The organism is Paucibacter sp. PLA-PC-4, assembly GCF_026241155.1.
Lineage (GTDB): Bacteria > Pseudomonadota > Gammaproteobacteria > Burkholderiales > Burkholderiaceae_C > Roseateles_E.
In genome coordinates, this window is record NZ_JAPFGP010000025.1 from 1 (window position 1) to 54,588 (window position 54,588).

The 54,588-nt window shown below is 66.0% G+C and carries 58 protein-coding genes, 2 tRNA genes and 1 pseudogene (1 of these 61 only partly in view); 34 read left to right on the plus strand and 27 right to left on the minus strand.

The genetic code is table 11. From position 1 onward, the window contains the following. Positions 1–240 (plus strand): hypothetical protein (locus tag OOZ63_RS26005; protein ID WP_266008584.1); only part of this gene is annotated, 240 nt, incomplete at its 5' end. Here the strand turns inward: OOZ63_RS26005 and OOZ63_RS26010 are convergent. Beyond that, positions 218–709: a hypothetical protein gene (locus OOZ63_RS26010; RefSeq protein WP_266008585.1), complete on the minus strand. Its 492-nt coding sequence runs from the start codon at positions 707–709 to the stop codon at positions 218–220. The two genes, OOZ63_RS26005 and OOZ63_RS26010, sit on opposite strands and share 23 nt — an antisense overlap. A 33-nt stretch (positions 710–742) precedes the next feature. Here OOZ63_RS26010 and OOZ63_RS26015 point away from each other — a divergent pair, with 33 nt between their 5' ends. Further along, entirely contained in the window at positions 743–1,486 is a 744-nt protein-coding gene (locus OOZ63_RS26015) for a transposase (RefSeq protein WP_266008586.1), read from the plus strand. A gap of 210 nt (positions 1,487–1,696) precedes the next feature. Here OOZ63_RS26015 and OOZ63_RS26020 read toward each other — a convergent pair whose 3' ends face one another. Next, a complete protein-coding gene (locus tag OOZ63_RS26020) occupies positions 1,697–2,026 on the minus strand; it encodes a DUF86 domain-containing protein (protein WP_266008587.1) in 330 nt (109 codons plus the stop codon). Positions 2,027–2,049: 23 nt separating this feature from the next. Continuing rightward, positions 2,050–2,334 carry a nucleotidyltransferase family protein gene (locus OOZ63_RS26025; protein ID WP_266008588.1) on the minus strand — a complete coding sequence of 95 codons (285 nt, stop codon included), beginning with the start codon at positions 2,332–2,334 and terminating at the stop codon, positions 2,050–2,052. 198 nt (positions 2,335–2,532) lie between these two features. Here OOZ63_RS26025 and OOZ63_RS26030 point away from each other — a divergent pair. Continuing rightward, a pseudogene (locus OOZ63_RS26030) lies at positions 2,533–2,772 on the plus strand (sensor domain-containing diguanylate cyclase); the annotation flags it as partial. A gap of 70 nt (positions 2,773–2,842) precedes the next feature. Next, complete coding sequence (locus OOZ63_RS26035; protein ID WP_266008589.1) at positions 2,843–3,004, plus strand: hypothetical protein; 162 nt, start codon at positions 2,843–2,845, stop codon at positions 3,002–3,004. Between the two features lie 323 nt (positions 3,005–3,327). Here the strand turns inward: OOZ63_RS26035 and OOZ63_RS26040 are convergent. The 5 genes from OOZ63_RS26040 to OOZ63_RS26060 all read right to left on the minus strand — a co-directional run bounded on the left by OOZ63_RS26040 (position 3,328) and on the right by OOZ63_RS26060 (position 6,108). After that, positions 3,328–3,402: transfer RNA gene (locus OOZ63_RS26040), tRNA-Val, on the minus strand. A 91-nt stretch (positions 3,403–3,493) separates the two neighbouring features. Then, positions 3,494–3,568, minus strand: a tRNA-Val gene (locus OOZ63_RS26045). Between the two features lie 79 nt (positions 3,569–3,647). Next, positions 3,648–4,361, minus strand: coding sequence for a DNA polymerase III subunit epsilon (gene dnaQ, locus OOZ63_RS26050; protein WP_266008590.1), 714 nt, complete (start codon positions 4,359–4,361; stop codon positions 3,648–3,650). 15 nt (positions 4,362–4,376) lie between these two features. Next, positions 4,377–5,180, minus strand: a complete 804-nt coding sequence (gene lgt / locus OOZ63_RS26055; protein ID WP_266008591.1) for a prolipoprotein diacylglyceryl transferase — start codon at positions 5,178–5,180, stop codon at positions 4,377–4,379. Between the two features lie 31 nt (positions 5,181–5,211). Beyond that, on the minus strand, positions 5,212–6,108 hold the full coding sequence (locus OOZ63_RS26060) for a LysR family transcriptional regulator (RefSeq protein WP_266008592.1): 897 nt from the start codon (positions 6,106–6,108) through the stop codon (positions 5,212–5,214). 89 nt (positions 6,109–6,197) lie between these two features. Here OOZ63_RS26060 and ilvD point away from each other — a divergent pair, with 89 nt between their 5' ends. Continuing rightward, on the plus strand, positions 6,198–7,880 hold the full coding sequence (gene ilvD, locus OOZ63_RS26065) for a dihydroxy-acid dehydratase (protein ID WP_266008593.1): 1,683 nt from the start codon (positions 6,198–6,200) through the stop codon (positions 7,878–7,880). 26 nt (positions 7,881–7,906) lie between these two features. Here ilvD and OOZ63_RS26070 read toward each other — a convergent pair whose 3' ends face one another. Further along, complete coding sequence (locus tag OOZ63_RS26070; RefSeq protein WP_266008594.1) at positions 7,907–8,152, minus strand: TIGR04438 family Trp-rich protein; 246 nt, start codon at positions 8,150–8,152, stop codon at positions 7,907–7,909. A gap of 117 nt (positions 8,153–8,269) precedes the next feature. On the opposite strand from OOZ63_RS26070, the gene OOZ63_RS26075 reads away from it, so the two are divergent. After that, complete coding sequence (locus tag OOZ63_RS26075) at positions 8,270–8,581, plus strand: c-type cytochrome (RefSeq protein WP_266008595.1); 312 nt, start codon at positions 8,270–8,272, stop codon at positions 8,579–8,581. Positions 8,582–8,646: 65 nt separating this feature from the next. Here OOZ63_RS26075 and acs read toward each other — a convergent pair whose 3' ends face one another. Then, complete coding sequence (gene acs / locus OOZ63_RS26080) at positions 8,647–10,611, minus strand: acetate--CoA ligase (protein ID WP_266008596.1); 1,965 nt, start codon at positions 10,609–10,611, stop codon at positions 8,647–8,649. A gap of 170 nt (positions 10,612–10,781) precedes the next feature. On the opposite strand from acs, the gene OOZ63_RS26085 reads away from it, so the two are divergent. Beyond that, positions 10,782–11,408, plus strand: a complete 627-nt coding sequence (locus OOZ63_RS26085; RefSeq protein WP_137942003.1) for a TIGR00645 family protein — start codon at positions 10,782–10,784, stop codon at positions 11,406–11,408. Positions 11,409–11,414: 6 nt separating this feature from the next. Here the strand turns inward: OOZ63_RS26085 and OOZ63_RS26090 are convergent, their stop codons facing one another. The 6 genes from OOZ63_RS26090 to OOZ63_RS26115 are packed head-to-tail and all read right to left on the minus strand — an operon-like array spanning position 11,415 to position 17,355. Then, the gene (locus OOZ63_RS26090; RefSeq protein WP_266008597.1) at positions 11,415–11,753 is read right to left on the minus strand and encodes a Na+/H+ antiporter subunit G; all 339 of its coding nucleotides are present in this window, start codon (positions 11,751–11,753) and stop codon (positions 11,415–11,417) included. A gap of 5 nt (positions 11,754–11,758) precedes the next feature. Beyond that, on the minus strand, positions 11,759–12,046 hold the full coding sequence (locus tag OOZ63_RS26095; RefSeq protein WP_323055789.1) for a K+/H+ antiporter subunit F: 288 nt from the start codon (positions 12,044–12,046) through the stop codon (positions 11,759–11,761). Then, positions 12,043–12,534 (minus strand): Na+/H+ antiporter subunit E, encoded by a 492-nt coding sequence (locus tag OOZ63_RS26100; protein WP_266008598.1) that lies wholly within the window; start codon positions 12,532–12,534, stop codon positions 12,043–12,045. The genes OOZ63_RS26095 and OOZ63_RS26100 overlap by 4 nt, the downstream gene beginning before the upstream one ends. Next, a complete protein-coding gene (locus tag OOZ63_RS26105) occupies positions 12,534–14,144 on the minus strand; it encodes a monovalent cation/H+ antiporter subunit D (RefSeq protein ID WP_266008599.1) in 1,611 nt (536 codons plus the stop codon). The genes OOZ63_RS26100 and OOZ63_RS26105 overlap by 1 nt, the downstream gene beginning before the upstream one ends. After that, positions 14,141–14,494: a Na+/H+ antiporter subunit C gene (locus OOZ63_RS26110; RefSeq protein ID WP_266008640.1), complete on the minus strand. Its 354-nt coding sequence runs from the start codon at positions 14,492–14,494 to the stop codon at positions 14,141–14,143. The genes OOZ63_RS26105 and OOZ63_RS26110 overlap by 4 nt, the downstream gene beginning before the upstream one ends. Before the next feature lie 8 nt (positions 14,495–14,502). Beyond that, on the minus strand, positions 14,503–17,355 hold the full coding sequence (locus OOZ63_RS26115; protein WP_266008600.1) for a monovalent cation/H+ antiporter subunit A: 2,853 nt from the start codon (positions 17,353–17,355) through the stop codon (positions 14,503–14,505). Between the two features lie 214 nt (positions 17,356–17,569). Between OOZ63_RS26115 and OOZ63_RS26120 the strand changes: the two genes are divergently transcribed. The 5 genes from OOZ63_RS26120 (at position 17,570) to OOZ63_RS26140 (ending at position 22,793) form a co-directional block, all read left to right on the plus strand. Continuing rightward, positions 17,570–18,670 carry an MlaE family ABC transporter permease gene (locus OOZ63_RS26120; RefSeq protein ID WP_266008601.1) on the plus strand — a complete coding sequence of 367 codons (1,101 nt, stop codon included), beginning with the start codon at positions 17,570–17,572 and terminating at the stop codon, positions 18,668–18,670. Continuing rightward, positions 18,670–19,527 (plus strand): ABC transporter ATP-binding protein, encoded by an 858-nt coding sequence (locus OOZ63_RS26125; RefSeq protein WP_266008602.1) that lies wholly within the window; start codon positions 18,670–18,672, stop codon positions 19,525–19,527. Before OOZ63_RS26120 ends, OOZ63_RS26125 begins: the two co-directional genes overlap by 1 nt. Then, complete coding sequence (locus tag OOZ63_RS26130; RefSeq protein WP_266008603.1) at positions 19,517–20,506, plus strand: MlaD family protein; 990 nt, start codon at positions 19,517–19,519, stop codon at positions 20,504–20,506. Before OOZ63_RS26125 ends, OOZ63_RS26130 begins: the two co-directional genes overlap by 11 nt. Next, complete coding sequence (locus tag OOZ63_RS26135) at positions 20,503–21,183, plus strand: ABC-type transport auxiliary lipoprotein family protein (RefSeq protein WP_266008604.1); 681 nt, start codon at positions 20,503–20,505, stop codon at positions 21,181–21,183. The genes OOZ63_RS26130 and OOZ63_RS26135 overlap by 4 nt, the downstream gene beginning before the upstream one ends. Before the next feature lie 68 nt (positions 21,184–21,251). Further along, positions 21,252–22,793 carry a fumarate hydratase gene (locus OOZ63_RS26140; RefSeq protein ID WP_266008605.1) on the plus strand — a complete coding sequence of 514 codons (1,542 nt, stop codon included), beginning with the start codon at positions 21,252–21,254 and terminating at the stop codon, positions 22,791–22,793. Positions 22,794–22,940: 147 nt separating this feature from the next. Here the strand turns inward: OOZ63_RS26140 and OOZ63_RS26145 are convergent, their stop codons facing one another. Further along, positions 22,941–23,750, minus strand: coding sequence for a hypothetical protein (locus tag OOZ63_RS26145; protein ID WP_266008606.1), 810 nt, complete (start codon positions 23,748–23,750; stop codon positions 22,941–22,943). Positions 23,751–23,985: 235 nt separating this feature from the next. Then, positions 23,986–24,960 (minus strand): GGDEF domain-containing protein, encoded by a 975-nt coding sequence (locus OOZ63_RS26150; RefSeq protein WP_266008607.1) that lies wholly within the window; start codon positions 24,958–24,960, stop codon positions 23,986–23,988. A 278-nt stretch (positions 24,961–25,238) separates the two neighbouring features. Here OOZ63_RS26150 and OOZ63_RS26155 point away from each other — a divergent pair, with 278 nt between their 5' ends. Beyond that, positions 25,239–25,406: a hypothetical protein gene (locus tag OOZ63_RS26155; protein ID WP_171018171.1), complete on the plus strand. Its 168-nt coding sequence runs from the start codon at positions 25,239–25,241 to the stop codon at positions 25,404–25,406. Positions 25,407–25,419: 13 nt separating this feature from the next. Here the strand turns inward: OOZ63_RS26155 and OOZ63_RS29165 are convergent, their stop codons facing one another. The 3 genes from OOZ63_RS29165 to OOZ63_RS26170 all read right to left on the minus strand — a co-directional run bounded on the left by OOZ63_RS29165 (position 25,420) and on the right by OOZ63_RS26170 (position 29,282). Continuing rightward, the gene (locus OOZ63_RS29165; RefSeq protein ID WP_323055790.1) at positions 25,420–26,922 is read right to left on the minus strand and encodes a methyl-accepting chemotaxis protein; all 1,503 of its coding nucleotides are present in this window, start codon (positions 26,920–26,922) and stop codon (positions 25,420–25,422) included. Between the two features lie 70 nt (positions 26,923–26,992). After that, positions 26,993–28,288 carry a mechanosensitive ion channel family protein gene (locus OOZ63_RS26165; RefSeq protein WP_266008608.1) on the minus strand — a complete coding sequence of 432 codons (1,296 nt, stop codon included), beginning with the start codon at positions 28,286–28,288 and terminating at the stop codon, positions 26,993–26,995. Between the two features lie 58 nt (positions 28,289–28,346). Continuing rightward, the gene (locus OOZ63_RS26170) at positions 28,347–29,282 is read right to left on the minus strand and encodes a histone deacetylase family protein (RefSeq protein WP_266008609.1); all 936 of its coding nucleotides are present in this window, start codon (positions 29,280–29,282) and stop codon (positions 28,347–28,349) included. Positions 29,283–29,336: 54 nt separating this feature from the next. Between OOZ63_RS26170 and OOZ63_RS26175 the strand changes: the two genes are divergently transcribed. The 8 genes from OOZ63_RS26175 (at position 29,337) to OOZ63_RS26210 (ending at position 37,200) form a co-directional block, all read left to right on the plus strand. Further along, entirely contained in the window at positions 29,337–30,278 is a 942-nt protein-coding gene (locus OOZ63_RS26175; RefSeq protein WP_266008610.1) for an AAA family ATPase, read from the plus strand. 8 nt (positions 30,279–30,286) lie between these two features. Continuing rightward, complete coding sequence (locus OOZ63_RS26180) at positions 30,287–31,267, plus strand: DUF58 domain-containing protein (RefSeq protein WP_266008611.1); 981 nt, start codon at positions 30,287–30,289, stop codon at positions 31,265–31,267. Beyond that, the gene (locus OOZ63_RS26185) at positions 31,264–33,357 is read left to right on the plus strand and encodes a DUF3488 and transglutaminase-like domain-containing protein (RefSeq protein WP_266008612.1); all 2,094 of its coding nucleotides are present in this window, start codon (positions 31,264–31,266) and stop codon (positions 33,355–33,357) included. The genes OOZ63_RS26180 and OOZ63_RS26185 overlap by 4 nt, the downstream gene beginning before the upstream one ends. Continuing rightward, a complete protein-coding gene (gene mltB / locus OOZ63_RS26190) occupies positions 33,357–34,427 on the plus strand; it encodes a lytic murein transglycosylase B (RefSeq protein ID WP_266008613.1) in 1,071 nt (356 codons plus the stop codon). Before OOZ63_RS26185 ends, mltB begins: the two co-directional genes overlap by 1 nt. Positions 34,428–34,564: 137 nt before the next feature. Beyond that, positions 34,565–34,723 (plus strand): hypothetical protein, encoded by a 159-nt coding sequence (locus tag OOZ63_RS26195; RefSeq protein WP_266008614.1) that lies wholly within the window; start codon positions 34,565–34,567, stop codon positions 34,721–34,723. A 620-nt stretch (positions 34,724–35,343) separates the two neighbouring features. Next, on the plus strand, positions 35,344–35,811 hold the full coding sequence (locus OOZ63_RS26200) for a RidA family protein (protein ID WP_266008615.1): 468 nt from the start codon (positions 35,344–35,346) through the stop codon (positions 35,809–35,811). Between the two features lie 3 nt (positions 35,812–35,814). Then, positions 35,815–36,306: a disulfide bond formation protein B gene (locus tag OOZ63_RS26205; RefSeq protein WP_266008616.1), complete on the plus strand. Its 492-nt coding sequence runs from the start codon at positions 35,815–35,817 to the stop codon at positions 36,304–36,306. 21 nt (positions 36,307–36,327) lie between these two features. Further along, positions 36,328–37,200 (plus strand): YihY/virulence factor BrkB family protein, encoded by an 873-nt coding sequence (locus OOZ63_RS26210; protein WP_266008617.1) that lies wholly within the window; start codon positions 36,328–36,330, stop codon positions 37,198–37,200. Here OOZ63_RS26210 and OOZ63_RS26215 read toward each other — a convergent pair whose 3' ends face one another. Beyond that, complete coding sequence (locus OOZ63_RS26215; protein WP_266008618.1) at positions 37,201–37,515, minus strand: hypothetical protein; 315 nt, start codon at positions 37,513–37,515, stop codon at positions 37,201–37,203. Between the two features lie 193 nt (positions 37,516–37,708). Here OOZ63_RS26215 and OOZ63_RS26220 point away from each other — a divergent pair, with 193 nt between their 5' ends. From OOZ63_RS26220 to ubiM, 7 genes are all read left to right on the plus strand, one after another. After that, the gene (locus tag OOZ63_RS26220) at positions 37,709–37,885 is read left to right on the plus strand and encodes a DUF1328 family protein (protein ID WP_266008619.1); all 177 of its coding nucleotides are present in this window, start codon (positions 37,709–37,711) and stop codon (positions 37,883–37,885) included. Positions 37,886–37,909: 24 nt separating this feature from the next. Next, positions 37,910–39,349, plus strand: a complete 1,440-nt coding sequence (locus tag OOZ63_RS26225) for a phospholipase D-like domain-containing protein (RefSeq protein WP_266008620.1) — start codon at positions 37,910–37,912, stop codon at positions 39,347–39,349. 158 nt (positions 39,350–39,507) lie between these two features. Then, positions 39,508–39,723 (plus strand): CsbD family protein, encoded by a 216-nt coding sequence (locus OOZ63_RS26230; RefSeq protein WP_266008621.1) that lies wholly within the window; start codon positions 39,508–39,510, stop codon positions 39,721–39,723. Positions 39,724–39,773: 50 nt separating this feature from the next. Further along, the gene (locus OOZ63_RS26235) at positions 39,774–40,172 is read left to right on the plus strand and encodes a hypothetical protein (protein WP_266008622.1); all 399 of its coding nucleotides are present in this window, start codon (positions 39,774–39,776) and stop codon (positions 40,170–40,172) included. A gap of 24 nt (positions 40,173–40,196) precedes the next feature. Further along, a complete protein-coding gene (locus OOZ63_RS26240; protein ID WP_266008623.1) occupies positions 40,197–40,583 on the plus strand; it encodes a hypothetical protein in 387 nt (128 codons plus the stop codon). Continuing rightward, positions 40,580–41,083, plus strand: coding sequence for a hypothetical protein (locus OOZ63_RS26245; protein ID WP_266008624.1), 504 nt, complete (start codon positions 40,580–40,582; stop codon positions 41,081–41,083). Before OOZ63_RS26240 ends, OOZ63_RS26245 begins: the two co-directional genes overlap by 4 nt. A 75-nt stretch (positions 41,084–41,158) precedes the next feature. Continuing rightward, complete coding sequence (ubiM, locus tag OOZ63_RS26250) at positions 41,159–42,391, plus strand: 5-demethoxyubiquinol-8 5-hydroxylase UbiM (protein WP_266008625.1); 1,233 nt, start codon at positions 41,159–41,161, stop codon at positions 42,389–42,391. On the opposite strand, the gene OOZ63_RS26255 is transcribed toward ubiM, so the two are convergent. From OOZ63_RS26255 to OOZ63_RS26270, 4 genes are all read right to left on the minus strand, one after another. Continuing rightward, complete coding sequence (locus OOZ63_RS26255; RefSeq protein ID WP_266008626.1) at positions 42,355–43,737, minus strand: DUF1501 domain-containing protein; 1,383 nt, start codon at positions 43,735–43,737, stop codon at positions 42,355–42,357. The two genes, ubiM and OOZ63_RS26255, sit on opposite strands and share 37 nt — an antisense overlap. 10 nt (positions 43,738–43,747) lie before the next feature. Further along, positions 43,748–45,454, minus strand: a complete 1,707-nt coding sequence (locus tag OOZ63_RS26260) for a DUF1800 domain-containing protein (RefSeq protein WP_266008627.1) — start codon at positions 45,452–45,454, stop codon at positions 43,748–43,750. Between the two features lie 198 nt (positions 45,455–45,652). After that, positions 45,653–46,291: a CoA transferase subunit B gene (locus OOZ63_RS26265; protein WP_266008628.1), complete on the minus strand. Its 639-nt coding sequence runs from the start codon at positions 46,289–46,291 to the stop codon at positions 45,653–45,655. A 2-nt stretch (positions 46,292–46,293) separates the two neighbouring features. Beyond that, positions 46,294–47,001 carry a CoA transferase subunit A gene (locus OOZ63_RS26270; RefSeq protein ID WP_266008629.1) on the minus strand — a complete coding sequence of 236 codons (708 nt, stop codon included), beginning with the start codon at positions 46,999–47,001 and terminating at the stop codon, positions 46,294–46,296. A 104-nt stretch (positions 47,002–47,105) separates the two neighbouring features. Here OOZ63_RS26270 and OOZ63_RS26275 point away from each other — a divergent pair, with 104 nt between their 5' ends. After that, positions 47,106–47,516, plus strand: a complete 411-nt coding sequence (locus tag OOZ63_RS26275) for a PaaI family thioesterase (RefSeq protein ID WP_266008630.1) — start codon at positions 47,106–47,108, stop codon at positions 47,514–47,516. Then, a complete protein-coding gene (locus tag OOZ63_RS26280; protein ID WP_137941972.1) occupies positions 47,513–48,067 on the plus strand; it encodes a PAS and helix-turn-helix domain-containing protein in 555 nt (184 codons plus the stop codon). Before OOZ63_RS26275 ends, OOZ63_RS26280 begins: the two co-directional genes overlap by 4 nt. Before the next feature lie 17 nt (positions 48,068–48,084). Here OOZ63_RS26280 and OOZ63_RS26285 read toward each other — a convergent pair whose 3' ends face one another. Then, the gene (locus OOZ63_RS26285) at positions 48,085–49,314 is read right to left on the minus strand and encodes an erythromycin esterase family protein (protein ID WP_266008631.1); all 1,230 of its coding nucleotides are present in this window, start codon (positions 49,312–49,314) and stop codon (positions 48,085–48,087) included. A gap of 470 nt (positions 49,315–49,784) precedes the next feature. Here OOZ63_RS26285 and OOZ63_RS26290 point away from each other — a divergent pair, with 470 nt between their 5' ends. From OOZ63_RS26290 to OOZ63_RS26305, 4 genes are all read left to right on the plus strand, one after another. Next, the gene (locus OOZ63_RS26290; protein ID WP_266008632.1) at positions 49,785–50,504 is read left to right on the plus strand and encodes a PEP-CTERM sorting domain-containing protein; all 720 of its coding nucleotides are present in this window, start codon (positions 49,785–49,787) and stop codon (positions 50,502–50,504) included. 31 nt (positions 50,505–50,535) lie between these two features. Further along, positions 50,536–53,649 carry a S8 family peptidase gene (locus OOZ63_RS26295; protein ID WP_266008633.1) on the plus strand — a complete coding sequence of 1,038 codons (3,114 nt, stop codon included), beginning with the start codon at positions 50,536–50,538 and terminating at the stop codon, positions 53,647–53,649. Between the two features lie 196 nt (positions 53,650–53,845). Continuing rightward, complete coding sequence (locus OOZ63_RS26300; protein ID WP_323055791.1) at positions 53,846–54,355, plus strand: hypothetical protein; 510 nt, start codon at positions 53,846–53,848, stop codon at positions 54,353–54,355. Positions 54,356–54,447: 92 nt separating this feature from the next. Beyond that, positions 54,448–54,588, plus strand: the start of a protein-coding gene (locus tag OOZ63_RS26305) for a patatin-like phospholipase family protein (RefSeq protein WP_266008634.1). 3,264 nt of this gene lie beyond the right edge of the window; 141 of the gene's 3,405 nt are visible here — the first part of the coding sequence; it begins with the start codon at positions 54,448–54,450; its stop codon lies off the right edge, out of view.

Sequence of the window (54,588 nt, forward strand, 5' to 3'; positions counted from 1 at the left end):
GCCAGCTACATCCGAGGCATGGCGGCCTTCTACGAACTGGGCTCCTTGCATGTCATCGAGCAGGCTTTCATTGAAGGCTACGCGCGATCGATCGTGCGTAGCAGCAACCTGCCGGCCGCACTGCGAAATCAGAATGACGACAAGCAGCTGGTCGAGCAGTTGGTCGACTACGTCAACTCCGGCAAGCGCAGCCATGGAGACCTGCTGCGCGACTTCCTCAGACCCGGCGCAGGGTCGTGAGTGCAGGCGCCAGCGGCTGCATCAAGGGTACAGACCCCAACTCGCTTGCCCTAGGCGTCCCTCTTGGGCCCGATCCGCCCATTCTCCAAGTGGTGCGGCCGGCGGCAGTCCGAGTGGGCTGGCCGCCCAGGCCGAATGGACCGCTCATCGCCGGTATGCACGATGAGCGACCACTTCGCTCGAAGGCGCCGCTCGCCACGGCAACGCGAGCACGAGGATGCTGGCCGTCATCCAGCGTGGACGAGGCGGTCGCCTCCAGCTCCCAGCCGGGAAGCACCTCGCCACGCACGCCCAGCAGCGCGCGGGCAAACTTCGTGTCGCGCTGCAAGGTCTCCACACCGTTGTCCGTGCCCAGTCGGGAATTGACGCGCACAGCCGGGCCGAAGGGGTTGAAAGCGTTGGAGGCGGGCACCAGCACACTGGCCATCAAGACTCCCATCTCCTCGGCTCGCAAGCGGTCCTTGGACATCGTGAGCTCACCGAGCGCCGTCCAGGCATCAATGTGCAGCGCCTGGTGGCGCAACAGTTCTGCCGGCAAGACTGGAGCCGCGCGGACAGCCAGGGTTGCCAGATGGTGGAGGCCAGCCTGCAGCTGCTGGGGTGGAGCGCCAAGCGTCGTGTGATGATCGTGCGCCAGCGCATCCGCGGCGGCACCGCCAGAGAGCGGCGCGTGGACGACAAGCAGTTGCGCCTGGACCTGGCGGGCCCGAGCGTGCACGAGGGTGATCGCTTATGGGAATACGCCGTGCTGGTCACCGACGTGAACTACCCGCTGGAGTCCATCGGACAGCTCTACCGAGACCGGGCGGACGCGGAGAACGCGTTCGACGAGCTGAAGAACCAGTGGGGCTTAGGCGGCCTCACGACACCGGACCTCAATCGCAGCCAGACTGTGGCCAGAGCCTGTGCGCTGGTCTACAACCGGTGGAGTTGGTACTGCCGGGCGGCACACCCTACGGGAAGGCTGGAAGCCATCACGAGCCGACCGCTGCTGCTGGCTGCGGTCGGCAAGGCCGTCAGTCACGCCAACCAGACCACGCTGTATCTCACGCTGCTGCATGGGCGCACCGATGTATTGCGTCGGCTGATCGCCAACATCGGCGCGGCCTTGGGGTACATCAAGGCAGCTGCGCAGCAGTACAAGGACCTCGATCGCCGGGGCTGCCTGCTGCGCCACATCGGCGACCGCATCGCGCCACTCATCGGACCTGCGCGCCCACCTCGCGGCCTCCCGGCGACGGGGTAACTGCCGGATTAAGGCTGATTGCACATGACCATACGCATCAAACGGCGCTGTGTCGCCACCAGCGTGTGCATCACCTGTTCCGGCTAGTGGCCGAAGCGTGCGCTCAGGACAAACGGGTGCTGAGGCCCCATGTGGACGCTGCCGTCGGCGGATTCTCATCTGCCAAGCAGGCGCACACGCCCATGTCACCTCAGGCCCAGGTCAGCCGCTTCACAACTGATGATCTGTGCGGGCAATCATGCGGTCGATGGTGGTCGCGAGCGGCGGCAAGTCCTGCGAGACAACAAGCCACACGGCCGCAACATCTATACCGAGGTACCCATGCACGATCACGTTGCGAAAGCCGGCCAGTTCACGCCACGGAACTTGCGGCTCCGTCCCCTTGATTTCGCCGGACAGGCGCTGGCTTGACTCCGTGAGCGTCTGCAGATTGCGTATCACCGCGTCTTGGACCAACCGCGATGTCTCGAACCGAGTCATTTCACCGCCTGTGTATTCGCGGATGCGCTCAATGCACTCCCGCATGTGTGCCAGCAGCACGCGGTCGCTGTCTGGCCCTGGCGTCACAACGCGACCGCATCCGCAACCACTCGGTCGCGCAGCGAAGGATGCAGGCTTGCTTCAGTCACAACGTCCACCTGACGGCCCAGCAACTCCTGAGCGTCCAGCAACAACCCGCCCAGAGCAAGGGCGCTCGTGCCAGGGGCTAAGGTCACCAGCAAATCGACATCGCTGTCATCGCGTGCCTCATCCCGAGCCATAGACCCAAAGACGCGAACACTCGTGATGCCGCGGCGATGGGCCAGCGACAAAAGCTGTTCGCGGTGGGACTCGATCAGCGCATCCATGTGCAAAGTGTAGCGGCGAGCGCTCCTCGCCGCAGTATCAGGGGCCAGAACAACGCCTGCCGGAGCAGCCATTGGCCAGCCGAGATCAAGCGCGGCGCGGTACTGGGAGCCAAGATCGGTCTCGATCTCTGCGCAAAACTCCCGTGTTCCAGCAGCTGCCCGCCACTATGCTTGAGCGTCGCACCCAGGCTCTCACCCATGGATCCCAGCGAATCCAACGGCGCCGTCTACCGAACCCTGCTTGAATCCACCCGTGCCATCCCATGGAAGATCGACTGGACAACCTTGACCTTCAGCTATATCGGCCCGCAGATCCAAGCCCTGCTCGGCTGGGCGCCCTCGACTTGGGTCAGCGTTGATGACTGGGCCTCGCGCATGCATCCCGACGACCGCGAGCGCGTCGTCAACTTCTGCGTCTCGCAGTCGCAGGCAGGCGTGTGAACGGCGGTCAGGAACCGTCTCTACTTGGCGGTGAGGAATCGTTTCTAGGTTGAGCGCCCTTGTGCCTGTGAGTTCGGCAGGTTTGATCGAACATGACTTCGCCGCGCGGGCGGCCCTGCAGGGCCGCCCGCGCGGCGAAGTCATTGTGAAGACCGGCGTAGGGGTAGGCAGCGGCGGGAGCGATGCCATCGGTGCAGCGATGCTGGCCGAGTGGAGGCCGCTGCGGTAGAACGAGCGGCGTACCCCGATGCAGGCGGGTACAGCGACGACGAATTGCCTGGCAGTCAGAACCGTGCGCCGCACCCTACACATGCCGAGAGCGAATGCGATGGCGTTATAGCTAAATTAGCTTGAAGACGTTGGAAGCTGCATCAATGCTGTACTGCTGGAGAGGGCCCTCCCCACCCCAAAAAACTCTCAAGCCCCCCACCTCGACGGCACCCTCCACCCTCATAGCAAGGATCGTGGTCCTTCCGAGAACGTGCTGTGCTGCTGCGCAGTGTGCCTAAAGCAAAAGGGGCACCGTGCTTTCGCATGGTGCCCCCTGGCTTTTGGTGGGCGGTGAGGGTTTCGAACCCCCGACCCCGACAGTGTGAATGTCGTGCTCTACCCCTGAGCTAACCGCCCGAATCTGAACCTCGGGTTGGCCCGCTTTTGGACCACTCGAGCCAACTGACGCTTATGACGACTGACGAGCTATTGATTTACAACAACTCTTTGGTGGGCGGTGCAGGGTTCGAACCTGCGACCCCTGCCGTGTGAAGGCAGTGCTCTACCGCTGAGCTAACCGCCCGGTCTGGTCGTCCAACAAACTCCTGCAGGAATTCGTTAACCGGGAAGCCCACGATTATGCCATGCCATTGTTGCTGCAATCAAGCAGCTTGCCAGATTCTTTTGCCGCCGCTGGCCTTGTCAAGATCGGCCAGCACTTTGTCATGGGCTTGAAGTTCCGCCTCGCTGGCCTGCAGCACCGGTAGTGCGAAGCGGCTCAGGTCGACCGCCTCAACCCGCAACTCGCCCGGCTGGTTCGAATGGCTGCTGCCGCTGCCCTCATCGATGACCAGCGAATCCTGCCCGCGGGTCAGGCGGATATACACCTCGGCCAGCAGCTCGGCATCGAGCAAGGCGCCGTGCAGGGTTCGGCTGGAGTTGTCGACCTCCAAGCGCCGGCACAGCGCGTCCAGAGAATTGGCCTTGCCGGGGAACATATCGCGCGCCATCAGCAAGGTGTCAAGCACGCTGCCGACATGGTCGGTGATTGGTGGCTTCTTCAGGCGCTTGAGCTCAGCATTGACGAAGCCGATATCGAAAGGTGCGTTGTGGATCACCAGCTGGGCGCCGGCCAGAAAGTCCAGCAACTGGTCGGCCACCTCGGCGAACTTGGGCTTGGTCGAGAGGAAGTCCTCGGTAAGGCCGTGCACCTTCAGCGCTTCCTCGTGGCTGGCGCGCTCAGGGTTGACATAGATATGCAGGTTGTTGCCGGTGAGCTGGCGGTTGACCATCTCAACGCAGCCGATTTCAACCAGACGGTCACCGCCCTCGGCATACAGACCGGTGGTTTCGGTATCGAAGAAGATTTGACGCATGGACTAGAAGAAGACTCAGTTGGCTTTGCGGCGGCTGGCCCAGAGCCAGATCAGCACACCGGCCGCGATCATCGGCAGCGACAACCATTGTCCCTGACTCAGATTGAAGGCACGCAGGCCCAGGAAGTCGTCCGGCTCGCGGAAGAACTCGGCCAAAAAGCGCATCAACCCATAGCCAATCAGGAAGAGGCCGGACACCTGACCGGTCGCGCGCGGCTTGCGCGCATAAATCCACAGGACGACGAAGAGCAGCAGGCCCTCGCCGAGGAATTGGTAGACCTGCGAGGGATGACGCGGCACACCGCCGTCGCCCGCTTGGGGAAAAATCATTGCCCAAGGCAGGCTGGGGTCGGCCGCCCGCCCCCACAGCTCGCCATTGATGAAATTACCGACCCGGCCTGCCGCCAGGCCGGTGGGCACGCAGGGTGCGATCAGGTCCGTGACCTCGAAGAACTTGCGGCCGCGCAGCTTGGCAAACAGCGCCATCGCGACCAGCACACCGAGCAAGCCGCCATGAAAGGCCATACCGCCCTTCCAGACCGCAAGCACCTCGCCGAGGTTGTGCATGTAGTAGTCGGGCTTGTAGAACAGCACATAGCCCAAACGCCCGCCCAGCACCACGCCCAGCACGCCGAAGAACAGCAAATCGTCGACATCACGCTTGTTCCAGCCTGCCGCCGCAAACTGCGGCTGACGCACTTTCAGCGAGGCCAGCCAGAGGAACAGGCCGAAGGCGGCCAGATAGGTCAGGCCGTACCAATGAACGGCCAGCGGGCCGAGGCTGATGGCGATGGGGTCGAACTGGGGGTGGACCAGCATGGCGTAAGCACCTCTTGAAGCGAGCCGCGCATCATAGTGGGCGGGACAGACATGCCTGAATATGCTGGACAAAGCGCCGCACCGCCGGCCCGGCATCTGGGCGCCAGATCAGACTGGTCTCGCAAATTGGCACCTTGCCGGCCACTCGCTTGTAGACCACGCCGCTGCGCTGCAGGCCCATCACCGACTCCGGCACCCAGGCAGCACCCATGCCAGCCGAGACCAGGTTGACGATGGTCTGCATCTGGATTGCCTCTTGGGCGATCACCGGTGCGGCCTGATGATCGCGATAGAAGGCCAGCACCGAATCGAACAGCGAGGGCGCAATTTCTCGCGGGAAGATCACCAGCGGGAGTGTCAGGATGTCTGCTGCTGCCAGTTGCGCCTGGGCGGCCAGCGCCTCCTCAGCGCTGAGCGCCAGCACCATGGGCTCGCGGGCGATGCCCAGGGCCTCGAAACCCGCAGGCAAGGCGCCCGGCGCATGAATGACGAAGCCGGCGTCCAAATCCTCGCCGGCAAACTGCTGCAGTTGCACGTCCAGCGTTGCCTCGCGCAGGCTCAGCACGATGTCGGGCTGCTGCTCGCGGAAAGCGCGCAGCCAGCGCGGCAACTCGCCGAAACCGACGGTCGAGACAAAGCCCAGCCGCACACGCCCGCGCTGGCCCTCGGCGGCCGCGCGCACCAGGGCGCCCAGTTGTTCAGCCTCCAGCAGCAGGCGTCGCGCCTGGGGCAGCAAAGCCTCACCGGCCGGGCTCAGCCGCACCGAACGGCTGCTGCGCTCGAACAGCGGCGCGCCCAGCGCCTGCTCCAGCTTCTGGATCGCTTGCGTCAGCGGCGGCTGGGTCATATGCAGGCGCAGCGCGGCGCGGCCGAAGTGCAGCTCCTCTGCAACGGCGAGGAACTGACGCAAGCTTCTGAGCTCAATCATTACTTCGCAACGTATCAATCATCACTAAATAATATATTTGATAAACAATCACCGGCCGAGCAAACTGCGCAAATTCTGAGGAGACACCCATGTCAGCAATCAACCGCCGTTCCAAAAACATCACCGAAGGCGTAGCCCGCGCCCCGAACCGCTCTATGTACTACGGCATGGGCTACCAGGAGAGCGACTTCGGCAAGCCGATGATCGGCGTGGCCAACGGCCATTCGACGATCACGCCGTGCAACTCCGGCCTGCAAAAGCTGGCCGATGCCGCCGTGATCGGCCTGAAGGCCGCCGGCGCCAACCCGCAGATTTTCGGCACACCGACCATCTCGGACGGCATGGCCATGGGCACCGAAGGAATGAAGTACTCGCTGGTCTCGCGCGAGGTGATCTCCGACTGCGTCGAGACCTGCGTCGGCGGCCAGTGGCTGGACGGCGTGATGGTGATCGGCGGCTGCGACAAGAACATGCCCGGCGGCATGATGGGCATGCTGCGCGCCAACGTGCCGGCCATCTACATCTATGGCGGCACCATCAAGCCGGGCCACTACAAGGGCCAAGACCTGAACATCGTCAGCGTATTCGAAGCGGTGGGCCAGTTCAGCGCCGGCAAGATGAGCGAAGAGGATTTCTGCCAGATCGAGAAGCGCGCCATCCCCGGCAGCGGCTCCTGCGGCGGCATGTACACGGCCAACACGATGAGCTCGGCCTTTGAGGCGCTGGGCATGAGCCTGCCCTACTCCTCGTCGATGTCCAATGTCGAGGACGAGGTCGTGGAGAACACCAAGCGGGCGGCTGCCGTGCTGGTCGAAGCCGTAAAGGCCGACCTGAAGCCGCGCGATATCGTCACAAAAAAGGCCATCGAGAACGCGGTGGCCGTCATCATGGCCACCGGCGGTTCGACCAACGCGGTGCTGCACTTCCTAGCCATCGCCCATGCAGCCGAGGTCGAGTGGACCATCGATGACTTCGAGCGCATGCGCAAGAAGATTCCGGTGCTTTGCGACCTGAAGCCCAGTGGCCAGTTCCTCGCAGTGGACCTGCACAAGGCCGGCGGCATCCCTGCCGTGATGAAGGTGCTGCTGAAGGCCGGTCTGCTGCATGGCGACTGCATCACCATCACCGGCAAGACCGTGGCAGAAAACCTGGCCGAGGTGCCCGAACTGCGCGCCGACCAGTCCGTGATTCGCGACACAAGCGCGCCGATCTACGCACAGGGCCATTTGGCCATCCTGAAGGGCAATCTCTCGCCCGAGGGCGCGGTCGCCAAGATCACCGGCCTGAAAACCCCGGTGATGACAGGCCCGGCCCGCGTCTTCGAGGACGAGCAGTCGGCGCTGGCCGCCATCATGGCCAACAAAATCGTCGCTGGCGACATCATGGTGCTGCGCTATCTAGGCCCCAAGGGCGGCCCTGGCATGCCGGAGATGCTGGCCCCGACCGGCGCGCTGATTGGCCAGGGCCTGGGCGAGACCGTGGGCCTGATTACCGACGGCCGTTTCTCTGGCGGCACCTGGGGCATGGTGGTCGGACATGTGGCGCCCGAGGCGTATGAGGGCGGCGTGATCGCGCTGGTGCAAGAGGGCGACAGCATCACGATCGATGCCCACCAGTTGAAGCTCGAACTGCATGTGGACGCCGCCGAGCTGGCGCGCCGCAAGACGCTGTGGAAGCAGCCGGCGCCACGCTACACCCGCGGCGTGCTGGCCAAGTTCGCGAAGACCGCATCAAGTGCCAGCTCGGGTGCGGTGCTCGACCTGTTCGAGTAAAGAAGTGTAGAGAGGAGCGGGGCCGGCTATTTGCGGCGCTGCTTCTCGCTCTGGCCCAGCGCTTCGAGCGAGCGCTCGCGGCGCGCTTCTTTGCGCTGGTCCATGCGCTGCATGGCTTTTTTCTGTGTGTAGCCGCTGGAATCGGCCCAGGCCCACCACAGCACGGCCAGGCCGAAGGGCGCCAGCACCCACAGCCAGCTCCACTCGCTGACCGGCGCCACACCAACCAGCTTGAGCAGCAAGAGCACGACACCGACGGCCATCAACAACATCACACGACTCCTTTGATCCACGCCGCCCCATAAAATCGCTGGCGAGGCTATGCTGTCAGCACTGTAGTGCAGATTGCACAGACTAGACCCCCGAGATTGTTGAGCCGAAAGGAAACCATGAAGTCCTCTGTGATTGCCCTGGCCACGCTGGCCGCCGCCCTGGCCGCCCCGGCCGCTTTTGCCAACGCCGAACTGGCACAGAAGAAGAACTGCATGGCCTGCCATGCGACCGACAAGAAGCTGGTCGGCCCGTCCTACAAGGACGTCGCGGCCAAGTACGCCAAGGACAAAGACGCCGTCAAGAAGCTGGCCGAGAAGATCATCAAGGGCGGCTCCGGCGTCTGGGGCCCTGTGCCCATGCCCGCGAACGCCCAGGTCAATCCAGCCGAGGCCGAGGAACTGGCCAAGTGGGTGATGACGATCAAGTGATCGTCTGAGGCCACCCAGGAATAAAGCCCCGCATGTGCGGGGCTTTTTCTTTGCAGTCTGCAGGTTCAGTAGGCCTGCCCCAGTTGCTCAAGGATGGCGGGGTTTTCCAGGGTCGAGGTGTCCTGTGTGACGCTCTCGCCCTTGGCCACCGAGCGCAGCAGTCGGCGCATGATCTTGCCGCTGCGGGTCTTGGGCAGGTTGTCGCCGAAGCGGATGTCCTTGGGTTTGGCGATCGGACCGATCTCCTTGGCCACATGGTCGCGCAGCTGCTTGGCAATGGCCTTGGCCTCCTCGCCGGTCGGGCGCGGTCGCTTGAGCACGACAAAGGCGCAGATCGCTTCGCCCGTCGTGTCGTCCGGACGCCCCACCACGGCCGCCTCGGCCACCAGCTCGGTGCAGCTGACCAGGGCTGACTCGATTTCCATCGTGCCCATGCGGTGCCCAGACACGTTCAGGACATCGTCGATGCGGCCGGTGATCGTGAAGTAACCGGTGTCGACATCACGGATTGCGCCGTCGCCCGCCAGGTAATAGCCCTTGAGCTCGGCCGGGTAGTAGCTCTTCTTGAAGCGCTCCGGGTCGCCCCAGATCGTGCGGATCATCGAGGGCCAGGGCTTCTTGACGACCAAGATACCGCCTTGCCCGTTGGGCACGTCGTTACCCAACTCATCGACGATGGCGGTCGTGATGCCCGGGAAGGGCAATGTGCAGGAGCCCGGTACCAGCGGCGTCGCGCCTGGCAGCGGCGTGATCATGTGGCCGCCGGTCTCGGTCTGCCAGAAGGTGTCGACGATGGGGCAGCGGCCGCCGCCGATGTTCTCGTGGTACCACTCCCAGGCGGCCGGGTTGATCGGCTCGCCAACCGAGCCGAGCAAGCGCAGGCTGGTCAGGTCGTAGCGCTTGGGGTGCACAGCTTCGTTGCTCTCGGCCGCCTTAATCAGGGAGCGGATCGCAGTGGGGGCTGTGTAGAAGATCGTGACCTTGTGCTTCTCGATCATCTGCCAGAAGCGGCCCGCATCCGGGAAGGTCGGAATGCTCTCGAACACGATCTCGGTGCCGCCCAGGGCCAGCGGGCCATAGGTGATGTAAGTGTGGCCAGTGACCCAGCCGATGTCAGCGGTGCACCAGAAGATGTCGTCGGGCTTCAGGTCGAAGGTCCACTTGGTGGTCAGCGCCGCATGCAGCAAGTAGCCGCCAGTGCTGTGCTGGACGCCCTTGGGCTTGCCGGTAGAACCCGAGGTGTAGAGCAGGAACAGCGGGTGCTCGGCCTCGACCCACTCCGGCGCACAGTCGTTGGACTGGCCGGCCACGATCTCGTGCAGCCACTGGTCGCGGCCGGCGACCCAGCCGATCGCGCCGCCGGTGCGCTTGTAGACGATCACATCCTTCAGGCTCGGGCAGCTGTTGTCGGCCAGAGCCTCGTCGACGATGGCCTTCAGTGGCAACGCTTTGCCGCCGCGCTGCTGCTCGTCCGCAGTGATCAGCATCACCGCGCCGGCGTCCTGGATGCGGTCGCGCAGGCTCTGCGCCGAGAAGCCGCCGAACACCACCGAGTGGGTCGCGCCGATACGGGCACAGGCCTGCATCGCGGCCACACCCTCGACCGACATCGGCATATAGATAACGACGCGGTCGCCCTTCTTCACGCCACGACTCTTCAGCGCATTAGCCAGCTGGGACACACGCCCCAGCAACTCGCTGTAACTGACCTTGGTGACATCGCCGTTATCGGCCTCGAAGATCAGCGCCGTCTTGTCGCCCAGGCCGGCCTCGATATTGCGGTCCAGGCAGTTGTAGGAGACGTTGAGCCTGCCGTCCTCGAACCACTTGAAGAACGGCGCCTCGCTGTCGTTGAGCACCTGGGTGAATGGCGTCTGCCAGCTGATCAGCTCGCGCGCCTGGCGGGCCCAAAATCCCTGGTAATCGGCCTCCGCCTCGGCCACCAGGGCTTGGTAGCCGGCCATGCCTTTGACATGGGCGTTGGCCTGCCAATCGGCGCTGGGCAGGTATTGCTTGTGGCTCTGTGTCATCGCTTTGTCTCCTCGGGCATCCAAGATCGCGTATCGCTCGGTCAGCACTGTGCGTGCAGTCTCTGACGAAGCGCTTACTCTAACCCCGTAACCGAGCGTGATTGGCCCGCGATGCGGCTTGACCCCGGGGCCCTAGAATCGCCCGCTACCGAACCCTAGAGCCGTCCCCCATGAGCACACGCCGTTTGCGCCCCCTGCCCAATCTGATTTTTGCCAGCCGCTGGCTGCAGTTGCCGCTCTACCTGGGCCTGATCCTGGCCCAGGGCGTCTATGTCTTCCAGTTCTGGACCGAGCTTGTGCACCTGATCGAGGCCGCCTTTGGCAACCAGGACGCGCTAGCCATGCTGGTCAAGAGCATTGGCTACAAAGCCACCGTGATCAAGGATGCGGCCGGCGTGGTGACCGGCTACGAGCCGATCGCCAAGCTCAACGAGACCATTCTGATGCTGGTCGTGCTTGGGCTGATCGACGTCGTGATGATCTCCAATCTGCTGATCATGGTGATCATCGGCGGCTACGAGACCTTTGTCTCGCGCATGGGCCTGGAAGACCACCCCGATCAGCCTGAGTGGTTGAGCCATGTCAATGCCTCGGTGCTGAAGGTCAAGCTGGCAACCGCCATCATCGGCATCTCGTCGATCCACCTGCTCAAGACCTTCATCAATGCCGACAATTACACCGAGAAGACCTTGATGTGGCAGACCCTGATCCACATCGCCTTCCTGTTCTCGGCCATCGCCATCGCCTACACCGACAAGCTGCTCAACGCCAATCACAGCGCTTCGGGCAAGCACTAAAGCCGCTCAAGGCTGCGGCTGATCGGCCGGGACTTCGGCCTTGGACGGCTGGCGCTGATGCAGCGCCGCCTTGGCCAGCAAATTGGCTGAAACCGGCGCGGTGATGAAGATGAAGAGCGTGATCAGCAGCTCGTGCAGGCCATGATCGCCCTGGGCCCAGTGAATCACCAGGCTGGCCAGCAGTACGCCGCCGATGCCCAGTGTGCTGGCCTTGGTCGGTGCATGCAGGCGCATGAAGAAGTCCGGAAAGCGCAGCAGGCCGATCGCGCCCACCAGCGCAAAAACCCCACCGATCACCAGCAGTGACGCGATCAGGGCCTGCAACGTCCAATGCAGCTCGTTCATCGTCATCACTCCATCACATCGCCGCGACTCAGATAGCGCGCAAGCGCCACGGTCGAGGCAAAACCCAGCAGCGCGATCAGCAGCGCCGCCTCAAATAGCAAATCGCTGGCATGGCGTATGCCCATCAATATCACCAGACCCAGCGCATTGACGTACATGGTGTCCAGCGCCAGCACGCGGTCGGTAGCCGTCGGTCCCTTCAGCAAGCGCCAGCCGCATAGCAGCAGGGCCAGGCCGACGGCCGCGCTCGCGAAGTCCAGCGCCCAGGCGATCAGAGGCAGGTCTTCCATCATCCGAATATCTCCAGCAGCGGCCGCTCGTAGCGCGATTTGATCTCGGCAGCCATCGCCGGCGCGTCGCTGCAGTCCAGTGCATGGACAAGGATTTCGTGGCGCACCTCATCGACCACGCAAGACACCGTGCCCGGCGTCATCGTGATGATGGAGGCCATCAGCGAGATCGCGCCAGGCTGGCGCAGCGCCAGCGGCACCCGCACCCAGGCTGGCTGCGGGCGGCCCCCCGGCGATAGGACCAAACGCGCCACCACGAGATTAGACATCACGATGTCCCACAGCACGACGACAACAAGGCGCAACGCCAGGCCGGGCTTGCGAAGGCGCAGCGCCGGCCCCAGAAAACCGTGCAGCAGGCGCGGCAGCAGCAGTCCCAGCACGGCAGCCGCGATCAGCTGCGGGAGGGCCATGCTTTGCTGCAGCAGCAGCCAGACCGCCGCCAGCAGCAGCGACAGCACCGGGTGGCTCAGCCATTTCTTGTCAGTCATCACCGGACCTCCTTGGCCTTGTCAATTCGATAGGGTCGGGTCGTCTGCGCCGCCGCCCCCCCCTGCTCGCCCAGCACCGCCTGGGCATAGGCGGCGCGGTCCATCAGCTGCAGCGCCGCCGCCTCGGTATAGCGCTGGATGGGGGCGGCCGCCACGCTCATCAGCACACTGGCGCCCAGCAACGCACAGGTCGCCAGCACCAGCTTGGGGCTGCTGCCCGAATCGCCACAGGCCGGCAGATCGCTGCGCACATGCCAGAACAGGATGCTGCCGGCGCGCGCCAGGCCCACCAGCGTAAAAAAGCCCACCCCCAGCACCACGGCCCAGAAGCCAACGACCCAGGCATGGCCGGTTGCCGACTCCAGCAGCATCAGCTTGCCAATGAAACCCGGCAGAGGCGGCAGGCCCGCAGTTGAAGCCGCCGCCAGCAACATCATCAGGCCAAGCAGGGTCGGCTGAGCCATTGGCGAGGCCGGCACCAGCTGACCTTCGGCATCACCGCGCTGCGCTGCGACCAGCTCGGCGAGCAGGAACAGCGCCGCGATCACCAGTGTGCTGTTGAGCATGTAGTAGAAGGCCGCGCCCCAGGCCGCCGCGCCGTACAGCCCCAGGCCGGCCAGCACCGTGCCGACCGAGGCCACCGTCAGCCAGGCGACTAGACGCGCCAGTGTGCGGGCCGCCAAGGCGCCCATCACGCCCACCACACTGGTGGCCAGCGCCAGCGGCAGCAGCACCGGCTCTACTGTCAGCGCCGTGGCGCCGCCGCTGTCGCCAAACACCACACCATGCACGCGCACGATGGCATAGACCCCGACCTTGGTCATGATGGCAAACAGCGCCGCCACCGGCGGGCTGGCCGCCGCGTAGGTGGCCGGCAGCCACATCGCCAGAGGCATCAGCGCGGCCTTGAAGCCAAACACCACCAAGAGCAGCAGCGCCCCGACCTTCAAGACGGCGGCGTCTGGCGTCGCCACCTGCGGCACGCGCAGCGCAAGATCGGCCAGGTTCAAGGTGCCGGTCTTCGCGTAGATCAAGGCCACGCCGATCAGAAACAGCGCCGAGGCCGCCAGGTTCAGCACCACATAGTGCAAGCCCACCCGGAAGCGCTCGCGCCCCTGTCCGTGCACCATCAGCACATAGCTGGCGATCAGCAGCACTTCGAAGAACACAAAGAGATTGAACAGATCGGCGGTCACGAAGGCGCCGTACAGCCCCATCAGCTGGAACTGGAACAGCGCGTGGAAGTAGCGGCCATGGGCATCCCAGCCGCCGCTGGCATACCAGAGCACCGGCAAGGCCACACAGGCTCCCAGCAACAGCATCATCGCGCCCAGCCGGTCCACCAACACCATGATGCCGAAGGGCGCCGGCCAGTCGCCCAGCCGGTAGCTGATCAGCTCGCCGGCGGCGGCTCGCTGCACCAGCGCAGCCGCGATCAGCAGGCCCAGCGCGGTCGAGGCCAGCGCCAGACGGCGGGCCCACAAGAGCTTGTGGTGGCCGTGGCCGCCGTGGGCGTTGCCGCCATGGTCGCCCAACAAGAGCATCAACACGGCGGTGGCGGCCGGCAGCAGCACCGGGAAGATGGGGAGGTGCAGATCGATCCAGCTCATCGCGCTCCACCTTGCTCGTCGGATCGCTGTTCGGCGCGCCCATCGACCTGATCGGTGCCATTCTCATGCCGGCTGCGCAGCGCAAGCTCGATCACGAAACCGGTGGTCGCAAATCCGATCACGATGGCGGTCAGCACCAGGGCCTGGGGCAAGGGGTCAGCCACGGCCGCCCCGTCGCTCAATATGGGCGGCGCCGCGCTCCAAAGCCGTCCCATCGCGAAGATGAAGACATTGACCGCATAGCCGATCAGGCTCAGGCCCAGCACCACCGAGAAGCTGCGCCCACGCAGCAGCAGATAGATGCCGCAGGCCGTGACCCAGCCGATGCCGCTGGCCAGCAGGAACTCCATCGTGATCGTCATGCCTTCGCCCCTTGTGGTGAGCCGCCCGCTTTTGCAGGTCCCTTGCCGGCTTCCTTGCTGGCCGAGCCCAGCACCGACAGCATCAGCATCGTCGCGCCGACCACAGTGATATAGACCCCCAGGTCGAACAGTGCCGCCGTGGCCAACGGCAGCTCGCCGAGCAGCGGCACCGCCGGGTGGCCGTGGGCGCTGGAAAGGAAGGGCCGGCCGAACACAAAGGCCCCAACCCCGGTCAGCCAGGCAATGCCCAGGCCCGCACCTATCCAGCGTACAAAGCGCTGCCCGCCGGCCGCGCGCAGCACGCTCTCGGCACGCTGCTGGCCCTGGGCCATGTACTGCAGCACAAGCGCCACACCGGTAATGAGGCCGGCGATGAAGCCGCCACCGGGCAGGTTGTGGCCGCGCCAGAAGATATAAGCCGACAGCACCAGCGCCAGCGGCAGTACCAGACGCGCGACCACGCGCAGCATCAACGGCTCGCGCTCATAGCTCCAGGGCCGACCTTCGGGATCGGCCTTGGGCTTGGCAACCCGGAATCCATCCAGCAGGGCCAGCACGCCCACGGCCGCAATGCCCAGCACGGTGATCTCACCGAAGGTGTCATAGCCGCGAAAGTCCACCAAGATCACGTTGACGGCATTGGTGCCGCCCCCGGCCGGCAACGACTTCTCCAGGAAGTACCACGATATCGAGTCGTGGTTGCGAGTCAGCATCAGCCAGGCCAGCCAGCCAATGCCGCCACCGCCAGCGATGGCCAGCAGCGCATCGCGGCCGCGCCGCAGCCGGCTCGATTCGACCGGGCTGAACTGCGGCAGCAAGGCCAGGCCCATCAGCAGCAGCGCGGTCGAGACCACATCGACCGAGAGCTGGGTCAGCGCCAGATCTGGCGCCGACAGCGCCAGAAAAGCGAGCGAGCAGATCAAGCCCACACCGCCCACCAGAATCACAGCGACGAATCGCTGGCGCTGCATCACCAGCAGCGCCGCGCCAAGCACCAGCAGCAGCAGCCACACACCCACCGCCAGCGGTGGCGCGGACACCAGCTCGCGGTCGCCGCCGCTCAGGTTCTGCCCCAGCATCGGCCAGACGGACAGGCCCACCGCCAGCGCCACCATCCAGGCCGCATAGCGCTGCAGCGACCCGTTTTCCAGCAGCGCGGTGCCGCGCCCAGCCAGGCCGATCAGTCCGTCGATGACGGCATGGAACAAGGCCTTGGCACTCATGGGCCCTGGCAGATAGCTGTGCAGACGCCCGCCATGGTTGAGTCCGAAGTACAGCACCGCGCCACCGGCCACAGCGACCGCGCTCATCAACAGCGGCATATTGAAGCCGTGCCACAGCGCAAAGTGGAACTCCGGCGCCGGGGCGCCCAGCATGCTGCTTGCCGCCAGTTGCACCAACGGACCTACGATCCACATCGGCGCCAGACCCACAGCCACACAGATCGCGACCAGCAGCGCCACCGGCGCCTTCATGCCAAGCGGCGGCTCATGCGGATGCGGATTCGGCAAGTCCCGCGCCGGGCCGTTGAAGAAGACATCGTGGACCAGACGCAGCGAATAGGCCACTGAACACAGCCCGCCCAACGTGGCCAACAGCGGAATCGCCCAGGACAGCGACCCCCAGAAACTAGCCTGCAAAGCCTGATCCAGCATCAGCTCCTTGGACAGGAAGCCATTGAACGGCGGCAGGCCGGCCATCGCCGCCGCTGCCAGCAGCGCCAAACTGCCAACCCAGGGCATCAGCCCCATCAATCCGCCAAGCCGGCGCATGTCGCGCGTGCCGCACTCGTGGTCGACGATGCCGGCCGTCATGAACAGTGCGGCCTTGAAGCTGGCGTGGTTCAGGATGTGGAACACCGCAACCACAGCCGACATCGGCGAGCCCAGGCCGATCAGAAAGGTGATAAAGCCCAGGTGGCTGATCGTCGAGTAGGCCAGCAAGCCCTTCAGATCATGCTTGAAGAGGGCCACGAAAGCGGCGAACACCATGGTCGCCAGGCCCACCGAGGCCACCACCGTCTCAAACAGCGCCGAGCCGCTCCCAATCACCGGGTAAAGCCGCATCATCAGGAACAGCCCGGCCTTGACCATGGTCGCCGAGTGCAAATATGCCGAGACCGGCGTCGGTGCAGCCATCGCCTCGGGCAGCCAGAAGTGAAACGGCAGCTGGGCGCTCTTGCTGAAACAGCCGACCAGGATCAGTGCCAGGGCCAGCGGATAGCGACCATCGGCCTGCACCTTGGGACCCATCGCCAGCATCTGCGAGAGCTCGTAAGTGCCGGCGATCTGGCCTAAAACAATGACGCCTGCCAGCAGAGCCAGGCCGCCGCCGCCGGTCACCGCCAGCGCCATTCGCGCGCCCTGGCGGGCCTCCTCCTTGTGGCCCCAGTAACCCACCAGCAGAAAGGACGAGATGCTGGTCAGCTCCCAGAACACCACCAACAGCAGCAGGTTGTCACTCAGCGCGATGCCAAGCATCGCGGCCATGAACAGCATCAGCAGGCTGTAGAACTTGCCAGCCGGGTCCTCGCGGTGCAGATAGTAGGCGCCGTAGAGCACGATCAACAGGCCGATGCCAGTAATCAGGCCGGCGAACAGCAGGGCCAGGCCGTCGAGCCGAAAGCCGATATTCAGGCCTATGGCAGGCACCCACTCGGCAAAGCCAAGCAAGACCTGACCCTCGAACACGGCCGGTGCGGCCGACGCCAGTAGTCCCAGCGCGGCGGCGGTGATCAGGCCGGCGGCCCAGGCCGGGGCCTGGCGCAAGGAACTGGCCCGGCCCAGCCAGAAGCACAAGCCGGTGCCAAGCAGAAGCGGCAGCAGAACCACCGAAGCAAGCAGGTTCATCGTGTCGTCAGAGTGGGTGGCGGGGGCGGCTCTGGGCAAGAGCTGCCTCGGGACGCTCTAGGCGCGCGATCAATCAATCAAAGGCGGCCGATTGTAGGAGACGGCGAGAACTGGCTGTAGGAGTCGCCGAGAACCGGCCAAGCTTCATCCGGGCTTCATGCCCCTGGGCTATGCTGAGTGCCTCGTCCTCCAGCCCTCCGCCGTCACTGCACGCATGCCCACCAGCCCCTGGTACACCCTGGACACCGCCGAGCCGCAGCCCCGCCTGGCGCTGCGGGGTGCTTGGCGCATGGTGCATCTGGCCGAGATCGAGCAGGCTCTGCGCGAACTTCAACTGCCCGAGTCACTGAGCGTCGATGCAGCCGAGCTGACCGAGATCGACTCGGCCGCCGCGCTGGTGCTGCTACGCGCCCTGCCGCCGCAAGTACGTTGGCAGGCGCTGGCCGAAGTCCCGGCGCGCATCCTCGAGCGGGTGCGTGAGCATCTGCAGGCGGCAGCGCCAGCGCAGGTGGCGGCCCCGCCGACGGCGCTGGCCCAGCTCGGCCGCCAGACCCTGGGCTTGCGCGCGCTGCTGCTCGGCCACCTGAGCTTCTTCGGCGCCACGATGGTGGCGCTGGGCGAGGCGCTGCGGCGGCCGCGCTTGCTGCGCCTGCGCGAACTGACCGTGCAGGTCGAGCAGACGGGACTGAATGCTGTGCCAGTGGTGGCCCTGGTGACCTTGCTGATCGGAGTCGTGATTGCTTATCTGCTGGGCCTGCAAGCGGAGCAGTACGGGGCCAATATCTTTGTCGTCGACGGCGTCGCGATCGGGGCGACCCGCGAGTTCGCGCCCATCATCGTGGCAGTCATCGTCGCAGGCCGCTCCGGCGCCTCCTTCACCGCCCAGCTCGGCGCGATGCGGCTCACTGAAGAAACCGATGCGATCCAGACCCTGGGTCTGTCCACCATGCAGGTACTGGTGCTGCCACGCGTGCTGGCCTTGATGCTCGTGCTGCCGCTGCTGGTATTTGTCGGCGATGTCATGAGCATCCTTGGCGCGATGGCAATTGCTGAGCCGATGCTGGGCATCACCCCCGGCGCCTTTCTTGCGCGGCTGCGCGAGTCGCTGGACCTGCGCCATGTGCTGGTGGGCCTGTCCAAGGCCCCGGTGTTCGCGCTGGTTATCGCCGTGATCGGCGCCCGCATGGGCATGACGGTGGGCAAGGACACCCGCGCCGTCGGCGCGGCCACCACCTCGACCGTGGTGCAGGGCATCGTCGCGGTGATCTTGCTAGATGCCGGGTTCGCCATCCTCTTGCAGAGCCTGGGGTGGTGATGGCAAGCAAGCCCGTCATTGAGGTCTGCGACATAGTCACCCGCTTTGGCGCGCAGACGGTGCACGACGGCGTGAGCTTCACGGTCGAGCGCGGCACCCTCGTCGGCATGATCGGCGCCAGCGGCACCGGCAAATCGGTGCTGCTGCGCGAGATGATAGGCCTGCAGCGTCCCACCGCCGGCCAGGTACGACTGCTGGGCACCGAGATGTGGAGCGCACCAGCCGACGAGCTGGCAGCCGTACGGCGGCGCTTCGGAATGATGTTCCAGGACGGCGCGCTGTTCTCCTCGCTGACGGTGGCGCAGAACATCGCCGTGCCGCTGACCGAGCACACGGCCCTGGACCCGACCACCATCACCGCGCTCGTGGCACTGCGCCTGCACCAGGCCGGCCTGCCGCCCGAGGCAGGGGCCAAGATGCCCAGCGAGCTCTCGGGCGGCATGCGCAAGCGCGCGGCGCTGGCCCGCGCGATAGCGCTGGAGCCCGAGATCCTCTTCCTAGACGAGCCCACCTCCGGGCTGGACCCCATCACCGCGCGCGCCTTCGATCGATTGGTGCGCTCCTTGGTCGACGACCTGGGCCTGACAGTCTTTCTCGTTACCCATGATCTGGACACCTTGCTGGGCTCGGTCGACCGGCTGATCGCGCTGGCCCAATCCAAGGTGCTGGCCGATGGGCCGGTGCGGCAGGTGATGGCCAGCGAAGACGCATGGCTGCGCGAGTACTTCTCGGCGAGATTCACAGCAAGTCCCTCGCCAGGCCGCGCCCAAGATGGGCCTCCCCCCCTCGGGGGGCCGCCTGGGTCTTCGCGAGCGCAGAGGCCAACAATTCAAGGAGTGCAAGACCATGGAAGCTGAAGCCCGCTACACCCGGGTCGGTGCGATCGTGCTGGCCCTGCTGGCGGCGCTGATCGTCGCAGTGCTGTGGCTGAGCAAGGTCGGCGGTCAGGGCGACTTCAAGCGCTATGCGATTCACTTCGAGCAGCAGGCGCTGGACGGGCTGCAGGTCGGTGCCGATGTCTCGCTGCGCGGCATCAAGATAGGCCGGGTCGAGGACTACTCGTTGGCAGCCAGCAAGTTCAACCGGGTGCGGGTAGAGCTGCGGGTAGACGGCCGCGCGCCAGTGCTGACCAACACAGTGGCCGTCGTGACCCGCAACTTCGTTACCGGCATCGCCGCGATCACGCTGATCACGCCTGAGCCGCCGGGCGAGCCGCTGGTACAGGTGGCCGAGGGCGAAACCTACCCGCTGATCAAGGAAGGCCGCTCCGATCTGGATGTGATCACCGGCCGAGTCCAGCAGGTCGGCGAGATGGCCGCGACGACGCTGTCCAGCGTCAACCAGCTGCTCAGCAGCGAAAACCGCGACGAGGTGATGGCGACGATACGCAATCTGCGCCAGCTCTCCCAAGGTCTCAACAACCGACTCGGCGCCCTGGATCGCACGCTGGCGCAGACCGGTGCGGCGGCCGAGAGCGTGGGCCAGGCCGCCACCCAGCTCAGCAGCTCGGGCGAGCGCATCACCGCGGTGGTCGAGCGCATGGGTACCCGCGTGGACGGCACGCTAACCGAGACCGAGCGCACCCTGGTCGAGGCCCGTCAGGCGCTGGGCCAGGCGGCCAAGGCGGTCGAGGCGCTGCAGACCCAGTCGGTAGCGACAGCGCGCCGGCTTGAGGACACGGCCAGCGGCGTCGACGACCAGCTGAGCGTGGCCATGTCCGAGCTGCGCCTGTCGATCGACGCCGCCACCCGCGTGTTCGACCGACTGCGCGATCCGCGCGCGGCCCTGTTGGGGCCCAGCGCACAACAACTCGGCCCCGGAGAGAAGAAGCCATGAGCGCCACCCATCAAGAAGCCCATCTGCGGCGACGGCTGCTGCTGCTGGGCCTGAGCCTGTCGCCGCTGTTGAGCGCCTGCGTCTCGGTAGGTGGCGGCGACGCGCCCTTGCAGGCCCTGTACCGCCTGCATGACGAGGGAACCGGCACCGCCGAACGAAGGCCAGCCCCCCTGGTCGGCGCGCTGTTGATCCAGCAGTTGCCGGCCAATGCGATGGCCGATACGGTGTCGATAGCCTACTCGAAGCGAGCGCATGAATTCGCCTTCTACCAGCAGGGCAGCTGGGTCGAACAGCCCGTTCGCCAGGTGCCGCGCCTGCTGCAGCAGCGCCTGGAGGCACGCGGCATTGCCGGCGCGGTGGGGCTGCTGGGTGACCCGATGCGCTCCGACTGGCTGCTGACCGTGGGCATCTCCAGCCTGCATCACGAGGTCAGCAGCGAGCCCGGCAGCGCTAAGCTGGCGCTGACCCTGGAGCTGTTCGACCGCCGCAGCCGCCAGCGCGTCGCGCGCCGGCGTTTCGACGCCGAGGTGCCAGCCAAAATCGCCAGCGCCGCCGGCGCAGCGCAGGCGCTGTCGCAGGCACTGACCCAGAGCTTCGATGCGCTGCTGCCCTGGCTGGAGGCCGAACTCATGCGTGTGGCCAAGGTCAGCGAGCCTGCTGCAGCCCCTGCCGGCTGAGCGCAAGCAGGGGGAAAGCTGGCCTCGCTAAAATCCTGCCAGCTCTACAAACCCGGACCTGCCTCATCATGACCACCGCGATCAAGCACGACGACCTCGTCGACAGCGTGGCTGCCGCCCTGCAGTACATCAGCTACTACCACCCGACCGACTACATCCAGCACCTGGCCCGCGCCTATGAGCGCGAGCAGAGCGCCGCCGCCAAGGACGCGATCGCGCAGATCCTCACCAACTCGAAGATGTGTGCCGAGGGCCGCCGACCGATCTGCCAGGACACCGGCATCGTCAATGTGTTCTTGAAGGTTGGCATGGATGTGCGCTTTGAAGGGTTCCCCGGCTCGTTGGAGGACGCCGTCAACGAGGGCGTGCGCCGCGCCTACAACCACCCCGACAACAAGCTTCGTGCCTCAGTGCTCAACGACCCACTGTTCGAGCGCAAGAACACCAAAGACAACACGCCGGCGGTGATCAGCGTCAGCATCGTGCCCGGCAATACCGTCGATGTGATGGTGGCCGCCAAGGGCGGCGGCTCGGAGAACAAGAGCAAATTCGTGATGATGAATCCGAACGACAACCTGGTCGACTGGGTGCTCAAGACCGTGCCGCAAATGGGCGCGGGCTGGTGCCCGCCGGGGATGCTGGGCATCGGCGTCGGCGGCACGGCCGAGAAGGCTATGCTGATGGCCAAAGAGTCCTTGATGGACGACATCGATATGTACGAACTGCTGGAACGCGGCCCGCAGAACAAGCTCGAAGAGCTGCGCATCGAGCTCTATGAGAAGGTCAATGCGCTGGGAATCGGCGCCCAGGGCCTGGGCGGCCTGACCACGGTGCTGGACATCAAGATCAAGACCTATCCGACCCACGCCGCCAGCAAGCCGGTCGCGATGATCCCCAATTGCGCCGCCACCCGCCACGCCCACTTCGTGCTTGACGGCTCCGGCCCAACGTATCTGGAAGCGCCCAGCCTGGACCTGTGGCCAGATGTGAAGTGGGCGCCCGACTACAACAAGAGCCGCCGCGTCGACCTGAACGCACTGACCCGCGAAGAGATCGCCAGTTGGAAGGCCGGTGACACGCTGCTACTGAACGGCAAGATGCTGACCGGCCGCGATGCCGCGCACAAGCGCATCGCCGACATGCTGGCCAAGGGTGAGCCGCTGCCGGTCGACTTCACCAACCGCGCGATCTATTACGTCGGCCCGGTTGACCCGGTGCGCGATGAAGTCGTCGGCCCAGCCGGCCCGACCACTGCGACACGCATGGACGGTTTCACCCGGATGATGCTGGAGAAGACCGGCCTGACCGTGATGATCGGCAAGTCCGAACGCGGCCCTGTCGCGATCGACGCGATCCGCGACAACAAGGCCGCCTACCTGATGGCCGTCGGCGGCTCCGCCTACCTGGTCTCCAAAGCTATCAAGGCTGCCAAAGTGCTGGGCTTCGAGGACCTGGGCATGGAAGCGATTTATGAATTCGACGTGACCGATATGCCGGTCACGGTGGCTGTCGATTCGAGCGGCACCAACGCCCACGACACCGGCCCGGCCGAGTGGAAAGAGCGCATCGCCTCGGGCAAGGCGGTGAAGATTCCGGTGACGGCGGGCTGAGTCAGGGTCGGCTGCAACTCCGCCCTCTCCTCCTCCCTGAGGTAGCAAAGCCACCGCCTAGCGGTGGCTTTGTCATTTCTGTCTCTCCTTTGTGCGGCGGCGAGCGTGTCTCGCTAGGGTTCTCGCAGCCAGAGGCCGGCTGGCGCTCTATGGCGGCATGGGTTGGCCGTTTGTCTTCACTCTGTGAGCAGCCGCATCCAGTTGCATGCGATCACCTTCATGCCACATCCGCCGCAACCCCACGGCTGTGTCCGCAGCGACCTTCTGGGGGACTGCTGCGCAGGGGAGCATGGGACCGTCCATAGCAACGCGTACCGGGTCTGGCTCCCCCTGCGGGAGCAACTTGCTGAACTCCACCGGCTTGCCGTTCACGCACGCCCTGTAAATGTCGACGCTAACACTGTCCAGTGCCGGGCGGTACTGCCAAGTCATCACAAGGCCTGGGTGGACGATGGCACGGCCATCGGTCGACCTCGACTTACGGCGCAACCATTCAAGTGCGAAAGCTTCGCTGGGCAAATGGACTTGTGCTTCACGAAACCGAGGCGTCCGCAGTTGCTGGCAACCATCAAGCAATAAACGCTTCTTGAAGTCTTGCCCACCTTCATAGAAGCCATGATAAATCCCATGACTACCTTGGTTTCGTTCACTCTGTGTTGCCGCAGAGATCCGGAACTCGCACTCATTGAACTTGAACACGCGACCGGTATCGGTTTGCGCTTGCACCGAAATACGCTGGTTGGCCATCGCCACGCCGATCGACGAATTTGGAGCCAGCACCGTCTCCTTGGCCGGACCGGCTTGAGCGCAGGCATCGGCAGCCAGCAACGAGAGCAACAACACCACGCGCTGGCCTTGCGCCCGCCCTTCTAGCGCTGATCTTCGAACTCGTTGCATCAGTCCTCCCCCTTGGCGAGCCCCATCTTCTTCATTATTGGCTGCATTGGCCAAAGGCATGGGGCCAAACCTGAGCCCCTTACCCCGGGGAGGATCGACGAAGGCCTGAATGCCATGTCCCCCAATGGCCAACATTCACCCCCGTCGTACCAGTCGGTCGCAATTCGGGCAACAGGCTGACTGATCTCGCTGTTCGACGCCGACACAGACCAGTTGCGCGCCCGCGCGCTGCGGCAATGCCGTCGCAAGTCTTGTGCATCAGGTCCGCCGGCTGATGCGCAGCCTGCGCAAAGGTTCAGTCCGACTGCTGAGCTGGGGGCCGCTTGGCCTGGGCCGCAGGCTCGAAGAACTCGAACGCGCTGCCGCGCTTCTTGGCGCAGTACATCGCAGCGTCGGCATGGGCGATCAGCGTCGGGCCGCTCATGCCGTGCTCGGGGTAGAGCGCGATGCCGATGCTGGGCGTGACTCGAAACTGTTTTGCCGCGAGGTCGACAGGCAAGCCAACCGTCTTGTGGACCATCTCAGCGATATGCGCTACGGCCTCGCGGCCCGAGGGATTGATCAGCAGGTAGAGAAACTCATCGCCGCCATTGCGACAGACGGTGTCCTCATCGCGCGCGTTGCGCATCAGGCGCTGCGCCACGGCCGTCAGCACGGTGTCGCCGGCGGCATGGCCGTGCGTGTCGTTGACGAGCTTGAAACGATCCAGGTCCAGGAACAGCACAGCAAGCAGCCAGCCATGACGCTCGGCCCCGGCAATAGCCTGCGCCAGACGATCATCGAACAGCGTGCGGTTGGGCAGGCCGGTCTTTTGGTCATGCATGGCGATCTGAGTGGCGGTGCGCTCGGCGTCGCGGGACAGGGCAAGCGCCGCCTCGGAGTCTGCCAGCGCCAGACGGGAGCGAGTCAGGGCCTGCTCCACCGCCTGGACCTCGTCGACTCCATCACTGAGGTTATTGGCCAGTTGCTGCAGATCGTCGGCGCAACCCTGCACCCGCTCTTCGACGGCCAGACCGTTTTGCAGCGCCTGGGCGGCAGGCAGCATACAGGCCCCCTGCTCAATACGAGCCTTCGCCCGCTCGTTGGCCATTCCCAGGTCTTCGGCGCAGGCCTGAACCTCGGCCTTGACCTCATGGCTCTGGTCCAACGCCGTGGTCAGTACGTCCCGCACACGGGAGGGTTGGCCCGCAGCCGGCGACGGGTGCACCGGCGCTTCCGGCGCTTCCGGCGCTTCCGGCGCTTTGGCTTGGGAGCGGTGGCGGATATTCATCGCGCGACAATATTCGCTGGCGTCAGGGACGTCTGTTCGGCGCCGCACATAGCCCAAGCCCGCAGAGCACTTCATGGCTGAGGCCTAGCATGTCCCGCAACCCAACCCAGCTCCCTCCACCCCCTTGCTTGGGTGCCCCCCCTTGGCGGGATGGCGGCCAGGCGCCCATTCGGCGACCATGCCGCCAGGGAGGTCGCCAGCAAGGCAGCGCGGCCGCAGCACGATGACATCGGCGGACCGCAGCCAGAACCTCCCGCTGCGCCATGGGAGGGCGAACGATGTGGATTTCCAAATATTGGTACGAGAAGCTGCCGGCGCTTTATGCGGCAGCCGCCCTGCTAAGCCTGGCCCTACTGGGCACGCCTGCGGCCTTCAGCGCAACGCTGCTGATGGCCGCTGCGGCGCTGACCGCCTGGTGGCGCTACCAGCACCGCCGGCCGGACTGAGCCTAGCCCGGCCTCAGGCCAGCCGGAACACCTTGACCAGCGCGCTCAGTCGCTCAGCCTGCTGGCTGAGGCTTTGTGCGGCCGCGGTGCTTTGCTCGACCAGTGCGGCGTTCTGCTGCGTCACTTCATCGAGCTGGCCCACGGCAAGACTGACCTGCTGGATGCCGCCGCTTTGCTCGCCGGTGGCCACCGAGATCTCGCTGATCAGCCCTGAGACCCGCTGCACCTGAGTGACCAAGTCGCCCATGGTCTGGCCGGCGCGCTGGACCTGGCGCGCGCCGTCCTCGACCTTCTCGACGTTCTCGCTGATCAGGCTTTTGATCTCGCGTGCAGCGGCGGCCGAGCGCTGCGCCAGCGAGCGAACCTCAGAGGCGACAACCGCGAAGCCGCGGCCCTGCTCGCCGGCACGGGCCGCCTCGACGGCCGCGTTCAGCGCCAGGATATTTGTCTGAAAGGCGATGCCGTCGATCACCGAGGTGATGTCGGCAATCTTCTTACTCTGCGCGCTGATCGCATCCATCGTGTCCACGACCTGCCCGACCGCCACGCCGCCCTGGCTGGCTACGCCGCTGGCGGTGGCCGCGAGTTGGGTGGCCTGACGGGCTGACTCGGCGTTGTGCTGCACGGTTGAGGTCAGCTGATCCATCGACGAGGCGGTCTCCTGAAGGCTGCTGGCCTGGTGCTCGGTGCGGCTGGACAGATCCTGGTTGCCGACGGCGATCTCGCTAGAGGCAAGCGCGATGCTCTGCGCCGACTGATTGACATCGGTAACCAACGCCCGCAGCGAATCCCGGGTGCGCTGCAACGCCGCCATCATCGAGCTTGTGTCACCGGGCGCCACCGGCACTTCGGCCAGCAGATCGCCGGCCGCCACCCGCTCCAGCACCTGGCGCGCGGTAGCCGGATCACCCCCGAGCTCGCGCTGCACGCAGCGGCGCAGGGCCAGCAAGAAACCTACACAGACTGCCAAGCTCAGCAGCGCTAGGCTCAGCACAGTCCAGCGCGCCGAGCTCATTGCGGAGGCAGCTTCCAGGCGAGCGCCCTCCTTGTCGGCGCCGGTGATCTTCTTGAGCTCCAGCAGCTCGGCCCGCAGTTCGCGCCAGGCCGGGGTTTCCTGCTTGTTCAGCAGGGCCGCTGCTGTGCTCGCATCCTGCTGCACCTGGGCCAGAACCTGCTGCTGTACCTCAGCCAGACGGCTGCGCAGTGCGGCCATCGCACGCAGCTTGCTCAGCTGCTCGGGCGAGGCGGCGGCCTCGGCCGCGCCGGCCGCCTTGTCATAGGCCTTGGCCGCGCCGTCGAGGTTGTCATACGCCTTTTTGTTGGCCGGATCCAGCACGATATTGCGCAGCGCCTGACCCATCTGCAGGCCCTGGGCATACATCTCGTTGACTTCGGCCGACAAAGCGTCCTCATGCGTGAAGTAGTCGCCCAGCTGGCGCTCCACCGAGTAGGTTCCGACGCTGACGGCCGCCCCCAGCACCAGCACCAAACCGGCCGGCACCGCCAAGGACAACATCACCCGCTGCATGAACCGCATAACCATCCCTTTGTCGAGAAAGCGGAGATGGTAGGCAGCAGCCCCGGCTTCAGGGCGGTGACACAGGCGCCAAATCGGCACTATTGCTCGCTTGGTGCACAACCCGCTGTGGGAACGGGATCTCGATGCCAAGCGAATCGAAAAGCCGCAGGATGGCCAGGTTGACCTCGGAGCGCACGCCCAACTGACCGTTATGCGGATCCTCGATCCAGAAGCCGATCTGCAGGGTCAGCCCGTCGGCCGCAAACTCGCGCAGCAGCACGCCTGGCGCCGGGTCGTGCAGAACGCGCGGCACCTTCATGATCTCCTCGACCATGCGCGGCATCAGGGTCTGCACATCGGTGCCATAGGCCACCTGCACTGTCGTGACCACCGAGACCCTCGGATCGGCCAGCGAGGAGTTCTCGACCCGCTGCGTGATCAGCATCTCGTTGGGAACGACCGACTCGCGCCCGTTGAGCGCGCGTATCACCGTGTAGCGGGTCTTGATGTCGCTGATGCGGCCTTCAAAGCCATCCACCATCACCATATCGCCGATGCGCAGCGAGCGCTCGGCCAGAATCACGAAGCCGCTCACATAGTTGGCCGCCAGCTTCTGCAGGCCCAGGCCAATACCCACGCCGATCGCGCCGCCCAGCACGCCCAGCGCGGTCAGGTCAATGCCTGCGGCCGTCAACGCCAGCAGCAAACCGACAAAGATCAGCAGCGAGCGGGTCAGGTTGACGCCGATCTTGCGCAGCGACAGATCAGTGGTCACATTGCGCAACAGTCGCGCCTCGATCACCGACGAGAGCCACAGCGCCAGCACCATCACCAGCACGGCGCTGAGGCTGCCCTCGATCAGCGCGCGCAGGCTGATCTGGCTTGCGCCTATCTTCCACTTGATGTCGTCGAGCTCTGCCATCATCACCGGCAGCAGGCCGGTGATCCACAGGATGGAGCCGCCCCAGGCCAGCCAGGAGACCGTACGCTCAATCAGTTTGACCCAGCCCGAGCTGGGCAGCGCCGCGCTCAGCACCCGCACCGTCAGCCTGATCACGGCCAGCGAGATCAGCACCGGAATCACCACCTTGAACACCGCCACCGGCACACCCAGCAGCGGCAGCGCCCGCCGCGCGCCCCAGGCCAGTGCCAGCGCCAGTAGCGGGAACAGCACACCATCGAACAGCTGGCGGCCGAACAGCACCGAGGGCGGCTGGGGCTGGCGGCCGCGCAAGCGCCAGACGATCAGCCAGGCCAGGCCCAAGCAGGCCAGCACCAGGGCCAGCTCGGTCAGCGCAGCGGGCTGCAGCAGCGACGCCAGCAGGGTCTGCAATTCGTCAAAAGTCAGGGGATGATGGTTCATTCGTCGGGGGCGGCCGCCGGGTGGCGCCGCATCAAAGAAGCAATGAGTCGCGCGGGCCTCAGACCCCGGCCAAAACCCGCAAATGCACACCGACGCTGCGCGCCAGCGCGCCCAGGTGGTAGCCGCCTTCGAGGCAAGAGACGATGCGGCCCTGGGCGTGGCGCTCGGCCAGCTCCTTGATGCGCCAGGTGATCCACTCGTAGTCGGCCTCGACCAGGCCCAGTTGGCCCAGATCGTCGTCGCGGTGGGCATCGAAGCCGGCAGAGATAAAGATCATTTCAGGCTTGAAACGCTCCAGCGCCGGCATCCACATCGCCTCGATCATTTCGCGAATCTCGCCGCCACGGGTGTAGGCCGGCACCGGAACATTGATCATGTTCTCGCCCTTGGGCACGGCACCGCAATAGGGATACAGCGGGTGCTGGAAGATGCTAACCATCAACACGCGCTCGTCGCCGGCAAGGATGTCCTCGGTGCCGTTGCCGTGGTGCACATCGAAGTCCACCACTGCGACGCGCTGCAGCCCGCGCACATCGAGCGCATGGCGGGCAGCGATCGCGACATTGTTGAAAAAGCAAAAGCCCATACTCTGGTCGCGCGTCGCATGGTGGCCCGGTGGGCGCACGGAGCAGAAGGCATTCTCGACCTGACCGTCGATCACCAGATCGGTGGCCTGCACAGCCGCGCCGGCGGCGCGCAAGGCGGCCGACCAGGTGTAGGGGTTGGCGATGGTGTCGGGGTCGATGGCGCGCGACTCGCCGCTGGCAGCCAGCGACTCCAGCGTGTCGCGCAGCTGGGCCACATAGCCGTGGGTATGAGCCAGCTCCACGTCCGACAGGCGCACGCACGGCGCCTCATGACGCTCCAGTGCGACATCCAGGCCGCTGCCGATCAGCCAGTCCTCGATCGCATCCAGGCGCTGCGGGCATTCGGGGTGGCCGGCGCCCATATCGTGGCGACGGCAATCGGGGTGGCTGAGGTAGGCAGTGGGCATGCGGGAGGCGCGGCAGTCTCGATGGCGCGGCGTGTTTTGAGTTAATGTCCGAGCATGAGCGACCAAGCCACCAAGCACCAGCTGTTCCAGCAACTCAAGACGCTACAGCACCAGATTAGCACGATCATCCGCGGCAAACCGACCCAGATCCGCGACTGCGTGGCCTGCCTGATAGCCGGCGGCCATCTACTGATCGAAGACCTGCCCGGGGTCGGCAAGACCACGCTGGCCCACACCCTGTCGGTCTCGATGGGCCTGCGCTTCTCGCGCGTTCAGTTCACCTCCGACCTGATGCCCTCTGATCTGTTGGGTGTCTCGGTCTACGAACGAGAGCGCGGCGGCTTCGCATTCCACCCAGGGCCGGTATTCGCCCAGGTGCTGCTGGCCGACGAGATCAACCGCGCCGGCCCCAAAACCCAGAGCGCCCTGCTGGAGGCGATGGAGGAGAACCAAGTCAGCGTCGACGGCCAGACCCATGCGCTGCCCCAACCCTTCTTCGTGATCGCCACGCAAAACCCCAGCGAGCAGCTCGGCACTTATCCGCTGCCGGAGTCTCAGTTGGACCGCTTCCTGATGTGCATCTCACTAGGTTATCCGGACGAGAAAGCCGAGCGCGAGCTGCTGATGGGCCAGGACAGCCGCGAGGCGATCCGTGCACTGACTGCGGTGATGCAGCCAGGCGAGCTGCTGGCGGCCCAGGCCGCCGTGCGCGAGATCCATGCGGCGCCGGCCCTGTTGGACTATCTGCAGGCCCTGCTCGCCGCGACCCGCTCGGGCCAATGGTTTGTCGAAGGCCTGAGCCCGCGCGCCGGCCTCGGCGTGCTGCGCGCCGCGCGGGCGCGTGCCCTGCTGGACGAGCGCGACTATGTCTCGCCGGACGATGTGCAGGCCATCCTGCCGCAGACCATTGCCCACCGTCTGCGCCCGAAGGCCGGCAGCGGCCGCGGCGCGCGCGAGCAGGTGCGGGCCATGATCGAGTCCATCCCAATTCCCTGAGCGCTGACATGGTGCAGTCCCTCAGACGCCGCGCCCGGGCCTGGTGGCAGGCCCGCCATCCGCTCAGCGACACCCACCAGATGGGCCAGCGAAACATCTACATCCTGCCCAGCCGGCCGGGTGTGTTCTATTGCATGACCCTGGTCGTGCTGCTGCTGGCCTCGATCAATGACCAGCTGAGCCTGGGCTATATGCTGACCTTTTTGCTGGCCGGCGCCGGCTTTGCGTCGATGCACGCCACCCACGCCAATCTGCGCGGCCTGAGCCTGGACCTGAAAAGCCCGCAGCCGGCCTTTGCGGGCGACGATGTGCAGTTGGAGGTGAGGATGCACAACAGCGGCCGGGCACGCTACGGCATCGGCATTCAGGTCCGACACGGCAAGGAGGCTGAGCCGGCCTGGGCCGATGTGCCGGCGCAGGGCCACAGTCTGCTGCAGCTGCGCTGCCCGGCGGCTGTGCGCGGCCTGATGAGCCTGCCGCAGTTGCGCGTCTGGACCCGCTTTCCGCTCGGCCTGTTCGGCGCCTGGAGCGTCTGGCGGCCGCAGGCTCGCGTCTGGATCTATCCCCGGCCCGAGCAGCCGCCGCCGGCCCTGCCCGGCCAGGCGGCCAGCAGCGGCGAGGGACAGCGCGCTGCCACGCTGATGGTGCACGGCCAAGACTTCGAGGGAGTGCGCACCTACCGCCAGGGCGATTCGATCAAGCAGGTGCTGTGGAAGAAGGCCGCCAGCACCCCCGATGGCCAGCTGTTGGTGCGCGAGACCCTGGCGCCAGCCAGCCGCCAGCGCTGGCTCGACTTGGCCGACACCGCCGGCCTGGACTGGGAGGCGCGGCTCTCGCGCTTGACCGCCTGGGTGCTGCTAGCCGAGCAGCTGGGCCAGTCCTACGGCCTGCGCCTGGGCGGGCAAGAACTGGCTCCCGGTCATGGGCCGGCACAGCGCCAGGCCTGCCTGGAACTGCTTGCGGCCGCTCCCCTGGAGCCACTGCGATGAGCGCCTGGGCCACGATCAAGGCTCGGCTGCAGCACCTGCCGCGGGAAACCCGCGATACCTTCTTCCTGCTGTTCGCTATCGCCGCCACCGCCCTGCCCCATGCCAGCCATCTGCCGCTGTGGTGCACGGCGCTGACCGGGTTGATGCTGCTGTGGCGCGGTCTGTTGGCCTGGAACGGCCAGGCATTGCCAGGGCGCTGGAGTCTGAGCCTGCTGTTGCTGGTGACGGCCGGCCTGACCCTGCTGACCCATCGCACGCTGATTGGCCGCGAGGCCGGCATCACGATGCTGGTCATGCTGATGGCAATGAAAACGCTGGAGCTTCGTGCGCGCCGCGATGCCTTCGTCGTGTTCTTCCTCGGTTTTTTCCTGGTGCTGACCCAGTATCTGTACTCGCAGTCGCTGCTGACCGGGCTGTGGACACTGGTCAGTGTCTGGGCCCTGCTGAGCGCGCTTGTGCTGGCCCAAATGCCGGTGGGCCAGCCCAGCCTCAAGCTGGCCGCGACCCAGGCCGCCCGCACCACCGCGATGGGCCTGCCAGTGATGGTGCTGCTGTTCCTGTTGTTTCCGCGCATCGCGCCACTGTGGGGCATCCCCAGCGACTCGGTGGGTCGCACCGGGCTGTCCAACGAGATGGAACTGGGCGCGATGTCAGAGATCGCCAACGACGACAGCGTCGCGATGCGGCTGCGGTTCGAGGGCCCGGCGCCGCCGCCGCAAGGCCTGTACTTCCGCGGCCCGGTGCTCAGTCGCTTCGACGGTCGCCGCTGGCGGCCGCTGCCCGGCAACAACAACCCCTTCATCGCCCGAGCGCCAGCGCCACGGGTGCGGGGCCAGGTCTTGCGCTACGAGCTGACGATGGAGCCGTTGCGCCTGAGCGTGATGCCCCTACTGGAGAGTAGCCCCGAAGCTCCGGGCAGCGAGATGGATGTCCAGGGGCTTGTGCTGCGCCGCAGCGTCGACCTGCAGTGGCTGGCGCCGCGCCCCATCACCGAGCGCCTGCGACTGAACCAGCAGGCCTATCTGGACTATGACAGCGGCCCGTTGCAGCCAACCCTGGGCCTGCAGGCCTATCTGGAGCTGCCCCAGGGAATGAACCCGCGTACTCTGGGCTGGGCGGCCGAGCTGAGGCGCCGCCCCGAACTCGCCGGTCTGGACGAGCGTTCCTATGCGCCAGCCATGGTGGCCGCCGTGCTGGCCCACATCACCACGGCCGACTTCACCTATACGCTAGCCCCGGGCCGCTACGGCGAGGTGACGCCGCATCTGATCGACGAGTTCTGGTTCGACCGCCGGCTGGGCTTTTGCGAGCATTTCTCGGCCGGCTTTGTCGTCGTGATGCGGGCGCTGGGCATTCCGGCCCGCATCGTCACCGGTTTCCAGGGCGCCGACCGCGAGCTGCAGGACGGCTATCTGGTGGTGCGTAACAGTCAGGCCCACGCCTGGGCCGAGGTCTGGCAGGCCGGGCGCGGCTGGGTGCGGGTCGACCCGACTGCTGCTGTGGCGCCGGACCGCGTCAATCTGGGCCAGGCCCTGAGCCCCCCGCCCGGCGCCTTCGCTGGCGCGCTGGGCCAGGTCAACCCGGCTCTGTGGCAAGGGCTGCGCGCCATTGCCCGGAGCTGGGAGCAGCTCAACAATCGCTGGCAGCAATACGTGCTGAACTACTCGCGCAGCGACCAGTTCGATCTGTTGAAGAAGCTGGGCTGGCGCAGCCCCGACTGGCAGTCGCTGGGTCAGCTGGTCGGCGCGCTGATCGGCCTGCTGGCGGGCGCCGGCGCGGCCTGGGCGGCCTGGCAGGCCCGGCCGCACGACGGCTGGAGCCGCCAGCGCAGCGCCATCCTGCGCGAGCTGCGCCGTCTCGATATCGCCGCCACCGCCCACCAAGCGCCGCGCCAATGGGCGGCCCTGCTGCGGGCCCGCCACGGCGCGGCGGCTGAGCCGCTGGCGCGCCAGTTGCTGGCGCTGGAGCTTGCGCGCTATGCCGCAGGCAGCACGGCGGACGCGGCCGGCTGGCTGAACCGCTGGCGCTGGCTGCACGAGTTCCGTGCCGCAGGCCGTATGCTGCGGCACCAGACCATGAAGACCTCCTGATGTTGTTGCGTGCCCTGACCTCCGTTCTAAGCCTCGTGCTGATCACCGCCGCGCTGGCCGACCCGGCCCAAGCCGCGAAGCAGAAAAAAACTCCGTCGCAGCCCGTCGCTGCGATCTACGGCGAACGCGAAGACCTGATGCGTTTCGCCAGCGAGCAGGCCGCGCTGCTGGGCTGGAACGAGGCCGGCCTGCGCCGCCTGCTGTCACAGGCCAGGAAGCTGCCGACCGTGCAGCGCCTGATCATGCCGCCGCCGGCCGGCACGGCCAAGGACTGGGCCGCCTACCGAGCCCGATTTGTCGAGCCGCGCCGGCTGCAGGCCGGCCTTGCCTTCTGGGCCGCCCATGAGGCCGCGCTGGCGCGGGCCGAGGCGCAGTACGGGGTGCCGGCCGAGCTGATTGCCGGCTTGATCGGGGTCGAGACCTTCTACGGCCAGATCACTGGCGGCTTTCGCGTGCTCGACGCGCTAGTGACGCTGGGCTTCGATTTCCCGCCCGGGCGGCGCGACCGCAGCGAGTTCTTCCGCGCCGAGCTGGCCGAGTTCCTGAAGCTGTGCCAGCGCGAGGGGCTGGACGCGGCGACGCTGAAAGGCTCGTATGCAGGCGCAATGGGCTGGCCGCAATTCATGCCCAGCAGCTGGAACAAGCATGCCATCGATTTCGATGCCGACGGCCACGTCGACCTGATAGGCAACCCGGTCGACGCGATCGGCTCGGTAGCCCACTATCTGGCCCAGCATGGCTGGCGACCCGGCATGCCCACCCATTACACGGTGGCCGTACCGGTGGACACCGTCGAGCGGGCCCGCCTGCTGGCGCCCGACATCCTGCCCAGCTTCAGCGCCGCCCAGTTCGCCGAGGCCGGAGCCGAGCTCTCGGAGGCCGGCCGTGAGCACCAGGGCGCGTTAGCCTTGGTCGAGCTGCAAAACGGCACGGCAGCGCCCAGCTATATCGCAGGAACCGCCAACTTCTATGCGCTGACCCGCTACAACTGGTCCAGCTACTACGCCTATGCAGTCATCGAGCTCGGGCGCACGCTGCGCAGTTTTCGCGAGAGCGCTCAAAAACCATGATCCTCCTCTAGGGCCGTGTCGGCATCGGTGGCCGCGCGTTGCCAGGAGTGCCAGCCCTGCTAGCGCTGGCCAGGGGGCTCAGGGGCTCGGGGGATCGCTGCGCCACAAGACACACCGGCGAAGGCGACAACGAAGTGATGACGCGCAAGCGCGATGAGCCGCTTTCGTACATCAGTCTTGTCTTCCGAGGCAACGGCGACACCGACGTCCTGACCGCCGGCCTGTGCGTCTTCTCCACGTCACCGACCACAGTCAGCGCGATCTCGGGCTGCACGTTCTCCCCGGTATCGCACTGAGCCTTGACGACCGCTTGGAAGACCTTGGCAAGCCGGGGAGAGTTCCGCTCGACTGGCCGGTGTTCGAGGTCAAAGCATGCGATCTGTCCACGCAGGTCGGGCGCACCCCAACTATCACCTCGAAACCCGAGAAACATAGGGCGAAACTCTTGCTCAGAATCCCGGACTCGGACTTGCGAATACACGCCCGGCGGTAGATCCAAGCTCTCAACCACCGCATCAACCTGAAGCAGGCCAGCAGCGCTGGCGACGTCCTGCCGGGCCACCTCGTCGAAGCCACGCCTGTCGACAGCGGTGCGCCAGGCCGGGCGACGCTCAGCAACAGCCGCGACGGCAAGCAAAGCTCGGCACTGCGCTTCGGATCCTCGGCCCGCTCGATCCCGAAGACGAAGCGCCGCGCCGACTGCCCGCACAGCCAGGCACGGCTGCCGGGTGGCAGCAGCACAAGCCCGGCCGGGGCCGATGCGAGCGCCGGCATGACCGGCCAGCCAGACTAGCCGCACCAACACGGTCGGGTACGGCCGTGCGCCATGCGTGATGCATCCGCTGCCTCCCTGGAAGCTCGGTGTAGGATTCGCGCCAACTTTCCAAACCTCTTTACTTGCCGTGAGTAGCCCCCGATGAGCACAACCGTCTATGAGCGTCTGAAGAACCTGGGCATCGAGTTGCCGCCCGTGGCCGTGCCGGTGGCAGCCTATGTGCCCTATGTTCGCAGCGGCAATCTGGTCTTCCTGTCAGGCCATATCGCAAAGAAGGACGGCAAGCCCTGGGTCGGCAAGCTCGGCCTGGACACCGACACTGCCACCGGCAAGGCTGCGGCCCGTGCTATCGCGATCGACCTGATGGGCACGCTACAGGCGGCGGTCGGCGATCTGAACAAGATCACCCGCATCGTGAAGCTGATGAGCCTGGTCAACAGCACGCTGGAGTTCACCGAGCAGCATCTGGTGACCAATGGTGCCTCGGAGCTGCTGGCCGAGGTGTTCGGCGAGCGCGGCGCCCATGCGCGCAGCGCCTTCGGTGTGGCCCAGAACCCGATGGGGGCCTGCGTCGAGATCGATCTGGTGGTGGAAGTCGACGCGGACTGATCGATGTTCCTGACCGCCTCGAAACTGCCGGCGCGCGTGCTGGCCTTTATCTGCCTGGCCAGCTTCGGCGGCGTCGCGATTGCGCTAATCGCCCAGCATGGATTCAACGTCAAGCCTTGCCCCTGGTGCGTCATGCAGCGGGCCATCTTCTTGCTGCTGGGTGCGGTGGCTGGTTTGGGATGGCTACTCAAGGGCAGCACGGTGCTGCGCAAGCTTTCGCTGGGCGCAGTGCTGCTGCTGTCGCTGGCCGGTCTGGCCTCGGCCTATTACCAGCATGAGGTGGCCTCCAAGCTGGCCTCTTGCGATATGACCCTGGCCGACCGGATCGTCACCGCGCTGGACCTGGAGACGCTATGGCCCGATGTCTTCATGATCACCGCCTCCTGCGCCGAAGCCGCCGCCTACCGGCTGCTGGGTCTGCCTTACGAACTCTGGAGCGGCCTGCTGTTCGCCGCGATCTTCGTGGCCGGTGTGCTGGCATTGCGGCGGCGCTGAGCCAGGGCCAATGACCGAACGATGCCGCCGCTGACCCCTGCCGAAGTGCTGAGCATGGCGCGCCGCGCCGGCGCAGCCTGGCTGGCTGACGGGGCACCCAGCATGGGCGCGGCGATTGCCTACTACACCTTGTTCTCGCTGGCACCGCTGCTGCTGATCGTCGTGTCGGTGGCCGGCCTGGTATTCGGCGCAGAGGCCGCACGCGGCGAAATCTATGGCCAGCTGCAGTCGCTGCTGGGCAGCGCCGGTGCACTGGCTGTGCAGGGACTGCTGGAGAGCGTCAACCGGCCTGGTGGCAGCCTGCTGGCCACGGTGTCGGGGCTGGTGCTGATGCTGATCGGTGCGACCTCGGTGTTCGCCGAGTTGCAGAACACGCTGGATCGCATCTGGCGCGTACCGGCCCGGCCACTGAACGGCCTGTGGGCGCTGCTGCGCGCGCGCCTGCTGTCCTTCGGGCTGATTCTGGGTTTCGGCTTTTTGCTGATGGTCTCGCTGCTGATGGGTGCGGCGCTGTCTGCACTGCACAAATGGTGGTCACCGCTGCTGGGCGGCTGGGACGACCTGATCCTCGTGATCGATCATCTGCTGAGCTTCGGCCTGATGACGGCGATGTTCGCGCTGATCTATAAGATCATGCCCAGGGCACGGGTCGCCTGGGTTGATGTATGGGTCGGCGCGGTGGTGACAGCCGCGCTGTTTAGCATCGGGCGCAGCCTGATCGGCTTGTATATCGGCAGCACCGCGATCAGCTCAGGCTTCGGCGCGGCCGGATCGCTGGTGGTGCTGCTGATCTGGGTCTACTACTCGGCGCAGATCTTTCTGCTAGGTGCCGAGTTCACCTGGGTGTTCGCCCACGCGCGCGGTTCGCGCCGGCATCTGCCGATGCCGTCCTGATCAAGCCGGCTGCGGCTGCAACTGCAACGCGCACCAGACCCCGTCGACCAAGGCATACAAGGCCCGTACCGCGCGCGGCTTTGGGCCTACGGGCCGACTTAGCCGCGCCGCGCAGAGCTGGGCTGCGCAGCGCAGCGCGGACACCTTGGGACGGTTGCCACGGCAGTGTTCGCGCGCTACAACCAGGCCGGCATCCTGAAGCATCGAGCCATCGGCAAACTCCACGCGCGCGCGCACGACGATGCTGGCCGGCGTGCTCAGCAGTAGATCCACATCGAGCGCAGGCTCGCCCTCGCAGCGATTGGGACTGTTCATGATCCTATTCATGCAGCGATGCTAGGCAAGCCAGGCCGCTGCCCCTGTCGGGGCACGGCGCGGCTGCTTGTAGGACAAGGCCGCATTGCCTGGGCGAGTCAGCGTCCTACACGGCCGGGCGTCGCCCGCCGATCCTCATTGCGCCGCGCCAGGCCTAGAGTCGAGCCATCCCAAGCCACGACAAGGACTCGACATGATCAAGTGGGCTCTCATCTTCGCCCTGATCTCGGTGATCGCCGGGGTACTGGGGTTCAGCGGTATCGCAGCCGGCGCCGCCGGCATTGCCAAGTTGCTGTTCTTCGTCTTCTTGCTGATCTTTGTCGTGCTGCTGGTGCTGGCGATGCTAGGCGTCGGCGCGCTGCGCAAATAGACGCCGTCTACCCAGGAGTTTTGTATGCCCCCCCGGCCCGGCCCGCGCATACCCGTGCTACTTGCGGGCCTGGCACTGGGCCTGAGTCTGGCGTTCAGCGGCTGCGCCACTCGAGCCTTACCCTCGCGAGCCGACGTACCGCCGCCAACTCTGAAGGCCGGTACGGTGGCGGCCCGGCTGACTGTCAGTGGCCAGCGCGGGCGTCTGGGCCAGGCGCAGCGTGAGGCCTTGCTCAAAAAGATCGGTCATCAGGGCAACGCCTCGCTGCTGCACAGGCATCTGGCTGCGCAGACGGCTGTCGACGACGATGTACATCTGCATGCGGGCAATGAGGCCCGCCTTCTTCTGGACGGGCCGGCCACCTTCGCCGCCATGTTCGAGGCCATCGAGCGGGCACGCCACAGCATTCTGCTGGAGAGCTACATCGTTGAGCACGACGGCGTGGCCCAGCAACTGGCGGCGCTGCTCAAGCGCAAGCGCGCGCAAGGCGTGCAGATCGCAATGATCTACGACGCGCTGGGCTCGATTGGCACCGACCCCGCCTTCTTTGACGCACTGCGCGAGGCTGGCATTGCGGTCTGTGCGTTCAACCCGGTCAACCCCTTGCAGCGGCCGGGCTACTGGGACATCACGCACCGGGACCACCGCAAGATCCTGGTGGTCGACCGGGATGTCGGCTTCACCGGCGGCATCAATATCAGTGCGGTCTATTCATCAGGCTCATCTGGATCGTCCGGCTCGTTCGGCCGCAAACGCAGCGCCGATGCCAAGGAGCGGGGCTGGCGCGACACCCAGATCCGCCTGCGCGGCAGCGCCGTGCCGGCGCTCGACGAGCTGGTGCGGAGCACCTGGGTGGCCCAGGGTTGCAAGGAGCCTCTGCCCGCGCTGACGCCAACACCGACCGCAGCAGCCGGCGAGCAATTGCTGCGGGTGATCCCATCCACGCCGGACGACGAGTTCAACAAGATCTACAGCATGCTGCTGACTGCGATCGACAGTGCGCAGCGCAGCGTCTACCTGACGATGGCGTATTTCGCGCCGGGAGAGGACATGGTGGCGGCACTCAGCGATGCAGCGCAGCGCGGCGTCGATGTCCATCTGCTGCTACCTTCGGTCAGCGACTTCGCGCCCGTGCTTCATGCCGGGCGCGGCTATTACGAGCGGCTGCTGGAGGCCGGGGTCAAGATCCATGAGTTGCAGGACGCGGTGCTGCATGCCAAGACGGCGGTGATCGACGGCGTGGTCTCGACCGTGGGATCCAGCAATATGGACTGGCGCAGTTTCACCGGAAACAACGAGGTCAATGCGGTCGTGTTTGGCGAGGACTTCGGCGACGCGATGACCGGCATGTTCCGCCGCGACCTCTCCGCTGCCCAGGCCATCGAGCTGCCTGCCTGGCGCGCCCGTCCGTTGTGGCAGCGCGCCCGCGAGACGCTGGCGCAATGGTTTGAGCGCTGGTGGTGACAGCAAGAGGGCAATGGGGCCTGGTCCTACACGCCCAGCCGCCGTTCTCCGATGGCCCGGCCGGGTCGGTCTTTCTAGACTGAAGTCATCGGATCAGGGACAACCAGCAAGTCGTTCCGGCCGACCGCCCTCCTCTGAAACTGACGAAAGGATTCACCATGAACTGGGACCGCATCGAAGGCAACTGGAAGCAAGTCACGGGCAAGGTCCGTGAGCAATGGGGCAAGCTCAGCGACGACGATCTCGACGTCGTCGCCGGCCGCCGCGAACAGCTCAGCGGCAAGATCCAGGAGCGCTACGGCATCGCCAAAGACGAGGCCGAGAAGCAGCTCAGCAGCTGGGAGCGTCGCGTCGACGACAGCTGGTTCAAATGAGCAGCGCACTCACCCGCGCCGCCAGCCCCACCGACAACAAGGAGAACTCCATGAACGAAAGCAATTCAGCGCTGGGCAGCAATGCAGGCCATAGCGTCGAACAAGCGGCCGCCCTGGCCGCCAGCAAGGCCGAAGAGGCGCTGCGCAGCACCCAGCGCGCCAGCAACGGCGCCCTCGACCATCTGCAGGGCCGTGTCCATGATCTGGGCCAGACCGTACCCGGTGCCCTGGGCAATGCGGTCAGCCATGCCGAGGAGCTGGCACGCCGAGGCCTGGAGAAGGCACGCCTGGCCAGCGCCGAGGTACGAGATCAGGTCAGCCGCGGCAGCGAGCGCTCGGTCGCCTACATCCGCGATGAACCGGTCAAGTCCGTGCTTATGGCCGTGGCGGCCGGTGCGGCACTGGCCGTGATCGCTGGCTGGGCAAGCCGATCGCGCAGCCATCACTGAGCGCACGGCGGGGGGCCACCAGCGATGATTCATCCTTTGATTGGCTTGGTGGCCACCCGGCCCGAGCTGCTGTCCGAGCATCTGGGCGCCTACGCCCAACTGGCCACGGCCGAGAGCATAGAAGCGCTCGCCCAGTTGCGCCGGCGCAGCCTGTGGGCAGCCGCGCTGTTCGCCAGCCTGATGCTGGGCCTCGGTCTTGGCGGCGGGGCGCTGATGCTGGTGGCGGTCGTGCCGTTGGCGCAGATGCCGATGCCGGCCTTACTCGGCGGTATCGCCGTCACGCCGTGGCTGGCAGCAGGCCTGTGCTTTTTGATGCTGCAAAGCCAAGCTCCGTCGAGGTTATTCCCGCTGCTGCGCCAGCAGTTGCAGCTTGACGGTGCGGTGCTGCACGAAGCAGGCAAGACCTCATGAGCGCCGAGATCGCACTGCAAAGGCTGGCGGACTCGCGCCTGCGTTTGCGCCAGGCGATGGGCGGTGATCGACGCGACGCTGAGCAAGCCAGGCAGGATGCCGGCCGCCCACTGCCGCGGCTGACCGCGCTGTGGCGCTGCTGGCGGCGCCGCCTGCGCCACTCCCCGCTGGCGGATGCGGCGCTCAGCGGCTTGCAGGCCGCCTGGCAGCATCATCCCTGGCGCCGTCCTGCGCAGGCCGCGTGGCAGCAGGCGCAAGGGCTGCTGCTGCCTACCTTGCAGCGCTATCCGCTGCTGACAGTCGGCGTGGTCGTGCTGGGCAGTGCCGCCATCGTCGCCGCCAAGCCCTGGCGCTGGGGCCTGGTCAGGCAACGGCTCGGCCCCCGCCCGCTCGGCGCCTGGATGTGGACGCAGCTGCGCTTGCTGCCCCTCGAAGCCCTGGTGGCGCAGTGGCTGCTGATGCGCAAGCCCACCGATAGCGCCACGCCGCCGCCTCGTTGACCGTGCGCTGGCAGCACGGCCAAGCCTGAGCGGGATCAAGACGCAGGCGGCCGCGATGCCCTAGGCTTCGCACCCATGATGAGCAAGCCCTGTGGAGCAAACAACTCCGTCCTGATCGTCGGTGCCGGCCCGGTGGGCTTGTCGCTCGCCTGCCTGCTGGCCGATGCCGGCATTCCCAGTCGAGTGCTAGACGTGAAACCGCTGGCTGCGCTGGCGGACCCGGCGGAGGACGGCCGCGAGATCGCGCTCACCCAGCGCAGCATTGCGATACTGCAGCGTCTGGGCGCCTGGCAGGAGTTGGCCCCTGAAGAGAAGTCCCCGCTGCGCCGCGCCCGCGTCTTCAATGGCCGGCAGACCGCCTCGCTGCTGTTCGAAGCCGGCGACGCCGCGCTTGGCACGCTGGTGTCCAATGACGCGCTGCGCCGCGTCGCTCATGCCGGCGCGCTGCGCCGCAGCGCACTGATAGCGTTGCAGGGCGAGGCGTGCGTGACCGCGATGGCGCTTGACGGCATGGCCGCGACGGTTTCGTTGGCCGATGGTCGGCGCCTGCAAGGCCCGCTGCTGGTGGCGGCCGACAGCCGCTTCTCGACCCTGCGCCGCTTGGCCGGCATCCCTTGCGAGCTGCTGGACTTCGGCCGCAGCGTGCAGCTGGCTCGCATAGCGCACCAGCGGCCGCACCAGGACCAGGCGCTGGAGTGCTTCCACCACGGCCACACCATGGCCTGGCTGCCACTGGGCAGCCGCTCGCCCTGCTTGAGTTCCCTGGTGCTGACCCTGCCGGCCGATCTGGCCGAGACCCTGCGCGGCTGGGAGGACTCCCGCTGGCTGGATTGGGTCCAGACTCATGCACAGGATCGCCTTGGCAACCTGCGGCTCGCCGGGCCGCGCCACCAGTACCCACTGGTGGCCAGCTATGCGCGGCGCTTCGCCGCGCTGCGCTTCGCGCTGGTCGGCGACGCCGCGGTGGGCATGCATCCGGTCACCGCCCATGGCTACAACTTCGGTCTCTACGGCGCCGAGCGCCTGGCCGAGGCCTTACGGCGTGAAGGCGTGGCCGAACCCGCCGCCGCGCTGGAGCGCTACGCAGATGGCCACCGGCGCGAGACCCGACTGATCTACCAGGGCACCAATGCCGTCGTGCGCCTGTTTACCGCCGAGGCCATGCCGGCCCGGCTGCTGCGCCGCGGCGTGCTGGACATCGCCCAGCACCTGCCACCGCTGAAGCAGCTGATCACCGCACGGCTGACCGAACGCGCCGGGTTCATCGGCGCTCAGCCACTGAAGAAGCCGAGATCGCGCTCGCTGTAGTTGACGATCTGCGGCAGCAAGCGCGGCAGCTCGCTGGCGGACACGCCCATCCAGCTGGCCAATGTGGCGGCCAGCTGGTCGACCGAGCGGGCCGGCAGCAACCGGCCCTGGCCGACGTCGTCGGGCCCATTGATCGCAACCACCGGGGCCTGGCCCCAGCATCGCCCGCCCCTGACCGCGCCACCCAGTACGAAATGATGGCTGCCCCAGCCATGGTCGGAGCCGTCGCCATTGCTGGTCAGCGTGCGACCAAAGTCCGAGGCAGTGAAGCTGGTCACCTGCTCGGCCACGCCCAGCTCGGCAGTGGCGGCGTAGAAACTGGCCAGCGCATCACTGACGCGACCCAGCAGCAGCGGGTGCTGGGTAGGCAGGAAATCGTGGTTGTCGAATCCGCCCAGCGAGACGAAGAAGACCTGGCGGCTGACACCCAGGCTGGCCCTGGCGGCGATCAGCTTGGCCACCATCTGCAGTTGCACGGCAAGGCTGTTGGCGGCATCGAAAAGGGTCGTCAGTGGCGGCAGGCTGTTCAGCGCACCGGCGACGATGGACTGGGCGTTGACCGAGCGCGAGACAACGCGGTTGAGCTCATGCTCCATCCAGTTGCTGCGTTGCGCAGTGATCAGGCTGCGTAAGGCATCGGCGCAGGCCTGCGAGCCGTACAACGGCTTCGTCACGCCATTGATGGCAACCGCGCCGCCGCTGGACATCTGGTATTGCACCGCCTGCTGACCTGACATGAAGACCGCGTTGCCGGAGACATTGATGCAGGTGAAGGTGGCGTTGCCGTTGGCCGACAGGAACTGATCGCCCAGGCGCCCGCCCCAGCCGCTGGTGGCGCCCTCGGGCATGCTGGACTGCCAGATGCTGGACTGGTCGTTGTGCGAGAACAGTTTGGGCGGTAGCTGCACGCTCTTGGCCTTGTACTGGGCCAGCGTGGTCGGCTGCACCAGGGTGCCAACATTGAGCACAACGCCCAGCTTGCCGGCATCGAACAAGGCCTTCATCCTGCCCAGCTGCGGCGCGAGCGCCAGTTGGCGGCCATCGGCCAGCTGGCTCAGCGCAGTGGCGGCAAGCTGCTCGCGCGGCGTCGCGATGGCGCCACGTAAGCTCTGGTAGGCCTGATGGCTGGCCGGGTCGTATGGCACCACAGTATTGGCCTGGTCGTTGCCGCCATGCAGGAAGACGCAGACCAGGGCCTTGTAGTCGCCTGGTGCGGCGGCGGCCGCCGCCTCGCCGATACCGGCCAGGCTCAGCGCCCAGGGCGCGGCGGCGCCGGCCACGCCAAGCGCCGAGGCGCGCCGCAGGAATTCGCGCCGCTGCCGTTGATGGATCTTGCTGTGATACATGAGGGCCTGCTTACTTCTGGACCTGATACTCGGGGCTGGCCATGACCAGCAGCACGGCGGCCTGCACCCGGCTGAGCTGGCGGGCCTCGGTGTCGAACTTCATCGTCGCCAGAGCGGTCGCGATGGTCGCCTTGGTCCCTGCGCTAAGGCCGTCGCCGGCCAGGCGCAGCGCGACTCGATCGACCAAGGCCGGCGCATCGGCGGCCAGCGCCAGTTCATCGGTATATACCGGCTTGAGCTCGCCAATGCCATTGGCCACGACGCCTTGCATGAAGTTCAGATAGCCGGCCACCGTGCTCTCGTTGCAGAGCTGGAACTCCGGCGCGGTGATGCCGTTGCTGCCCAGCTGCGAGTTCGGCGGCACATAGCCAGGGCGGAAAAAGTTGAATACCGAGGGGCTGCGCAGCGGGCTCTGGCCCAGCCGTGTCGCCGGGTTGGAGGTGTCACCGACATTCCACAGCTCGGTGGGCGAGCTCAGGCCGAAGCTGCGGCCCCACTGGATGAAGCGCTGCAGCGGCTCGCGCAGCCGGCCGCTAGACGGCGCGCTGCCGACATTGCGGGCGTCCTCGTCCAGCAGCACGGCGGCGATCACGGCCTTCATATCGCCACGCTGACCCCTGCCGTTGTTGTTGAACACGCCGGCCACGCGCCGCACATAGGCCGGGCTGGGGTGCGAGCAAACCAAGCGCTGGATCAGCTGGCGGCCGATGAAGGGGCCGACATTGGGATGGTTAGCCAGGGTGTCGAGCGCGATCTTCAGCGCTGTTGGGCCGTCGGCCGTGGCGGGAATGTCGACCTGGAGCACCCGCTTCGCGCCGCTCGAGAAGCGGCCAGCGTTGTGGCTCATCGGCCGGCGCATGAAGGTCGGATCGGTCTGGCTTGGGCCGTCGAAATCCCAGCCAGTGAAGACACGCGCCAGCTCGGTGATGTCAGCCAGTGTGTAGCTCTCCTTGGGCTGGCCGCCAACTCCCAGCACCGGTGTGCCATCCAGGTTGAGCTCATGCAGGCCTATCGTGAACAGCTGCATCACCTCGCGCGCATAGTTCTCGTCCGGCGCGCTGCCCTTGCCGTCCTCCTTCTTGTTGCCGCGCATATTCAGGTAGACACCCATGCCACATGACAGGGTCACCCCCTCTAGCAGATCTCGAAAGGAACCAAAGGCACGCTGCTCCAGCATGTCCACATAGGCAGCGGCGGCGAAGTTGCCCCAAGCCACGGGCAGGCCAGTCATCGAGACCACGAAGATCTCGCTGAGCGCCATCACGACGCGCTGGCGCAGCGAGTCGGGCGAGGACAGCAGTTTTCTCCACAGGCTGTTGTCGACACCGCTCAGGCTGTGCTTGAAACTCTCGGCCCCATAGCCCTTGGCCAACAACCAGTCGACGTGTGAGCTGCTGCCGCCGGCCGCGAACTGCTGCTCCAGCCAGGCGGCATAGCCGCCCGATTTGACGCTACTGATGTCGGCCATGCTGGCGTCGAAACCAGCCTGGGCAAGAAAACGCGCCGCGGCGGCATCGGTGATCGGTGCCTGCACCGGCGCCGGCGCCGGTGCAGGCACCAGTCCAGGCTGGGCTGCGGGGCCGTCAGCCTCGCCGCCACCACCGCCGCCACAAGCGCTCAAGGCCGTGGCGACGCCCAGCAGACTCAGGCTTTGTTGGGGCAGCGCGATGCGCTGCGTGGGCGCTACAGGGGTTGGCTCGGCAACAATGGTGCTCATGCGGGCTCTCGCTATGACTCGAGGGCGCAATCTAAGGGAGCGACGACTCCCACCCGGTAACGAGCCTTCCGGCTTTGAAAGAGAGCGTAAGACCCGGGGCTAGTTCACGCTGGAACCCGCATTGCACGCCCGAACCAGCGTCGGCGATGCATCAAAAAGGGCCGCGATCAGCGGCCCTGTAACGAAGGGAAATTCCGATCAGAGCAGCGGCACGCCGGTTTTGCTCTGCACGAACTCTCGCGTCACGCCCTCGGCCAGCTCGACCAGCTTCAGGCCTTCGGGCGTCACGTCCATCACTCCAAGGTCGGTGATGATGCGGTTGACCACGCCCACACCGGTCAGCGGCAGGCTGCACTTGGGGATGATCTTCAGGTCCTCGCTGCCGTCCTTCTTCTTTGCGACATGCTCCATCAGCACGATCACGCGCTTGACGCCGGCCACCAGGTCCATCGCGCCGCCCATGCCCTTGACCATCTTGCCGGGAATCATCCAGTTGGCCAGATCGCCGTGCTCGCTGACCTGCATCGCGCCCAGGATGGACAAATTGATCTTGCCGCCGCGGATCATCGCGAAGCTGTCATGACTGCCGAAGATTGACGAACCCTTGATGGTGGTGACGGTCTGCTTGCCGGCATTGATCAGGTCCGCGTCGACCTCGTCCTCGGTCGGGAATGGGCCGATGCCGAGCATGCCGTTTTCACTCTGCAGCCAGACTTCCTTGTCCGCCGGCACAAAATTGGCCACCAGGGTAGGAATGCCGATCCCCAGGTTCACATAGAAGCCGTCCTCGAGCTCCTGCGCCGCGCGGGCCGCCATTTGGTCTTGTGTCCAGGCCATGATCAGGCTCCCTTCTTCTCGGACAAGGTCCGCTTTTCAATCCGCTTTTCCGGATTCGCATTGACGACGATGCGGTGTACGTAGATGCCAGGCAGATGCACCTCGTCCGGATCGATCGCGCCGGTCTCGACCAACTGCTCGACCTCGACGACGGTGATCTTGCCGGCCATCGCGGCGGCCGGGTTGAAGTTGCGCGCTGTACGACGGAACACCAGATTGCCACTCTTGTCGGCCTTGTAGGCCTTGACCAGGGATACATCGGGGCTCAGCGCGTGCTCCATCACATAGGTCTGACCGTCGAACTCGCGCAGCTCCTTGCCGTCGGCGACGATCGTGCCTACGCCAGTGCGGGTAAAGAAGGCCGGGATGCCAGCACCGCCCGCGCGCAGTTTCTCGGCCAAGGTACCTTGCGGCGTGAACTCCAGCTCCAGCTCCCCGGCCAGGTACTGGCGCTCGAACTCCTTGTTCTCGCCGACATAGCTCGAGATCATGCGCTTGATCTGGCGCGTCTCGAGCAACTGGCCAAGGCCGAAGCCGTCGACGCCGGCGTTGTTGGAGATCACGGTTAGGTGCTTGACCGCGCTGTCGCGCAGCGCCGCGATCAGGGCTTCGGGAATGCCGCACAGGCCGAAGCCGCCCACCGCCAGCAACTGCCCATCGGCAACAATGCCCTGCAGCGCCTCGGCGGCGCTTGGGTAAACCTTATTCATCGGAATTGTCTCCGTGTGTAGCTATCGAACGTCGCCCAGCGTACTACTTAAAGCAATACGTAGGCGGTACGTAGAATCGCCTAAACCACCCAGAGACATCCCGAATGAACCTCAGCGCAAGCGATCTGCAAGCCGCCATTCCCACGATCTTTGCACCCTGGATCACGGCCATGGAGCTCCAGGTACAGGAGGCCGCGCCCGGCGCAGTGCGATTGGTGATGCCGGTCAAGCGGGAGTATGTGCATGTCGGCGGTGTGATGTGCGGCCAGGCCGCAATGGCGGCAGCCGATACCGCAATGGTTCTGGCGATGATGGCCGAGCTCGGCGAGTTCAGGCCGATGACCACGGTGCAGCTGAACACCAGCTTTCTACGCCCGATCTCGGCGGACCACTGTCTGATCAGCGCCAAGGTCCTGCGCAGCGGCAAGAGCTTGGCCTTCGGCACAATAGACATCGCCAACCCCGACGGGCGCCTGGCAGTACAGGCCACCACTACCTACGCGCTGCTCGGATGAGCGTGGACTATCGCACCGCCTTCGAGATGGCACCGATAGGCCTGATCCTATCCGAGCGCCGCCAGATCCTGGACTGCAACCACCGTGTGCTCGCGATCTTCGGTGCGCAGCGGGAGCAACTCGTGGGTCACAGCTTCGAGCTGCTCTACCCCAGCCCGGCCGAATTCGAACGCACCGGTGCGCGCATCGTCGCCAGCCTGGACGCCACCGGCTTTTATGCCGACGACCGGGTGATGCGTCGGGTCGCCGGCCCCGAGGGCGGCCAGCTGTTCTGGTGCCATGTCTCGGGCCGCGCGCTGGACCCCAAGGACCCGCATGCCAAGGGCATCTGGAGCTTCGAAGACCTGTCGGCGCACCGCCAGATCAAGGCCGACCTGACCGCCCGCGAGCGCGAGATCGCAGCGCTGCTGATCGAAGGACTGACCAGCAAGCTGATCGGCCGGCGCCTGGGCATCAGCCCGCGCACCGTCGATGTCTACCGCGCACGGCTGATGAAGAAGTACGAGGCCGCGACCACTCCGGAGCTGGTACACAAGCTGCTCGTGGCCTGAACTGGCGGCCGGCCCTTTCAGCGCTCCATCGTCACCGGGCGCAGCTCGCGAATGTAGAACACGCCGTCCCAGTGCCGACCTAGACCCGCGCCGCCGCCGGTGGGCAGGCCATAGCCGAACTCCATGGAGCGCGAGGGCAGACCGGCGAGGTCAGCGCGCATCGGTCGCGGCGCGTCCAGAAAGATGAATTCGGCCGCACTGCGTGCCAGCGCCGCCTCCAGGCTGCGCGGATAGGCCGGCGGCACCGGGTGGACCTGGCCCGAGGCGAATTCGAGGAAGGAACCTTGCAACGCCGTCGTGTTCAGCACGTAGTAGTCACGGCCCAGTTTGTCGCCGAGGATGTCACCGGCAAAGCGGTGCCGCGCGTCGATCTTGACGCCCCGGCCCAGATGGATGATGTGGCCCCAGATCACCGCCTTCTTGCCCGGGTAGAGCTGCTGCAGTTGCCACAGCACGTTGTCGGCCATCGCATGGTCGCGCTGGTAGTCGCCGCGCCACAGGGTTGCGGCCTGGGCCTGCAGGCTGGCCAGGCTGCGGCACAGCAGGCCGTCCTCGCCACTGAGCTTGCCGGCACAGAGCCGGACGCGCAGCCGCTCGGTCAGCGCGTCGAAGCGCAGCTGCTCGGCGGGCGGTGGCGGGTGCCCGTCCAACGCGAACAGCCGCTGCGCCAAGCGCTTAAACAAGGGCCAGTCGGGCTCGGCGCTGCGCAGACGCGCCTTCAGCCGCGGCAGCAGCTCGCGCTGGCTCAGCTCGCCGCTGAGCTGGCTGTCGATACCTGACAGCAGCAGCGGTCGCGGGCGAGCCTGGCGCTCGTCCAGATAGCGCAGCAGGCCGCGGCCGGCATCGCTCTTCGAGTACATATAGAACACCCTGCCTGGCGCCAGCGCCTCGAGCTTCTCGCCACGCTGCATGGCCTCTTGCAACAGCGCGATGTCGAACACCCCGCTCTCCAGCAGCAGCACATCGAAACCTTTGTGCTCGTGCAAATAGCGCAGCAGCCGAAGCCGCAGCTCAAACTCCTCGCGCCCGCCATGGGTCTGCTCAGCCAACGCCACCACCCGCGCCGAGCCAATGGCAGCGCCGAAAGCCTGCAACTGCGCGTCGCTGATCTCCTCCGGCTTGGCCGCCGGCATTGCATGGGCATGCCGGCCGACCCAGCTCATCGCCGTGTCGCCAAAGACCGGCGCCGCCGACATGGCCATGGCCGCAAGCAGCCAGGCCGCCAGCCGACTTCTTCGTCCCCTCATCGCCTGCCACCTCGTCTAGATAGCAGGCCAGAATAAAGGGCTTGGGTTTAAGAGCGGATTAACGCGGCGGGCAGGCCGACGCGTTGCGGGGGCCGCAAAGCGGACCTGGGACATTCCCTAGGGGCAGGCTCCGTCCGGCAGCGCTCAAAGCCCCGATTTATCGGCCCGTTTTCACTGTGAGAAAAGTCACGCGCGGGCCTCATTGCTCGCGCTGACAAGGCCTGACCCCACCCCCATGAATGTGGGGGATACCCGCCGTACGCCAAGCACAGCGGGCGGCTTATCGTCGGGCCTCGCGGCATGGTGAGCTGCGGCTTGGCGGCCGCAGCAGGGCAGGCAGCGCAAGTTCCGACGACGAGGTCCGCATGGGCAGTACGGGGACCGATCAGAACCGGCGAACGCTTGGTCACGGTGCCACACACATTGCCTTTTGTTCTTCACAGAATCGCGCCCTCACAGGAGCTTGCCTCATGAAACGCATCAAGAAGATTGCCGCGCTGCTCGCCGCAGCCGCCGCCCTCAGCCTGCCTACGGGCGCAATGGCTGGTTTCGTCTGGAATGAGACCGCCCCGGGCGCCGGCGATCTGCTGGGCACAGCCCAGACCACATATGACAGTGGCTTCAATAGCCTGAGCGGCATCGGCGGCGCGCTGAACGCCAGCGTGCCGGTCGGCGGCAACCCGCGCCACCAGGTCGATCTCTACAAGATCCGCATCAGCGATGCTGCCAGCTTCTCGGCCAAGACCCAGGACACCGGCTTCGATACCGCTCTGTACCTGTTCGACGCCGCAGGCCTGGGCGTCTACATGAACGATGACATGCCCGACTTCTCCGGGCTGACCTCCCTGCTGCCCAGCGGCGACGCCAGCTCACCGATCAGCGACGGCATCTACTACCTGGCCGTTGCCATCGGTGGCTTCATCGCCGATGGCGCCAACGGTAGCCCCTCCTTCCTGGCCGGCGGCTTCAACGACGTGCTGGGCGGCAATGCCGGCGCCGGCGCGTTGGCGGGCTGGACCGGCTTTGACAGCGGCAGCGAGGCGCCGCTGAGCTACTTCATTGAGCTGACCGGCGCCACCAATGCCGAGCTGCCCGAGCCCGGCACGATAGGGCTGGTGCTGGCCGCCGGCCTGGGGCTGTGGGCCTCGCGCCGGCGTGCCCCGCGCACGCCCTTGATCGCCGCCGCCTGACGCCACCCGCTTCTGCAACAAGGAGAACTCCATGTTCAGTCCCCGTATTGCAAGACACGCCCTGCTGAGCGCCGCCGCAATGGCAGCGTTGGGCGCTGCCTTCGCCCAGACCCCCTTACCTAACACGGCAGCAGCGCTCGCGCTGCCCAGCCCGCAAACCCAGCAGCGCAACTCCCTGCTGCGCCAGCAGACCGGCACCGTGCAGGTGGCCGTGCGGCTGAGCGATCCGCCCCTGGCCCAAAAGCTGGCGATGAATGCGAAGAAGACCGGAGGCGGCATGACGCTGGCGCAGCGCCAGGCCTATATGGCCAGCCTGAAGAGCAAGCAGGACGCCTTGATGGGCCAGATCCGGGCCCTGGGCGGCAAGGAACTGGGCCGTCTGGGCAAGGCCTACAACGCCGTGGTGATCTCGGCCGACGCCGCCAAGCTGCCGCAGATCGCCCGCCTGCCCGGCGTCTCGGCGCTGCGTCCGGTGATCGATCACCAGAAGGCTCTGAGCACAACGGTGCCCTATGTCGGCGCCAAAACGCTGCAGGACCTGGGTCTGAGCGGTCAGGGTGTGAAGATCGCGGTGCTGGACTCCGGCATCGACTACACCCACCGCAACCTCGGCGGCTCGGGCCTGGTGTCCGACTTCAATGCCGCCTCCGCCGCCGCTAGCGGTATGCCGCCGGCTGCCCTGTTCCCGAGCGCCAAGGTGATCGGTGGCTACGACTTTGTCGGCGAGACCTGGCCCAACGGCCCGCAGATCGCCGACCCGAACCCGATCGACGCGGGCGTGGGCTCCGGCCACGGCACCCATGTGGCCGATATCGCCGCCGGTGCCAGCCTGGATGGTCTGCACAAGGGCATGGCGCCCGGTGCCTCCCTGTATGCGGTCAAGGTCTGCAGCAGCGTCGCCACCAGCTGTAACGGCCTGGCGATTCTGCAAGGCATCGAATGGGCCATGGATCCGAACGGCGATCTGGACTTTTCAGACGCCGCCGACATCGTCAACCTCTCGCTAGGCGCCAGCTACGGCCAGCGTGAGAATCCCTCGACCGAGGCGATCAGCAATGCCGTGCGCTTCGGCATCGTTGCAGCGATCTCGGCCGGCAACTCGGCGGACCGCCCCTTCATCCTCGGCTCGCCATCGAACGCGCCCGAAGCCATCAGCGTGGCGCAGACCAGCATGGCCAATGCCGGCTCGATCCCGCTGGTGGTAACCGCACCGGCCGGCATTGCTGGCGTTTATGCCAACACCGCGACGCTGGACTGGGCACCAATAGGTGCCGGCTTCGGTGGCACCCTGCGACGCGCCGGCCCGAACGGTTCTGCCAACGCGCTGGCCTGCGAGATGGCAACGACCATCGACTTCACCGGCACGGTGGCCCTCATTGATCGCGGCGTCTGCTCGATCAGCATCAAGGTGGCGAATGCAGCCAACCGCGGCGCGATCGGTGTGCTGATCGCCAACAATGCTGCCGGTGACGCGCCCACCTTCAGCTTCGGCGGCGGTGCTCCGATGGTGCCAAGCCTGGTCGTCACCCAGGCCATCGGCAACGTGCTGAAGTCGGTGCCCGACAACACCGTGCAGGTCAACGTCAGCCCTGCCAACAGCATCCCGTTGGCCGGCAGCATGGCTGCGACCTCCTCGCGCGGCCCGTCCTACAACTTTGCCACGATCAAGCCCGAGATCGGCGCGCCCGGCGCCTCGGTCTCAGCAGTCAACGGCACCGGTAGCGGCACGGAAAGCTTCGGCGGCACCTCGGGCGCAGCCCCGGTCGTTGCCGGTGCGGCCGCGCTGCTGCTGCAGAAATACCCGAATGCGGCGCCGCCCGAGATCAAGGCGCGGCTGATGAATGCAGCCAACCAGACGGTCTATACCAACCCGGCCACCCAGCCTGGCGCGCTAGCACCGATCTCGCGCATCGGCGCCGGTGAGCTGCGCGTCAACGCCTCGGCCGCGTTGACCACTGGCCTGTGGGACGCCAGCAACACTTATAGCCCTGCCCTTTCCTTCGGCAGCCCCCGTGCCACAGGGATGATGACCTTGAGCAAAAAGGTCGCGGTGCGCAACTACAGCACCACGCCGCGCACTTACACCATCACCCGCAGCTTCCGCTACGCCGACGATGCGGCCAGCGGTGCGGTCGTGCTGAATGCGCCGGCCTCGATCGCGGTGCCGGCCAATGGCACGGCGGCCTTCACGCTGAGCCTGGTGCTGGATGCCTCCAAGCTTCCGAACTGGAACCTCGGCTTGGCCGCCAACCAGGGCAACGGCGCGCTGCTGCAGGCGGTCGAGTTCGACGGCTACATCACCGTGGCCGATGGCACCGATGGGGCCAGCGTGCCTTGGCATGTGCTGCCGCGCAAGAGCGCCAATGTGGTGGCTGCCACCAATCTGGCGCTCGGCGGTGCGGCCGGGGGCCAATTGCCGATCAGCAATGTCGGCGGCGCGGTCTCCGGCCCTCTGGAGATCTTCTCGCTGACCGGCACCAGCCCGCAGATCAGCACCCAGCAACCGGCCTATGGCGGCGGCCAGGCCATCGTGGATCTGCGCGCAGCGGGCGTGCGGGCGGTCGATGTGGGCGGACTCGGCCTGCAGTTCGGCATCTCGACCTATGGCGAGCGGGCACACCCGGCCTATCCGGCCGAGTTCGATGTCTATGTCGATGCCAACACCGATGGCATCTTCGACGCCGTGGTCTACAACGCCGAGAACGGCGCCTTCGCCAGCAGCGGCCAGACCATTGTCTATGTGCAAAGGCTCAACCCGGACGGCTCGAACAATGGCGCGGCGGTGGCACGCTTTTATGCCGGCGCCGATCTGATGTCGGGCAATATGGTGATGACTGTGCTGGCCAGCGATCTGGGTGTCACAGACCCGAACCAGCAGATCAGCTTCTCGGTATTCGCCTTTGACAACTACTTCACCGGCAGCCAGACCGATGCCATCACCAATATGCGCTACACACCGGCCACACCGCGCTTTGCCAGCGTCATCGGCAGCTCGCTGGGTGTGCCGATTGGCTTCACCGGCTCAGTGCCGGTGATGCACAACCCGGCCGGCGCAGCCGCCTCGCCGTCGCAGACCGGCCTGCTGCTCTTGAATGGTCTGGCCAAGACCGGTCGTGAGGCCGATCTGGTGCTGATCAGCCCCTAAGCAACTCTGCTCCTGTGAAAGCCACCGCCGCGGCGGTGGCTTTTTTTCGTCAGGCGCGACGCTGACGCATGTGTTCGATCACTTGGAAAGAGCCAATGCCTGCCTGCCTCGACGCGACAAAGATCAGCGCCTTGCCCTCCCCCGTACTCAGCCCCACCAGGGCCGGGAGAGGCTCTACAAGCTGGAGCAAAGCTTCTTGCCCGATGACAGCCAGTTCGACCACTTTTTCAAGGACGGCGAGAGTTTCCGCATTTGCACGCTCGAGGTCACCGCACTGCTGGTGCCGGGCCAAACGCCGGCCGATAGGGCCTATCTGATCGGCGATGCGGTCCTTTTGGGCGACACCTTGTTCATGCCAGATGTCGGAAGCGCTCTAGCCGACTTCCCTGGGGGCAATGCGCGCCAGCTCTTTCGTTCGATGCGCCGCATTCTGGACCTGCCGCCGTCAACTCGTGTTTTTGTCTGCTACGACTACCCGCCAGAGGGCCGCGCTCCGCAGTGGCAGACCATGGTGGCGGGGCAGCGGGCCGGCAATATCCATGGGCGTGAGGGCATCGATGAGGACAGCTTTGTCGCGATGCGCCGCGCGCACGACGCATCCCTGGAAGTGCCAACACGGAACTTGCCCCCGATCCAGGTCGATGTGCGGGCCGGTCAGCTGCCCCCGGACGAAGACAACGGTGTGTCCTATCGCGCAGCCCAATGAACGCGCTATGCCCACGAGCCCGTGAAACGAGCTTAGGGATGCGCGCCGCCGCCGGCGGTGCAACACTGGGCCACTCGTGAGAGGTGGACGCTATGAGCGAGACGATTGCGGACCTGGTCAGGCAGCGGCGCCAGGCACTGTATGGCGCCAAGCGCCCACCTGGCGGCGAGGGGCTGTGGGGCTTAGCCCTGTCGGGCGGCGGCATCCGCAGCGCCACCTTCAGCTTGGGCCTG

Coding starts and splice junctions, on each gene's coding strand:
- OOZ63_RS26010 (WP_266008585.1), bottom strand. CDS start 709: ATGTCCAAGGACCGCTTGCGAGCCGAGGAGATGGGAGTCTTGATGGCC.
- OOZ63_RS26025 (WP_266008588.1), bottom strand. CDS start 2,334: ATGGATGCGCTGATCGAGTCCCACCGCGAACAGCTTTTGTCGCTGGCC.
- dnaQ (WP_266008590.1), bottom strand. CDS start 4,361: ATGCGTCAAATCTTCTTCGATACCGAAACCACCGGTCTGTATGCCGAG.
- lgt (WP_266008591.1), bottom strand. CDS start 5,180: ATGCTGGTCCACCCCCAGTTCGACCCCATCGCCATCAGCCTCGGCCCG.
- OOZ63_RS26060 (WP_266008592.1), bottom strand. CDS start 6,108: ATGATTGAGCTCAGAAGCTTGCGTCAGTTCCTCGCCGTTGCAGAGGAG.
- ilvD (WP_266008593.1), top strand. CDS start 6,198: ATGTCAGCAATCAACCGCCGTTCCAAAAACATCACCGAAGGCGTAGCC.
- OOZ63_RS26070 (WP_266008594.1), bottom strand. CDS start 8,152: ATGTTGTTGATGGCCGTCGGTGTCGTGCTCTTGCTGCTCAAGCTGGTT.
- OOZ63_RS26075 (WP_266008595.1), top strand. CDS start 8,270: ATGAAGTCCTCTGTGATTGCCCTGGCCACGCTGGCCGCCGCCCTGGCC.
- acs (WP_266008596.1), bottom strand. CDS start 10,611: ATGACACAGAGCCACAAGCAATACCTGCCCAGCGCCGATTGGCAGGCC.
- OOZ63_RS26085 (WP_137942003.1), top strand. CDS start 10,782: ATGAGCACACGCCGTTTGCGCCCCCTGCCCAATCTGATTTTTGCCAGC.
- OOZ63_RS26090 (WP_266008597.1), bottom strand. CDS start 11,753: ATGAACGAGCTGCATTGGACGTTGCAGGCCCTGATCGCGTCACTGCTG.
- OOZ63_RS26095 (WP_323055789.1), bottom strand. CDS start 12,046: ATGATGGAAGACCTGCCTCTGATCGCCTGGGCGCTGGACTTCGCGAGC.
- OOZ63_RS26100 (WP_266008598.1), bottom strand. CDS start 12,534: ATGACTGACAAGAAATGGCTGAGCCACCCGGTGCTGTCGCTGCTGCTG.
- OOZ63_RS26105 (WP_266008599.1), bottom strand. CDS start 14,144: ATGAGCTGGATCGATCTGCACCTCCCCATCTTCCCGGTGCTGCTGCCG.
- OOZ63_RS26110 (WP_266008640.1), bottom strand. CDS start 14,494: ATGGAGTTCCTGCTGGCCAGCGGCATCGGCTGGGTCACGGCCTGCGGC.
- OOZ63_RS26115 (WP_266008600.1), bottom strand. CDS start 17,355: ATGAACCTGCTTGCTTCGGTGGTTCTGCTGCCGCTTCTGCTTGGCACC.
- OOZ63_RS26120 (WP_266008601.1), top strand. CDS start 17,570: ATGCCCACCAGCCCCTGGTACACCCTGGACACCGCCGAGCCGCAGCCC.
- OOZ63_RS26125 (WP_266008602.1), top strand. CDS start 18,670: ATGGCAAGCAAGCCCGTCATTGAGGTCTGCGACATAGTCACCCGCTTT.
- OOZ63_RS26130 (WP_266008603.1), top strand. CDS start 19,517: ATGGAAGCTGAAGCCCGCTACACCCGGGTCGGTGCGATCGTGCTGGCC.
- OOZ63_RS26135 (WP_266008604.1), top strand. CDS start 20,503: ATGAGCGCCACCCATCAAGAAGCCCATCTGCGGCGACGGCTGCTGCTG.
- OOZ63_RS26140 (WP_266008605.1), top strand. CDS start 21,252: ATGACCACCGCGATCAAGCACGACGACCTCGTCGACAGCGTGGCTGCC.
- OOZ63_RS26145 (WP_266008606.1), bottom strand. CDS start 23,750: ATGCCTTTGGCCAATGCAGCCAATAATGAAGAAGATGGGGCTCGCCAA.
- OOZ63_RS26150 (WP_266008607.1), bottom strand. CDS start 24,960: ATGAATATCCGCCACCGCTCCCAAGCCAAAGCGCCGGAAGCGCCGGAA.
- OOZ63_RS26155 (WP_171018171.1), top strand. CDS start 25,239: ATGTGGATTTCCAAATATTGGTACGAGAAGCTGCCGGCGCTTTATGCG.
- OOZ63_RS29165 (WP_323055790.1), bottom strand. CDS start 26,922: ATGTTGTCCTTGGCGGTGCCGGCCGGTTTGGTGCTGGTGCTGGGGGCG.
- OOZ63_RS26165 (WP_266008608.1), bottom strand. CDS start 28,288: ATGAACCATCATCCCCTGACTTTTGACGAATTGCAGACCCTGCTGGCG.
- OOZ63_RS26170 (WP_266008609.1), bottom strand. CDS start 29,282: ATGCCCACTGCCTACCTCAGCCACCCCGATTGCCGTCGCCACGATATG.
- OOZ63_RS26175 (WP_266008610.1), top strand. CDS start 29,337: ATGAGCGACCAAGCCACCAAGCACCAGCTGTTCCAGCAACTCAAGACG.
- OOZ63_RS26180 (WP_266008611.1), top strand. CDS start 30,287: ATGGTGCAGTCCCTCAGACGCCGCGCCCGGGCCTGGTGGCAGGCCCGC.
- OOZ63_RS26185 (WP_266008612.1), top strand. CDS start 31,264: ATGAGCGCCTGGGCCACGATCAAGGCTCGGCTGCAGCACCTGCCGCGG.
- mltB (WP_266008613.1), top strand. CDS start 33,357: ATGTTGTTGCGTGCCCTGACCTCCGTTCTAAGCCTCGTGCTGATCACC.
- OOZ63_RS26195 (WP_266008614.1), top strand. CDS start 34,565: ATGACGCGCAAGCGCGATGAGCCGCTTTCGTACATCAGTCTTGTCTTC.
- OOZ63_RS26200 (WP_266008615.1), top strand. CDS start 35,344: ATGAGCACAACCGTCTATGAGCGTCTGAAGAACCTGGGCATCGAGTTG.
- OOZ63_RS26205 (WP_266008616.1), top strand. CDS start 35,815: ATGTTCCTGACCGCCTCGAAACTGCCGGCGCGCGTGCTGGCCTTTATC.
- OOZ63_RS26210 (WP_266008617.1), top strand. CDS start 36,328: ATGCCGCCGCTGACCCCTGCCGAAGTGCTGAGCATGGCGCGCCGCGCC.
- OOZ63_RS26215 (WP_266008618.1), bottom strand. CDS start 37,515: ATGAACAGTCCCAATCGCTGCGAGGGCGAGCCTGCGCTCGATGTGGAT.
- OOZ63_RS26220 (WP_266008619.1), top strand. CDS start 37,709: ATGATCAAGTGGGCTCTCATCTTCGCCCTGATCTCGGTGATCGCCGGG.
- OOZ63_RS26225 (WP_266008620.1), top strand. CDS start 37,910: ATGCCCCCCCGGCCCGGCCCGCGCATACCCGTGCTACTTGCGGGCCTG.
- OOZ63_RS26230 (WP_266008621.1), top strand. CDS start 39,508: ATGAACTGGGACCGCATCGAAGGCAACTGGAAGCAAGTCACGGGCAAG.
- OOZ63_RS26235 (WP_266008622.1), top strand. CDS start 39,774: ATGAACGAAAGCAATTCAGCGCTGGGCAGCAATGCAGGCCATAGCGTC.
- OOZ63_RS26240 (WP_266008623.1), top strand. CDS start 40,197: ATGATTCATCCTTTGATTGGCTTGGTGGCCACCCGGCCCGAGCTGCTG.
- OOZ63_RS26245 (WP_266008624.1), top strand. CDS start 40,580: ATGAGCGCCGAGATCGCACTGCAAAGGCTGGCGGACTCGCGCCTGCGT.
- ubiM (WP_266008625.1), top strand. CDS start 41,159: ATGATGAGCAAGCCCTGTGGAGCAAACAACTCCGTCCTGATCGTCGGT.
- OOZ63_RS26255 (WP_266008626.1), bottom strand. CDS start 43,737: ATGTATCACAGCAAGATCCATCAACGGCAGCGGCGCGAATTCCTGCGG.
- OOZ63_RS26260 (WP_266008627.1), bottom strand. CDS start 45,454: ATGAGCACCATTGTTGCCGAGCCAACCCCTGTAGCGCCCACGCAGCGC.
- OOZ63_RS26265 (WP_266008628.1), bottom strand. CDS start 46,291: ATGGCCTGGACACAAGACCAAATGGCGGCCCGCGCGGCGCAGGAGCTC.
- OOZ63_RS26270 (WP_266008629.1), bottom strand. CDS start 47,001: ATGAATAAGGTTTACCCAAGCGCCGCCGAGGCGCTGCAGGGCATTGTT.
- OOZ63_RS26275 (WP_266008630.1), top strand. CDS start 47,106: ATGAACCTCAGCGCAAGCGATCTGCAAGCCGCCATTCCCACGATCTTT.
- OOZ63_RS26280 (WP_137941972.1), top strand. CDS start 47,513: ATGAGCGTGGACTATCGCACCGCCTTCGAGATGGCACCGATAGGCCTG.
- OOZ63_RS26285 (WP_266008631.1), bottom strand. CDS start 49,314: ATGAGGGGACGAAGAAGTCGGCTGGCGGCCTGGCTGCTTGCGGCCATG.
- OOZ63_RS26290 (WP_266008632.1), top strand. CDS start 49,785: ATGAAACGCATCAAGAAGATTGCCGCGCTGCTCGCCGCAGCCGCCGCC.
- OOZ63_RS26295 (WP_266008633.1), top strand. CDS start 50,536: ATGTTCAGTCCCCGTATTGCAAGACACGCCCTGCTGAGCGCCGCCGCA.